General features: G+C 44.7%; 53 protein-coding genes and 1 tRNA gene (1 of these 54 running past the window's edge). 15 read left to right on the forward strand and 39 right to left on the reverse strand.

The window, feature by feature from the left end:
- The 4 genes from VF412_RS08265 to VF412_RS08280 form a co-directional block, all read right to left on the reverse strand.
- Positions 1–557 (reverse strand): hypothetical protein (locus VF412_RS08265; RefSeq protein ID WP_331338757.1); only part of this gene is annotated, 557 nt, incomplete at its 3' end.
- A gap of 257 nt (positions 558–814) precedes the next feature.
- Positions 815–2,020 carry a S41 family peptidase gene (locus VF412_RS08270; RefSeq protein WP_331338758.1) on the reverse strand — a complete coding sequence of 402 codons (1,206 nt, stop codon included), beginning with the start codon at positions 2,018–2,020 and terminating at the stop codon, positions 815–817.
- 76 nt (positions 2,021–2,096) lie between these two features.
- On the reverse strand, positions 2,097–2,537 hold the full coding sequence (locus VF412_RS08275) for a helix-turn-helix domain-containing protein (RefSeq protein ID WP_331338759.1): 441 nt from the start codon (positions 2,535–2,537) through the stop codon (positions 2,097–2,099).
- A gap of 257 nt (positions 2,538–2,794) precedes the next feature.
- Positions 2,795–3,487 (reverse strand): amino acid racemase, encoded by a 693-nt coding sequence (locus tag VF412_RS08280; RefSeq protein ID WP_331338760.1) that lies wholly within the window; start codon positions 3,485–3,487, stop codon positions 2,795–2,797.
- Positions 3,488–3,720: 233 nt separating this feature from the next.
- Between VF412_RS08280 and VF412_RS08285 the strand changes: the two genes are divergently transcribed.
- Positions 3,721–4,131, forward strand: a complete 411-nt coding sequence (locus VF412_RS08285; RefSeq protein ID WP_331338761.1) for a hypothetical protein — start codon at positions 3,721–3,723, stop codon at positions 4,129–4,131.
- 125 nt (positions 4,132–4,256) lie between these two features.
- Here VF412_RS08285 and VF412_RS08290 read toward each other — a convergent pair whose 3' ends face one another.
- From VF412_RS08290 to VF412_RS08300, 3 genes are all read right to left on the reverse strand, one after another.
- Positions 4,257–4,802: a hypothetical protein gene (locus tag VF412_RS08290; protein WP_331338762.1), complete on the reverse strand. Its 546-nt coding sequence runs from the start codon at positions 4,800–4,802 to the stop codon at positions 4,257–4,259.
- Positions 4,803–4,990: 188 nt separating this feature from the next.
- On the reverse strand, positions 4,991–5,497 hold the full coding sequence (locus tag VF412_RS08295) for a hypothetical protein (protein ID WP_331338763.1): 507 nt from the start codon (positions 5,495–5,497) through the stop codon (positions 4,991–4,993).
- A 100-nt stretch (positions 5,498–5,597) separates the two neighbouring features.
- Positions 5,598–6,371, reverse strand: a complete 774-nt coding sequence (locus VF412_RS08300) for an AMP nucleosidase (RefSeq protein WP_331338764.1) — start codon at positions 6,369–6,371, stop codon at positions 5,598–5,600.
- A gap of 88 nt (positions 6,372–6,459) precedes the next feature.
- Between VF412_RS08300 and VF412_RS08305 the strand changes: the two genes are divergently transcribed.
- The 3 genes from VF412_RS08305 to VF412_RS08315 all read left to right on the forward strand — a co-directional run bounded on the left by VF412_RS08305 (position 6,460) and on the right by VF412_RS08315 (position 9,215).
- On the forward strand, positions 6,460–7,344 hold the full coding sequence (locus VF412_RS08305; RefSeq protein ID WP_331338765.1) for a pirin family protein: 885 nt from the start codon (positions 6,460–6,462) through the stop codon (positions 7,342–7,344).
- Between the two features lie 137 nt (positions 7,345–7,481).
- Positions 7,482–7,853, forward strand: a complete 372-nt coding sequence (locus tag VF412_RS08310) for a KH domain-containing protein (RefSeq protein WP_331338766.1) — start codon at positions 7,482–7,484, stop codon at positions 7,851–7,853.
- Between the two features lie 69 nt (positions 7,854–7,922).
- Positions 7,923–9,215 carry a helix-turn-helix transcriptional regulator gene (locus VF412_RS08315; RefSeq protein ID WP_331338767.1) on the forward strand — a complete coding sequence of 431 codons (1,293 nt, stop codon included), beginning with the start codon at positions 7,923–7,925 and terminating at the stop codon, positions 9,213–9,215.
- On the opposite strand, the gene VF412_RS08320 is transcribed toward VF412_RS08315, so the two are convergent.
- Both VF412_RS08320 and VF412_RS08325 read right to left on the reverse strand, forming a co-directional pair.
- A complete protein-coding gene (locus VF412_RS08320; RefSeq protein ID WP_331338768.1) occupies positions 9,195–10,643 on the reverse strand; it encodes a DUF1254 domain-containing protein in 1,449 nt (482 codons plus the stop codon). The genes VF412_RS08315 and VF412_RS08320 overlap by 21 nt on opposite strands.
- Before the next feature lie 133 nt (positions 10,644–10,776).
- The gene (locus VF412_RS08325; RefSeq protein WP_331338769.1) at positions 10,777–11,709 is read right to left on the reverse strand and encodes an HD-GYP domain-containing protein; all 933 of its coding nucleotides are present in this window, start codon (positions 11,707–11,709) and stop codon (positions 10,777–10,779) included.
- A 312-nt stretch (positions 11,710–12,021) separates the two neighbouring features.
- On the opposite strand from VF412_RS08325, the gene VF412_RS08330 reads away from it, so the two are divergent.
- A complete protein-coding gene (locus VF412_RS08330) occupies positions 12,022–12,987 on the forward strand; it encodes an AraC family transcriptional regulator (protein WP_331338770.1) in 966 nt (321 codons plus the stop codon).
- 105 nt (positions 12,988–13,092) lie between these two features.
- On the opposite strand, the gene VF412_RS08335 is transcribed toward VF412_RS08330, so the two are convergent.
- The 5 genes from VF412_RS08335 to VF412_RS08355 form a co-directional block, all read right to left on the reverse strand.
- Positions 13,093–13,443 carry a hypothetical protein gene (locus VF412_RS08335; protein WP_331338771.1) on the reverse strand — a complete coding sequence of 117 codons (351 nt, stop codon included), beginning with the start codon at positions 13,441–13,443 and terminating at the stop codon, positions 13,093–13,095.
- A 117-nt stretch (positions 13,444–13,560) separates the two neighbouring features.
- Positions 13,561–13,636 (reverse strand) — tRNA-Arg (locus VF412_RS08340).
- A 117-nt stretch (positions 13,637–13,753) separates the two neighbouring features.
- Positions 13,754–14,398: a TPM domain-containing protein gene (locus tag VF412_RS08345; protein WP_331338772.1), complete on the reverse strand. Its 645-nt coding sequence runs from the start codon at positions 14,396–14,398 to the stop codon at positions 13,754–13,756.
- Positions 14,399–14,541: 143 nt separating this feature from the next.
- Positions 14,542–15,300 carry a TPM domain-containing protein gene (locus VF412_RS08350; protein WP_331338773.1) on the reverse strand — a complete coding sequence of 253 codons (759 nt, stop codon included), beginning with the start codon at positions 15,298–15,300 and terminating at the stop codon, positions 14,542–14,544.
- Positions 15,300–15,893: a LemA family protein gene (locus VF412_RS08355; protein ID WP_331338774.1), complete on the reverse strand. Its 594-nt coding sequence runs from the start codon at positions 15,891–15,893 to the stop codon at positions 15,300–15,302. The genes VF412_RS08350 and VF412_RS08355 overlap by 1 nt, the downstream gene beginning before the upstream one ends.
- 75 nt (positions 15,894–15,968) lie before the next feature.
- On the opposite strand from VF412_RS08355, the gene VF412_RS08360 reads away from it, so the two are divergent.
- Complete coding sequence (locus VF412_RS08360; RefSeq protein WP_331338775.1) at positions 15,969–17,537, forward strand: class I SAM-dependent methyltransferase; 1,569 nt, start codon at positions 15,969–15,971, stop codon at positions 17,535–17,537.
- 18 nt (positions 17,538–17,555) lie between these two features.
- Here VF412_RS08360 and VF412_RS08365 read toward each other — a convergent pair whose 3' ends face one another.
- From VF412_RS08365 to VF412_RS08380, 4 genes are all read right to left on the reverse strand, one after another.
- Positions 17,556–18,011, reverse strand: a complete 456-nt coding sequence (locus tag VF412_RS08365) for a hypothetical protein (RefSeq protein WP_331338776.1) — start codon at positions 18,009–18,011, stop codon at positions 17,556–17,558.
- On the reverse strand, positions 18,008–18,922 hold the full coding sequence (locus VF412_RS08370; protein ID WP_331338777.1) for a protein tyrosine phosphatase: 915 nt from the start codon (positions 18,920–18,922) through the stop codon (positions 18,008–18,010). The genes VF412_RS08365 and VF412_RS08370 overlap by 4 nt, the downstream gene beginning before the upstream one ends.
- 121 nt (positions 18,923–19,043) lie before the next feature.
- The gene (locus VF412_RS08375; protein WP_331338778.1) at positions 19,044–19,757 is read right to left on the reverse strand and encodes an RNA methyltransferase; all 714 of its coding nucleotides are present in this window, start codon (positions 19,755–19,757) and stop codon (positions 19,044–19,046) included.
- Positions 19,758–19,778: 21 nt separating this feature from the next.
- On the reverse strand, positions 19,779–20,987 hold the full coding sequence (locus VF412_RS08380) for an acyl-CoA dehydrogenase family protein (protein WP_331338779.1): 1,209 nt from the start codon (positions 20,985–20,987) through the stop codon (positions 19,779–19,781).
- A gap of 185 nt (positions 20,988–21,172) precedes the next feature.
- Here VF412_RS08380 and VF412_RS08385 point away from each other — a divergent pair, with 185 nt between their 5' ends.
- The gene (locus VF412_RS08385) at positions 21,173–22,273 is read left to right on the forward strand and encodes a competence/damage-inducible protein A (RefSeq protein ID WP_331338780.1); all 1,101 of its coding nucleotides are present in this window, start codon (positions 21,173–21,175) and stop codon (positions 22,271–22,273) included.
- Here VF412_RS08385 and VF412_RS08390 read toward each other — a convergent pair.
- The 3 genes from VF412_RS08390 to VF412_RS08400 all read right to left on the reverse strand — a co-directional run bounded on the left by VF412_RS08390 (position 22,270) and on the right by VF412_RS08400 (position 27,174).
- On the reverse strand, positions 22,270–23,532 hold the full coding sequence (locus VF412_RS08390) for a trypsin-like serine protease (RefSeq protein WP_331338781.1): 1,263 nt from the start codon (positions 23,530–23,532) through the stop codon (positions 22,270–22,272). The two genes, VF412_RS08385 and VF412_RS08390, sit on opposite strands and share 4 nt — an antisense overlap.
- 86 nt (positions 23,533–23,618) lie before the next feature.
- Positions 23,619–24,818, reverse strand: a complete 1,200-nt coding sequence (locus VF412_RS08395; RefSeq protein ID WP_331338782.1) for a S1 RNA-binding domain-containing protein — start codon at positions 24,816–24,818, stop codon at positions 23,619–23,621.
- A gap of 37 nt (positions 24,819–24,855) precedes the next feature.
- Entirely contained in the window at positions 24,856–27,174 is a 2,319-nt protein-coding gene (locus VF412_RS08400) for a vitamin B12-dependent ribonucleotide reductase (protein WP_331338783.1), read from the reverse strand.
- 178 nt (positions 27,175–27,352) lie between these two features.
- Here VF412_RS08400 and VF412_RS08405 point away from each other — a divergent pair, with 178 nt between their 5' ends.
- From VF412_RS08405 to VF412_RS08415, 3 genes are all read left to right on the forward strand, one after another.
- Positions 27,353–28,996 (forward strand): hypothetical protein, encoded by a 1,644-nt coding sequence (locus VF412_RS08405; protein ID WP_331338784.1) that lies wholly within the window; start codon positions 27,353–27,355, stop codon positions 28,994–28,996.
- Positions 28,997–29,041: 45 nt separating this feature from the next.
- On the forward strand, positions 29,042–30,220 hold the full coding sequence (locus tag VF412_RS08410; RefSeq protein WP_331338785.1) for a cysteine desulfurase family protein: 1,179 nt from the start codon (positions 29,042–29,044) through the stop codon (positions 30,218–30,220).
- Positions 30,221–30,332: 112 nt separating this feature from the next.
- The gene (locus tag VF412_RS08415) at positions 30,333–30,659 is read left to right on the forward strand and encodes an iron-sulfur cluster assembly accessory protein (protein WP_331338786.1); all 327 of its coding nucleotides are present in this window, start codon (positions 30,333–30,335) and stop codon (positions 30,657–30,659) included.
- A gap of 57 nt (positions 30,660–30,716) precedes the next feature.
- Here the strand turns inward: VF412_RS08415 and VF412_RS08420 are convergent, their stop codons facing one another.
- The 9 genes from VF412_RS08420 to VF412_RS08460 form a co-directional block, all read right to left on the reverse strand.
- Positions 30,717–31,526, reverse strand: a complete 810-nt coding sequence (locus VF412_RS08420) for an alpha/beta hydrolase (RefSeq protein ID WP_331338787.1) — start codon at positions 31,524–31,526, stop codon at positions 30,717–30,719.
- Positions 31,527–31,576: 50 nt separating this feature from the next.
- Complete coding sequence (locus tag VF412_RS08425) at positions 31,577–32,359, reverse strand: 2Fe-2S iron-sulfur cluster-binding protein (RefSeq protein WP_331338788.1); 783 nt, start codon at positions 32,357–32,359, stop codon at positions 31,577–31,579.
- An 81-nt stretch (positions 32,360–32,440) separates the two neighbouring features.
- Complete coding sequence (gene tyrS, locus VF412_RS08430; protein ID WP_331338789.1) at positions 32,441–33,676, reverse strand: tyrosine--tRNA ligase; 1,236 nt, start codon at positions 33,674–33,676, stop codon at positions 32,441–32,443.
- A gap of 7 nt (positions 33,677–33,683) precedes the next feature.
- Positions 33,684–35,249: a ribonuclease Y gene (rny, locus tag VF412_RS08435; RefSeq protein WP_331338790.1), complete on the reverse strand. Its 1,566-nt coding sequence runs from the start codon at positions 35,247–35,249 to the stop codon at positions 33,684–33,686.
- Positions 35,250–35,267: 18 nt separating this feature from the next.
- Entirely contained in the window at positions 35,268–35,822 is a 555-nt protein-coding gene (locus VF412_RS08440; RefSeq protein ID WP_331338791.1) for a 5-formyltetrahydrofolate cyclo-ligase, read from the reverse strand.
- A gap of 23 nt (positions 35,823–35,845) precedes the next feature.
- The gene (locus VF412_RS08445; RefSeq protein ID WP_331338792.1) at positions 35,846–36,166 is read right to left on the reverse strand and encodes a cell division protein ZapA; all 321 of its coding nucleotides are present in this window, start codon (positions 36,164–36,166) and stop codon (positions 35,846–35,848) included.
- Between the two features lie 160 nt (positions 36,167–36,326).
- On the reverse strand, positions 36,327–36,935 hold the full coding sequence (locus VF412_RS08450; protein WP_331338793.1) for a hypothetical protein: 609 nt from the start codon (positions 36,933–36,935) through the stop codon (positions 36,327–36,329).
- Complete coding sequence (locus VF412_RS08455) at positions 36,925–39,375, reverse strand: L,D-transpeptidase family protein (protein ID WP_331338794.1); 2,451 nt, start codon at positions 39,373–39,375, stop codon at positions 36,925–36,927. Before VF412_RS08455 ends, VF412_RS08450 begins: the two co-directional genes overlap by 11 nt.
- A gap of 214 nt (positions 39,376–39,589) precedes the next feature.
- A complete protein-coding gene (locus VF412_RS08460) occupies positions 39,590–41,296 on the reverse strand; it encodes a hypothetical protein (RefSeq protein WP_331338795.1) in 1,707 nt (568 codons plus the stop codon).
- Between the two features lie 176 nt (positions 41,297–41,472).
- Between VF412_RS08460 and VF412_RS08465 the strand changes: the two genes are divergently transcribed.
- Both VF412_RS08465 and VF412_RS08470 read left to right on the forward strand, forming a co-directional pair.
- Complete coding sequence (locus tag VF412_RS08465; protein WP_331338796.1) at positions 41,473–42,948, forward strand: hypothetical protein; 1,476 nt, start codon at positions 41,473–41,475, stop codon at positions 42,946–42,948.
- An 11-nt stretch (positions 42,949–42,959) separates the two neighbouring features.
- Positions 42,960–43,646: an oxidoreductase gene (locus VF412_RS08470; RefSeq protein WP_331338797.1), complete on the forward strand. Its 687-nt coding sequence runs from the start codon at positions 42,960–42,962 to the stop codon at positions 43,644–43,646.
- 57 nt (positions 43,647–43,703) lie between these two features.
- Here VF412_RS08470 and ftsY read toward each other — a convergent pair whose 3' ends face one another.
- The 6 genes from ftsY to VF412_RS08500 all read right to left on the reverse strand — a co-directional run bounded on the left by ftsY (position 43,704) and on the right by VF412_RS08500 (position 50,418).
- Positions 43,704–44,933: a signal recognition particle-docking protein FtsY gene (gene ftsY, locus VF412_RS08475; protein ID WP_331338798.1), complete on the reverse strand. Its 1,230-nt coding sequence runs from the start codon at positions 44,931–44,933 to the stop codon at positions 43,704–43,706.
- 85 nt (positions 44,934–45,018) lie between these two features.
- Positions 45,019–47,127, reverse strand: a complete 2,109-nt coding sequence (locus VF412_RS08480) for an FHA domain-containing protein (RefSeq protein WP_331338799.1) — start codon at positions 47,125–47,127, stop codon at positions 45,019–45,021.
- A gap of 2 nt (positions 47,128–47,129) precedes the next feature.
- Positions 47,130–48,044, reverse strand: coding sequence for a hypothetical protein (locus tag VF412_RS08485; RefSeq protein ID WP_331338800.1), 915 nt, complete (start codon positions 48,042–48,044; stop codon positions 47,130–47,132).
- A 12-nt stretch (positions 48,045–48,056) separates the two neighbouring features.
- On the reverse strand, positions 48,057–49,676 hold the full coding sequence (locus VF412_RS08490; RefSeq protein WP_331338801.1) for a microtubule-binding protein: 1,620 nt from the start codon (positions 49,674–49,676) through the stop codon (positions 48,057–48,059).
- Positions 49,677–49,816: 140 nt separating this feature from the next.
- Positions 49,817–50,011, reverse strand: a complete 195-nt coding sequence (locus tag VF412_RS08495) for a DUF5522 domain-containing protein (protein WP_331338802.1) — start codon at positions 50,009–50,011, stop codon at positions 49,817–49,819.
- Complete coding sequence (locus VF412_RS08500; RefSeq protein ID WP_331338803.1) at positions 50,011–50,418, reverse strand: Rrf2 family transcriptional regulator; 408 nt, start codon at positions 50,416–50,418, stop codon at positions 50,011–50,013. Before VF412_RS08500 ends, VF412_RS08495 begins: the two co-directional genes overlap by 1 nt.
- Positions 50,419–50,597: 179 nt before the next feature.
- Between VF412_RS08500 and VF412_RS08505 the strand changes: the two genes are divergently transcribed.
- The gene (locus VF412_RS08505; RefSeq protein ID WP_331338804.1) at positions 50,598–51,239 is read left to right on the forward strand and encodes an NAD(P)H-dependent oxidoreductase; all 642 of its coding nucleotides are present in this window, start codon (positions 50,598–50,600) and stop codon (positions 51,237–51,239) included.
- A 117-nt stretch (positions 51,240–51,356) separates the two neighbouring features.
- Here the strand turns inward: VF412_RS08505 and VF412_RS08510 are convergent, their stop codons facing one another.
- From VF412_RS08510 to smc, 3 genes are all read right to left on the reverse strand, one after another.
- Positions 51,357–51,704, reverse strand: coding sequence for a hypothetical protein (locus VF412_RS08510; protein ID WP_331338805.1), 348 nt, complete (start codon positions 51,702–51,704; stop codon positions 51,357–51,359).
- A 123-nt stretch (positions 51,705–51,827) separates the two neighbouring features.
- Entirely contained in the window at positions 51,828–52,364 is a 537-nt protein-coding gene (locus VF412_RS08515) for an NADPH-dependent FMN reductase (protein ID WP_331338806.1), read from the reverse strand.
- 129 nt (positions 52,365–52,493) lie between these two features.
- Positions 52,494–56,081, reverse strand: coding sequence for a chromosome segregation protein SMC (gene smc, locus VF412_RS08520; RefSeq protein ID WP_331338807.1), 3,588 nt, complete (start codon positions 56,079–56,081; stop codon positions 52,494–52,496).
- Between the two features lie 398 nt (positions 56,082–56,479).
- Here smc and VF412_RS08525 point away from each other — a divergent pair, with 398 nt between their 5' ends.
- Together VF412_RS08525 and VF412_RS08530 are read left to right on the forward strand one after the other, a co-directional pair.
- Positions 56,480–56,611, forward strand: coding sequence for a hypothetical protein (locus VF412_RS08525; RefSeq protein WP_331338808.1), 132 nt, complete (start codon positions 56,480–56,482; stop codon positions 56,609–56,611).
- A 148-nt stretch (positions 56,612–56,759) separates the two neighbouring features.
- A protein-coding gene (locus tag VF412_RS08530; RefSeq protein ID WP_331338809.1) for a hypothetical protein crosses the window boundary here: on the forward strand, positions 56,760–57,671 show its 5' portion. Its footprint extends 798 nt past the window's final position; 912 of the gene's 1,710 nt are visible here — the first part of the coding sequence; it begins with the start codon at positions 56,760–56,762; its stop codon lies beyond the right edge, outside the window.

Genomic DNA, 57,671 nt, shown 5'->3' on the forward strand with positions numbered 1-57,671 from the left:
TGCCCTACAATGGTCTTGCCTGCATCAATCAAGTTATAGACCTGCTCGTTTGCGGTGCCTTGGCTTGGACTTACTTCACTGTAATTGCCACCAAACGCCTCTGCGTATTTCTTAAGGAATTGAGCTTTATCCGCGATCGCCATTGGCTGTTCGCCTGCTTGCGCATCGATGAACTCAAGGCTTTGAATTTGGTTTTTGGCCATTTTCATGCCGTATTTACCTTCAAGATAACCAAAGACCAATTCATCACGAACTGTCGGACGCTCTGCCAGATTCGCGGCAAAAGCAGTCTCGCCATTCAAGCGTTTTGCAAGGTCGTGCTCCCATTTCACATCGCGAGCGAACACAGCCGGTTCAAAGCTAGCAACTTGACGAGAACCATGGGCCGTCAAACTGTGATCTGCATTATCAACCAACCATTGGTTCACAAAGACAGTCATCAACAAAACAGAGGCGATAGAAAGAATAAGAACTGCTTTTTGTTCTTGAGCTTTATCTTGCAATCTCTTTTTCAAAGATTTTTCTTTCGGAAATTCAATCACCTTAGCGTTCCCCATTTGATCTCCCTCGGCAATGTTATCGTCATAAATTGTCATTGCCAGGAGTGTGCCGATGTAATTTCTAATATATTCTTTATCGTCGACTATTGCATGTACAGTCGCACAAAAGCTGTTTGACGTTCTATTTTGATTATCTCATGTTGACACACAAAAAGTCAGCTAGACCACCCTCTAGTTCCTTTCGCGTCAGGATTATTTAAGCAAGAGAAAGCCATACGGCCGTACCGCGAAGTCCCTGCGATAAGGATTCAATCCTAAAGAGAAAGAATTTCTTCGATCCAGGAATCAATACCAGAGCGCATTTGCGGAAGTTTGTAATATAAAGTCTTGGTTACAGAAACGCCCTGCCCCTCAATGCGACGTCCCTGGGCACTTTCGTAATAGGCTTCGGGAATTGAAATTTGCACACCTGGTGAGACCTCATCCATCGGATACCAAACCCCCACCAGAAGCTCACCACGAGTCGGCGCACCCGCGATAACAGCATGACGAAATTCTCTTAACGCCAAAGTCACCATTTCAGCCACTGATGAGCTTTTGCCGTCCACAAGGACCTTCAAAGCGCCTCGAAAACATTCCCCTTTGTGGTAGGTCTTAAGAATCACGCGATGATGCTTTTCTAAAACGGCAAGTTGATGTTCATCTTGCAAATCATCTGGCAATAGTGCTTCAGACGCATCTAAAGCTTTAGGTTTAACCAAAGAACCAATCTCTTGAGGCTCACACATCAAGATGGAAAGAAAACGCAAACCCGCAACAAAGTTTCCGCCAGCATTTCCTCGCAAATCAATGACGGCTATTTTCGCCCCAAGCAAGTTCGTCGAAATTTTCTTCAGTCCTTTGTCATCAAAAAATTCAGATCTAAAAGAAGGAACACGAATCACTAACTGTGATCCCCGTCTTTCAAAAGTCGGCGAGTCATCACGTTGAAATGTCCCCGCTTTCATTTTCAATTCAAGAGTCTTATCACCCCGACGAACTCGGTAAAGTCCGATATCGCTTGCCGCAGTCCATGGACTGGGTTGGCCTCCGTTAATGGATTCAACGATGTCACCTTTTTTAAATCCAGCTTTTTCAGAGGGTGATCCTTGATGGACCTTAAAGACAACGAATTCACTTTCAACAAAGTCCCCTTCAAGACCTGTCTCTGTAGATTCACCTTTCCAGATATTCTTCACTTCATTAGCATCATAGATTTCCAAATGCGAGACTTTGAGTAGCTCAAAAACATTATTCATATCCTGCAAAATCATTTTCTTTGCAGAGTACGGAGAAACCAGATGGCTACGGCTGTGACAGACTTTCAGCCAATCTTTTAATTTCTCTTCAGGCAAGTATATTTTTTGAGCGACAAAATCACAGACTATTGGGTATGGATTGACAAAAGTACGCTGCACGGCGAATTGATAAGCGCCGAAGGCACAAGCCAAAGCTAATAAGGCAGCGACAATCATTTTCATTTCAACTATTCACCAAAAAAGAAAAATGGACTTCATCAGAAGTCCATTTTCTGTTCTTTGATATTTCTTCAGTGAATTAAGCAGCCACTGGAGTTGATTTCTTCTTGCGAGCCGCAGAAGGATCAATGTGGTATTGCTTCACTTTACGATACAAAGTCGCACGGCCGATACCCAAAGCTTTAGCAGCTTCAGTCAAGTTGCCTTTGTATTGAACGATCGCATTTTCAATTGCTTGCGCTTCCAACTCTTCCATCTTTTGAACGTTAGAAGAAGTTGTCGTTGCAGATGGGAATTGAAGTACATTGCCACCAGCATCAGTAGTTACAGGGCTGTTGCCTGATACCAATGCAGGCACACCCGCTGCAAGTTGTTGTCTGAAAAATGCGTTATCCAATCCTTCACGCCATTGCGCTGAAGAATAAGCATGAACAGTTACATCATGGTTCTCCCAGTACTTCTTTGCGCTATCTACGGTTTCCTGGTTATCGCTCACCACGATCATTACTGTGCGTGACATTCTAGTCCTCCCCTTTTGAAACATTAACAAATCGTATTTGACTCACTTTGTACCTATCGGCGTTCCAACGTGAGACTAAAGAGCCAGGAAGAATTTTTTTTTGAGACACTTTAAAGGGGCTAAATTACTAGACTTTCTTACTAGCCGACGAAACGTATTGCATTTCAGGTTCTTTTTGATCCGCCAGATTTCAATATATTAGAGACAGTCCACAATCCTGGACCATCTTGATTCGAAGAGTGATTTTGAAACGACCCTTAACTCAACATGAACTCAGCTGCGAAATTTGCGTGAATGATCGTCGTATCAAAGACAGGAACGCTGGCATGTTCGCAAGAGATCAACATGCCAATCTCAGTACAACCTAAGATCACACCCTCGGCCCCTTGAGCAACAAGGTCACTGATCACATTCTTAAAGAACTGACGAGAATCTTCGCGAACCACACCTACGCACAGCTCTTCAAAGATGATCTTGTTAATTTGCGCCCGTGCGTCTGCATCCGGAATCAATGTCTCGATTCCAAACTGCGCTGCCAAACGATCACGATAGAAACTTTGTTCCATCGTGTAGCAGGTGCCAAGCAAAGCCACCTTCTTAACTTTTTTTGCATGAATTGCCTGAGCTGTCGCATCGGCAATATGAAGTAGCGGAAGGCCGCTGTGATTTTCGATTTGCTCTGCAACTTTATGCATGGTGTTTGTGCAAACGATAATCGCCTCGGCACCAGCATTTTTTAATGAGACAGCCGCTTCGCCAAGAACTCGGCCTGCCCCATCCCAGTCACCTTGTCTTTGCAAGTTTGCGATTTTTTGGAAGTCCATACTGTAAAGCATGAGCTCCGCAGAATGAAGGCCACCTAATTTGGTTTTGATATGTTCATTGATCAATCTGTAGTAAGGAACTGTTGATTCCCAACTCATACCACCTAATAAACCAATCTTCCTCATAGGTCCCCTCTTGCGTTTTCGATTTTACTAATGACTCAACTGTCATTTTGGAGACCAAAACAGTCAAGCCTCATCCATGACACAAAGCCGCTGCTAGAGCTATTTCTTCGCCCGGTAACCTTTGCGATAGCTTTCTTGCATAATAACTTACGACCTATTCACTGCCCTTTTGATAGTGGCACCGCTACAAACACTCCGAAATCAAAACACAAATCATTCTTTAAGGAGAATTTATGAAATCACTAGCTATCGCTCTTATCACTATCGTTTCTGCACATGCTATGGCAGCACAAACTTACACTTATGACTGCCAAGGTCTCACGACAAAAGTCATCGTTGGCGACGTCAAACCGACGGTTAAATTGAGCTTTAAAAACCAAAACGATAAAGGCATCATCAACATCGCTTCTAACAGCTCTTTAAAGTCAGAAAGCGAAGACAATGCCTTGGACTTTGTTAACTTCGCATATCCGTCAGGAGATGCTTATGTCGAAGCAGAAAATCAAACTGGCGAAGAGGGCTTTACTTTCACTCTTGCTAACGAAGCTTTGCAAGGTGCTTCGACTGTGAAAGCGACGACCACGTACTATAGCGAATTCGCAGCGAAACCTGACGTGGAGACATTGACTTGCACATTGAAATAATGATTCCGCGAGACAGATAGATTAAATAAAAAAGGCTGTCATTGCGACAGCCTTTTTTATTTCACGTTTTATGTACTAAAAACCGAAATTAGATCTTGTTACTTCGACGAGATCGAAGTGTAGGCCTACCGACGACCCGACTTGATCTTCACTTGAAGTTTAGAAATCAAGTGAACCGCCATTTTTTCCTGAACTTTACACATTTTAAGTTCATCGCGACGGTAAGATCTTTGAGAAGGAGTCAAAGTTCCTGTCTCAAGCTCCATTTCATAATCCAACTTAGAAGAACGGATACCTTCCAATTCTTTCGTCTGTTGTTTGAAGAGCTTTGTTACGCCAGACAATGGAGCAACTTCGATCCACTCTTCTTTACCACGGTACCAGCTCACCATTCTTAGGAAGCGAGCTTTATTCTTAGCCAAAGTGAACTTTGGATAGCCAGTGTCTGGCAACTCAAGGATGTTCTCGATTTCATCAAGATTTGTATCATCCTCTTCGCCTTCCATTAAAAGGCTGCCCGCCATTTGCGCTAGGGCTGCTTCACTTTCAAGGTCCTCATCCATATCTGCTTCAAAAGCAGAGGTTTTCTTCATCTCTTTTTCGTTCTCCATATCGGAGTCGAATTCTGTATCGATCTCATCGGCCTGCATGTTAGTGCCTGGATTAGTCAAAGCGAGCCTCCCCAAAAGTGCCATTCATTTTTAAAACTGATTGAGTGGCCAAGGTTATCTCGCAACTTTCAAAATGACACAATATGTTAATCGCATGAAAAAAGGTGAAAATAACAAATTCCGCCCTGTGAACACGAAAACCTATCTTATTTTTTGAAAGGTTTTCGTGCGTACACTTTGATCACTTTCTAGGGGTAACCAGCCACATCTACGCGGAAGCCTCCGGCTTTTTTCCAAAAATACTTCGCGGATGCCTTCACAGTAATTTTATAAATAGGTCGCGCATCCAACGAACTTGTGCGTGTATTCCCGTTCCCTAAGTCACCTGGAAGCATGTAATCCATACGCTCGTCGAAATAATCAGCATATTGAATACGCACTTCTTTGATTTCAATTGTATTACCGATCCCTGTAAGAGAGATACGCGCCAAACGATTCATGCCCGTCGTAGGATAGAAGGTAAATTCACGCTCTTTAAAACGTGTGAGCTGCCCAGACCCTAACGAATATCGCGTAGGCGTTCCAGTGGGTGGCGGCAATGGTTGCTGCGGTGGCTGATTTGGTGGGTATTGTGGAGGCTGCTGTGGCGGAGGTTGAGGATTCTGTTGCCCCGGATCATCTGGCAACGGTTGCGGTAGATCCGCAAAAGTTGCTTGCATGCAGAAAACGGTTGCAACAAGAACGAGCCACTTCATACACCCTCCGAGTTCAAAAATTAAAGATCAAAATCTCTAATATTTGAAAATAGGAGGGTTGCTGACGTTTTGAAAATCTAAAGTGACTTCTTGTTTTAAATCAATCCCAACGGAGATGTTTCACAGATTCACCGGAATCCCGAAGCTCGCGCAGAGCTTCAATTCCAATCGTGATGTGCTTTTCGACAAAATTCGCTGTGACTTTCTTATCACTTTCCTCTGTCTTCACACCGTCCGGGATCATTGGGTTATCTGAAACAAGCAACAAAGCTCCACGAGGAATTTCGTTTACGAAACCTGTGACAAAGATCGTTGCTGTTTCCATATCCACAGCCATAGCTCGAGTTTTAGCCAGGTACTCTTTGAAATGGTCATCGTGTTCCCACACGCGACGATTTGTTGTGTACACAGTCCCTGTCCAATAATCGCAACCATTTTTTGCGATCATGGAAGATACCGCTTTTTGCAAACGGAACGAAGGCAACGCCGGGATTTCAGCTGGAAGATATTCGTTACTTGTTCCTTCGCCGCGAATCGCTGCGATTGGCAGGATAAAATCACCCAGTTGATTTTTCTTTTTTAAACCACCACATTTGCCTAAGAACAATACGGCCTTTGGCGAAATTGCCGTCAACAAATCCATGCATGTTGCGGCCAAAGCACTTCCCATACCGAAATTGATGATTGTGATGTTTTCCGCTGTCGCTGATTGCATCGGTTTATCGATACCGCACACCGGGACATTGAAGCGCTCCGCAAATGTCTTTACGTAACCGCCAAAATTTGTCAGCAAAATATAATGCCCGAACTCTTCCAGAGGCACACCTGTGTAGCGAGGCAGCCAATTCTCTACGATTTCTTTTTTTGTTTTCATGCTACTCCTCTATTTTTCTCTTACTTTTACTCGCTTGATTAATTGATCAAGTGTAGCATTCTTTTTTGAGAGAGAAAAGAGGCTACCTATGAGTTCTACGCAAAATGATATCCTTATGGAAGTTGCCCCTCGCATGGTGAGCTTGGGTGGGGGCAGCAATGTGCATCGCATGATTCCTTACCGTGAAAAACGCATGGTAGGACCTTTCATTTTCTTCGACTATCTGCCTTCCACAGAATTTGGCCCCCAGCAGGGCATGACTGTTCGTCCTCACCCGCACATCGGCCTTTCAACGCTCAGCTACCTTCTCGAGGGACAAGTTCTTCACCACGATAGCGGCGGCAATAAACAACTTTTAAATCCTGGCGACGTCAATTGGATGACAGCAGGTAAAGGGATCGCACATTCGGAAAGAACCCCGGAAGATGTGCTTAATAAGCCTCACCGTTTGCATCTGTTGCAGTTTTGGGTTGCCCTTCCCGTTGCCGAAGAAGACCGGGAGCCCTCTTTTAAGCATCATCCCCAAACCACTATCCCAAGTTTTAAAATGGGTGACGCTGATGTTTTGTTGATTGCAGGCGAAGCATTCGGAAAGAAATCTCCGGTGGATACTTACTCGCCGTTGTTTTTCATGGATGTCCGCCTGAAGAAAGGACAGACGTTCGAGTTTGCTCCGGAAGCTCATCATGAACTCGCATTTTTTGTAATTACAGGAAATTTGCAAATGAACGAAAAATCGATTCCAACAGATGACTTCGTGATCTTAAATCATGATTCAAGTTTAAAGGTAACGGCCCAAGAGGATTCGCACTTCATGGTCCTAGGTGGCGAACCTTTTCCCGAGGAAAGATTCATTTATTGGAATTACGTTTCGTCTTCAAAAGAAAAAATTGAACAAGCAAAGACCGCATGGCGGAACAAAACCTTCCCGCAAGTGCCTGGTGAACCAGATACGATTCCTCTTCCTGAATAATGAGTTTCAGTTGAACACTTAAAATGTGAGATAATTTTTGGACACTATGGACATGGGCTGAATCTCATGTCCTAGCCCTCGAAGATCTCCCGTGCCGCCGAAAAGTAACACACAATGACCTTGGCAAGGGAGATGAAGTGGAAGACACAAGTAAAGTTCTTGTTATCAGAAGAATCAGAAGCTCAGAGGAGAGCTCCTCGAGTAATAATGCACCCGCAGTGAGCTCTTCGAACGAAATTGTGGTCGAGCTTGGAAAAAGAAAGTTAGAAGAACTCATTCAATTGATTGTCGACTATCCTTCCGAAGTTTCTGTGAGTGTTATTCAAGGTTCGCGCACAACAGTTTACAAAGTCGATTGTAGTCAAAGGAACCTCGGAAAAGTCCTGGGCAGCAAAGGAAAAATGATCACAAGTCTTCGCAACGTGATCTTGGCCTTGACTGCGCGCCATGGTATCCGTTCTGTCATCGAGGTCCCCTATTACGAGAACGTAGAGAATCCTTGTAAATAGTAAGGGCTGTAAATGATTCTTGACAGCTAGACTCTCGAAAGTAGGATCTATCAGATAGGCTTTCGCTATATGACGACCAAAGAGCTTATCGAAATTGATCCTGCGGCCCTTCGAAAATTTTTAGAGAATCAAAATCTTTCTCGACATGAATTTGCAGAACGCCTTGGAGTTTCAACCAAGACTGTTCAACGTTGGGTGAATGAATCTGTTCGCAGAGTTCGCCCCGACACTCTCGAAAGGATAGCCGGAGTTTTTAAGACCACCCCTGATCAATTATGCAAAACATCTGTACCGATCGAGACGAGACCCATCAACCGCGCCTTAGAAGAAATTTGCAGCGAAAATTTTCTGAATCGTATTCGTGCAGGTGACGAGTTTCCCAGTTATCTAAAACTGCTTAAATCTTTTAATCCTTCAGAACTTTGCTCGGCACAAAAGCTCACTCTTTTCATTCATATCGGTCTGACTTCATTTCACTTACAGAAGACGAAATCAAGCCGCCTGTATTTTGATGAAGCACTTAAAATTGCGAACTGTTTGAATGAACCGGAAAAGGCCGTTTCAATTTTGACGTGGTCTGCCCTGCGTGAAAACTTCAGCGGTAATCACCGTGAGGCCATAGATCTTATCGATCGTAGTGAATTTTTTTTGCCGCAAACGCAAGGATCTCTGTCAGCCCGCTGTGAATTTCTTTTCCGCAAGGCTCAAGTTCTTTATCAAAGTGAAAATCCCGTGGCAGCCATCCCGATGATGCGCGAATGCATTTTGCTTGAATATAAAATACACCCGACCATCGACGCCTATAAATTAGGAGTTAAATATTTTCACCTTAGCGAATGTTATCTGCGCCTGCGTGACTACGGGAATGCACGACGTGCCCTTTTGAAATCTTATAAAATGGCCGAAAAATGCGGCTGGGTGCGTGGCCAATCTTATAGCCACTACAGTCTTGGCATCATCAGACTTTTCAAGCGCGAAGAACCAGAGCATGTTCGTTCATCCATGAATAAAGCACGGCAATTGAAAGCTTTCACAGGTCCGCAACGGATTAATACAAAGGCTGAGCATCGAGAATTCATCTATCTCGTACAACAGCAAAAATTCGATGAGGCCAAAGCCATGGTGCTTTTCAATATCCGAAACTCGCGTCGTTATTCTTATTTTTTAAGTTATGCGATTTTGGACGGTTTGTTCTTTGCTAAGATTGCTCCACTGCACCTACAAATGCGACCAAGCCTCATCGCAAGAGCAGAAGACTATTTCCGCCGAAACAATCTTCCGCAATCCTTAAAGACGCTAGAGCAACTGAAATCCAAAGAGCAGATCACCTTTGATGAACTTTTAGAACTCTACGTTTTTTGAAAGTTTCGTTTCTGGTCCCTGCTGAATTTTTTGAATTTTAGGTGGCTGCCACGTGCCGTTCAAGGCTTCGGACTTCGGCCAATATAGACGCATGATCAAGTTAAAATCCCCTTCGGGAGCTGGCAGCCAATTAGCCATACGCGGCCCCAATGGCGCCATATTCTGAATCAAAATATCGACAGAGCCATCGGGATTCTTAAACAATCTGCTGCGATCTCCTAAAGAATATCGGTTCAGCGGATTCTTCACAAAGAAGTGATTTTCATCATACAAAGTCAAAGACCAAAAGCCATTCACCGGTGGAGTTTCGTTCTTCGCGAAATGAATTGTATATTTATTTTTTCCATTTAATTGTTGGCCAGAGGAATCTGTCGTTGCCATCGGATAAATAGCATCATCTCGAAGATTTGCACCAAGGCCAACGCGAGCCACTTGCGCACGAGCCATATAGCTTTGACCATATTTTCCGATCACCCGTGGAATCATCCAGCCATTGTGATTATCAAAAAGATCTCCGTCACCCTTTGCAAGACGCTTCATCCCTGCCGCGTATCCTTCTTCGATGCCCTTTTTGACTTCCGGCGGAAGAGTTTCATAGTGAAAGCTCTGCCCTGGGATCAACCCGATTCGACGAAGCTTTTGGACCATGAAGGCATCCTCAGCCAACGGTGGATTCATTTTTAATTCATCTGAAAAATTCGCAAAGAAAGTTGCCGCATCCATTCTTTCCACTTGAGAGACCGGTGGAGTCTTTGCATCAATATTTTCTTTCACACTGACGTTTTGTGGAGGCATATAAGCATCATCTACAAGGTTCAGTGGAATCAATTCAAGACCATCTTGCAGAGAATGTACGTGAACGAGATCTTTGCTCCCCCGCGCGTGAAAACGTCCAATGATCCAAGCATTATTTGTTGGAACTGTGATTTTCTGCATGGATGAAGGAAGTGTCCCTTTCCACTGAGGGCCGACGATGACATATTCTTTGGGACCATTTCCCTCAGTCCGAGATCCCGGCGAAGCGACAACATTGGTCCATGCATCTAAAACCGGAATCATATAAAAGCGATCCGATTCTGTGACACGCATCACAACCGGTTCAGAGGAAAGATCTAACCAAGCTTGGCTGTAAAGTGTGTCTACATTTGGTGAAACTACAGCCTTGGCATTGAAGTCAGGATAAACTCTTGAATGACTGAACTGATTGATGGGGGCTTTCGACTTGGTGACATAAGGAGTTGACGTTGAAACGTCGCGGGTCACGCCCATCAGCACAAGGGGGTATCCGTAAATATATGCTTCGTTAGCGATTTGTGCAGCTTCATCCGCAGAGGCCATTCCCACGGGAGCATTGGACTTTGAAGTTGAACATGAGATCAAAGCCGCGACCGCGATCGACATCAGTGTGCACTCGAAGGATGCTTTCATGATCTTTCCCCACCTATGATTGAAAAAGACTTACAGATCACAGGATAGGAACGAAGTGCTCTGACCTTGAACTTACAATTCTTTAAGTACAGGCGAAGGTCATATCAAAATGTGAAAATGCAGCAGAAAGAAGCTACGCTTGTTGAAGGGCGGCCTTCAGACCAAGAAATGCAGGTTTGTGGAATGGCTGTCCAAGAGTCACTTCGATAAACCCCACAGCCGCTGCAGCATTCTTAGGGTTTGGATTGTTCACGGATTTCATCACGACTTCGGCAAAGCAATCTGCAAGTGCGACAACCCGGGCGAAAGGGTTCATTTTAAAATCGCGGATGCGACGTGGATACCCCTGCCCCGGAGCATTCTCGTGATGTTCTAGGACTATGGCAATAATGTCGTCTGAAATAGATGGCATTGTGCGCAGGATCTCAACGCCACGATAGACGTGGGATTCATAGATCGCCGCTTGTTCGCGGTTCATCGCATGACGAGGCATCTCGAGAATATCGTCAGGCAATTCCTTCATACCGACGTCATGAAGAAGAGCCCCAAGCGCAAGTTTTTCCAGGTTCGTGTTCATCGTCCATTTCATCGAACGCGCAATGATCACAGAAATTGCCGACACCATCATCGAATGACGAATCAAATCGTCACTCAGGTTCGCCATTAAATTAATCACGAAACTTAAATCTGGCTTATCATCGACCAGGCTTTGAATCGACTTACTGATGATTTTTGAATGCTCTAGAGCCTGATGATCAAAGCCTAGATGTTCGATCTCTTTAAAAATCGAGTCGGCAGCTTTGGATAAGACTGCGGTTTTCTTTTCTGTACTGATTTTATCGCTATCAAGGACAATCCCAGCGACCGTCAATGCTTTGCCCACGCATTTGTGATAGTCGGCCTTGCGAACAAATAAGAACTCTGCTCTTTCAGGAAAATGCATTTGATCAAAGTTGATCTTTGCACCTTCTTTTAAAATCATCACAAAATTTTTCTCAGAGAGTTTTAAGAAAATATCCACAGGGGCCTGGGTGCCAGGGATAAATTCATCTCTGGAGACAGCCATAAAATCATCCGGATTAATGGGAGCACTCTTAATGTCTCTTACATTCGTCATGACTAATACATCGGCAAAACTGGACGAAAGCTATAGAGCCGATGTCTCAGTTTGATTCGGAAAACCTAAAGAAAGCTTAATAAATTTCGTACCTAGCAAAGGGCGCGACTTGAACCCCGTGAAATGAAAGATCAACTGACATCTCATTTCTTAAATTAAGGTCAGCCAGAAAACAGCAGAATTAGGCAATCTTCTTGCACAATCCTGCTATCAACGTCTTGGAATATATCTTAAAATAAAGGCGTTTGATAGGGAGTTGTCATGGTGAAGACAATAAAGAAAAAAGAGCAGTCCAAGGGCCAGGCAAAAAATGTGGCTACTAAATCTGATACCCTTGCTCAGATCACAGCTCTGTTGACCGAACAATTCACTATCGATGGCATGGTGCAGACGAAGATTCCTTTTTTATCTGTGATCCGTGCCTCGAAACCTTCTGACTTGCGCAGTGGGATTTTGACTCCGTCATTTTGTATTGTTGCGCAAGGTGGGAAAAGAATTCTGATTGGTTCCGATGTGATCGACTATGGCATTGGAAGCTATGTGATTTCATCTATTGATCTGCCAACTTCCGGACAGATCCTCGAGGCCTCGTCCACGAAACCCTATTACGGAGTGAAAGTGGATTTTGAACCGAAGGAATTAGCTTCGGTTATGATTGAAGCACAATTAGAAGCGCCAAAAAGAAAGCCCTCTGTGGCTGCTTTTGTCGGCACCGCTGATTTTGATTTTCAGGAAACTATTTTGCGACTCATCAAACTGCTTCAGCACGACGGTGATATTCATTTTTTTGCAAATAACATCAAAAGAGAATTGATCTATCGTCTTCTTAAAAATGATCAAGGTGCGGTGATTTATCAAAATGCCATAATCAATCAACAGGAAGCTGGGATCGGTAAAGCGATTTACTGGATTAAAGAAAACTACAATCGCCCCATCAAGGTTGAACAGTTGGCAAAGGCTGTGAACATGAGTGTTTCAAATCTTCATCATCGCTTTAAAGCCGTAACGACATTTGGTCCTTTGCAATATCAAAAGCAATTGCGTTTGCAAGAAGCTCGCAGGTTATTGCTCGCCGGCGGAGTCGATGCCGCAGGCGCCGCCTTTGAAGTAGGCTATGAAAGCCCTTCGCAGTTCAGTCGCGAGTATCGTAGACAGTTCGGCGCTCCCCCGATGAAAGATATCGAGAATCTACGCAATCTTCCTATAACTGAAATTGAACCAGGATAATTCAACGAAAAAATCATCGCAAAAAAAAACGAGACAACTTCCCCAAAGGAAATTTGTCTCGTAATGCAAACGGCTTCATAGAGCAAGCCACTAGTCTTAACGTTATTACTGACAGTTCAATTCGACAGTACTGTGATTGGTACCAACTCGGTCGACATCGTTTTGTGTAACCAATACGGCTGAGGTGTTATTATCTAACAAAGTAATCTGATAAGTTGTGTTGTTATCCGTGTCACCAACCCATCCCTCAAGGACCGGCAGTGATCCCGGTGAACTTATAAGCTTCAACGTTGTTCCCAAGTAATTTCCTGACGCTTCCAATCCATCATTATTGTAAGAGTAGGAAATAGTGACTCGCACATCAGGTGCTACACAAACTAGATTATGGGTTTTTGTTTGCGCCATAGTGGCGCTAGAACCGAGGATTACAATGAGGCTGAAAACGATACTTTTCATTTTGATCTCCGGGGTTGGATTTGATCCATTTCATAATACAGAAAGGCTCTCTTCTGAAAGAGTTTCCCTTCGTCTGTAAAAATTTACTAAGAATGTGTTCGACGTCTAGGTCAAGAATGGTGCGCTCGGCAGGACTCGAACCTGCAACCCCTTGGTTCGAAGCCAAGTGCTCTATCCATTGAACTACGAACGCATTAAGGTCACCCTATCAACGAAAGGTGTGTTTGGGCAAGTTTTGGAATAATGCAGCCCATCGCAAGTGCTCAAGTTGTGCTCATTTGCGAGTCATTTTCAGAGGCAAAGCATTACGCTAAGGCTTAACGATCAATTGATTTTTAAGCTGATTTTCACCGTGGGAGCTTGCGGGGAAGTGCGTCTTTAGATGATGGCCACAGGCTTCGATGGCTTCCACGAAGCCAAACCCCCAGTTGCCTTTGCCAAGTTGATCACCCAGATTTTTAAGAACCTTGTCCCAGGTTTCATTCGGAAGTTTTTTAGAGATACCTTCATCAGCCAAGATGACAGCCTTTTTTTCCATCACAGAAACGAAAATCAATATTCCTGTGTGATGTTTGGTCTTATTCACCTTATTCGTGAAAAATTCCAAATGAGCACGTTGATGAACTTGCTCGACTTCATCGCGCTCTGGAACTAAAACTTTTTGAATCCAGGGAAGACGACCAATAAAGAACGAGGCATAGTAAATAACGATCACCAAGAATGGCCAAGCATAAACCCAGGGACGAATCCATAGCAAATCACTGTAAGGCAATTCAACGACCACCAATAAAAGCAGAATCAAGAGCGTCAACGTCAGAGGAACATGACCTACCGTCGAAGATCGGCGCACGATAATCGGTACGATTTCGCCGTCGGTTTTTTCTTCTGCCTTTTGTACGGCTTCGGAAATTTTTTGAATGTCTTCGTCAGAAATATATCTATGAATCCAAGCCATAAGTTACTCCAGCTTCCGCACCTGCCGGTGCTACAGCACTGTGGCTGCCGCCACTCCAGCTTCTGTCGCTGCCGGTGCTACAGCACTGTGGCTGCCGCCACTCCAGCTTCCGTCGCTGTCGGTGCGACAGCGCTGTACGCGCACTACCAATTTCCTGAGGCTCCGCCGCCGCTGAAGCCACCGCCTCCGCCGGACCAGCCGCCTCCACCGCCGCTACCACCAAAGCCGCCGAAACCACCACCACCGAATCCTCCACCACCACCGAATCCTCCGCCGCCACCGTAGAAGCGACCACGGCCTCCACCGAAACGACCTAGGATTGAAATGATGATGAGAACGATGATAATCAACCAAAACGGAATACCGCCGCCACCATCGTCATCGTTTGACGAATTGTGGGCTGGCATTCTTTCATCCGCGAATTCTTTATCCGCTAAAGACATGATGTCGGATACACCGGCATACACGCCTTCAGAATATTTTTTCTGCTTGAACAACGGAACGACGTGATCCGCGATGATTCGTTTTGCATAGACATCGGGAATGGCACCTTCAAGACCTTGACCGACTTCGATGCGCATCGCGCGATCTTTCCAAGCAATTAAGAACAAGATGCCATTGTCTTTCTTTTTATCACCCAACCTCCACTTGTCAGTGATTTTGATGGAAGCAGACTCTATCGGCTCCCCTTCTAAAGAGTCGATGATCAAAATTTGAATTTGCGCTTTTCCACGTCGATTGAAGTCGTAAAGAAGTTGCGTCAAATCTTGGCGAGTGGAGCGAGGCAAAAGCCCCACTTCATCCATCACCGGCCCCGTCAGGGTGGGAACCTGAAACTCAGCCCGAGCATTCAAACTCAGGCCGAGAACTAAAGAAAGAAAAGATAAAGCGAAAAAACGCATTAGAATTTAACTTCTGGAGCTTTCTCTGCAGAAGCTTTCTCATCAGGATTTAAATCCCATTGAGGCATTTTTTCAAAGTGGTACATCACAGAGTTTGTCCAGCTTGTCGGTGGAACCGTCACCAGATTGTTAAACTCTTTGATTGACTCGATGTATCTTTGACGAGCCACCGTGATGCGGTTTTCTGTGCCTTCAAGTTGAGCCTGTAAGTCACGGAAGTTTTGATCCGCTTTCAGATCCGGGTATTTTTCAGAAACAACCATCAGACGACCCAAAGCTTGTGACAAACCACTTTGTGCTTTTTGATATTGAGCCAATTGTTCTGGTGTCACCTTCGAAGGATCGATGTTCATCGCCGTTGCTTTAGCTCGAGCCTCTGTGACTGCAGTCAATGTCTCTTCCTCATGTTTTGCGTAACCTTTTACGACATTCACGAGGTTTGGAATCAAATCAGCTCGACGTTTGTATTGGTTTGATACTTCTGCAAGGGCTGCTTCCGTTGAGTTTTTAGATTGCGGGATTGCTTGGAATCCACAACCTGCCAAAAAAGGCAAAACAAGAGCAACCAAAAGGGCTTTCGAAACGAGTTTCATGGGGGAATTCCTCCTGACCTCTTTTGTATCTAAACTCTCAGTGACCCTCAATCAAAACCAGTCTATATTAGGAGAATGACACGGACAATTAAGCTTCGATACACCGAGACAGCCGGCTGCATCTTTATTGACAAGATCGCAGGCCTGAACACGCACAGCCCCGAATTCGGGAAGCGAGGTTGCGTTGAGGTTTATGAAGAGGAGCTAGATCGAAAGCTTTACACCGTTCATCGCCTGGATAAGGCCACATCGGGCGCCTTAGTTTTGGCTACAAGTTCAGAAATCGCTGCTGACTTGACCCGCCTTTTTGAGCAGCACCTTGTGCAAAAGCGCTATCTTTTCCTGACCGATAAAGCTTCTGCGAAGAAAGAATTCACTTACGAATCCCACATCGAAAAAGAGAAGAACTCCTTCGTCAGCCGAACTGATAAAGAAAACAACGCTAAGACAACTTTTAAATACCTACACCCTGTCGGCAATCACCATCTGTGGGAGGCCATTCCTCACTCTGGAAAGCCCCATCAGATTCGTCTGCATGCAGAGGCCAATGGCATTGCCATTTTGGGAGACGCAGAACATAACGGCACTCCCTATCACCGCCTGTGTTTGCATTCATTATCTTTAGGTTTTGAATTAAATGGCGAAAAGGTTTCCTTCGAAACTGACATTCCTATCTGGGCCGAGTCCTCAGAGATTCATTCTCACGAGGAAGACTTGATTCTGGAAGAGGCCTTCGAACGCCGCGAACGCATGTACAAGTTTTCAGAATTAAAAGACGAAAGCCTTCGCTTAAGTCATCGCGAACTCGACACCTATCGTGTTGATCAATATGGCGATTATTTATGGATATATTGGTATAAAGAATCTGATCCCACGGTCCAAGATCTTCTGCGCTTTGAAAGAGTCTCGAAGCGTTGGGGTAAAAAAATTCTTGTGCGCAAAATGCTCAACCGTGGTGAAGACCCTAATGCTGAAATTCTTTGGAATATCGGCAGCACTTCCCCCCGTTGGACGGCGAAAGAAAATGGGGTGGTTTATGAGCTTCGCAGTGACACAGGTCTATCGCCAGGTCTTTTCCTAGATCAGCGCGAGAATCGCCTGTGGGTGCAAGAACATGCTCAAGATCGCCGCGTTTTGAATTTATTCTCTTACACAAGTGGTTTCAGCGTTGTCTCTGCTTTGGCCGGTGCTCAAGAAGTTTGCACTGTTGACGTTTCCTCTAATTTTATTGATTGGAGCAAACGCAACTTCGAATTGAATGGATTGAATCCCGAAGACGAGAAGTATGAATTCTGGGTGAATGACTGCCTGTTATTCTTAAAGGGCACGATCCGCCGTAAGCGTAAATTCGGACTGATTGTTTGCGACCCACCATCGTTTGGCCGCTCGAAAAACAGCGTGTTTTCAATTAGCAAAAATTTCGACGAACTTTTAGTGAACTGCATGTACTGCTTAGAAAAAAACGGTCTTCTGCTTTTCTGTACAAATTACGAGAAATGGACCAGCGGTGATTTGCATTTACGTTTGGAAAAATTAAAGCGAGAATTTTCTTTTAAAATTCTTCCCGCTCCGTCACAAGGATTGGACTTCGAGCTTCCCGACCAGGAACCTTTGATGAAGTCCATCATTCTTCGCAAGAACTAACAGGTTTTCACAAACTCGTTATGGGTAAAAATCGTATTTTACTCGAACGCGGGTTTCGCCCTGCAGCCCCATTTTCGACCCGCTTAAGAATGGAGGAACTTTACGTTTCACTTTTTTGCGACCTTTTGGATAGCGTTTATCATTCACGAAACAATCAAAACGCGTGTCTTTGCATAAAGCCGTAAAATCATCTTTTTGATTCTTAAAAACAAAGGCATCCACAGCCTTGGACATGCGATTCCCCGCTTCGATGTCATCGCTATCAACAACGATACTAGCCTCTTTCGCCGGGGCTCCCTTTTCACTCACAGAAATCTTGGTGCGCTCGGCATGAAAAGCCGTTGTTTGCGCAGAACTGCTCATTTTAGTTTCTCTGCCTGACTTGCTATCGCAGTCACAGTTACAAAATGATTTCTTTAATGAAGCACACGATGAAAGCAAAACCATCAAAGCAAGAACTGATATTAATTTCATTTTTTTATCCATTCTGTCCAAAGCATATCTTTTCCATCCGGATGAGCTTTGGCGAAGTTATAGAACTCTCGCAGGAATTCCGCACGTTCCTTTTGATAGACATAGAGAGCATTATCATGAGCGGGAAGATCCAGTAAGCCGCCGTCATGACTTAAATCTTCGTTGCGCTTTACAATATCTTCCAAAGAATCCGCCTTTGCATTACGAAGCATATCATACATCGCCATAAACAGGGTTGTGCGATCTTTGCCCTCACGACCATGAAAATGCACCCAATTTTTTTCTGGCAATGCCTTTACAGCCTCTAAGAAACGATCGACCTCTGTATCAGAGGGGCGAAGATGGGAAGTCACTGTCAAGCGGATGTATTCGTAGCCACGACTTTGCACGGCACTTTCTTCTGTCTCTAAACTTTGCACATTCTTACCAGCGACATTTGATCCCAACGGAGTATCTAACAGCAATCGGCGTTCTCGTTGAATGGCTTCGTCATGGTTTAAATCTGCAAGACCCCAATCGTTGGGCGAAGACCACGTCATAGGCTTGTCGTTGATGTATCCATGACTTTCCTGACGAAGATCAAACACTGTCAAAGCGGCCTTAACTTTCTTTGCTGGCTTTGCCAAAGTTTTTATCGCTTTCAGACCAAAAGTTGCACTGCCTGACATGTGAAGCTTTTCGCTTTGGCGATAGTTTACAATCCTTGCAGTATCGTAAGAGGTATCGAAGACAACTTCCACTGGCGTTGTCGGCTGAGGAATAGTCAAAAAAAATGCAGGTTTGGTTATTCCACTTTTATCGGTGGACTCAGCATGGGATGGAAAAGGACCCGCCACATTGGATTCTGATTGAATATTTTTTTGCGCACAGGCTGCGACTACAAATGGCACAAGAAGAATTGCTTTTTTCATAGATGGAAACCTCTCAAGAGCCTTGTTGCAGATTGGCTTTTAACCACCCACTTAGAAAGCGTAAAAGATTTCCGTTTTAAAAGCTAGATCTCGCGGGGACCTTTTTAAAAAGGCCAGTTGATTAAGAAAGCATTCCGCGCGAGAAAAGCTCTTGCAGATACTGATAGGCTGAATCCTGAGTGCGCATGTAATAATGAGCACGAAGAATATCTTGTTCTTCAGGCGTTAATGACGCATTTGAGCCCAGACGTTTCAAGCGATCTTGAAAGATATGATACAAAGCCAAGGCCCCCGCCACAGAGATATTAAAGCTCTGCACAAAGCCCGACATCGGGATAATGATGGTTTCATCGGCCGCGGCCACCATCTCGGGACTGACACCGTCTTTTTCATTACCCAAAACCAACGCCGTTTTTCCACTAAAATCGATTTCGTGAAGAGGCTTTGAGCGAGCATCCAAATGAGTCACAAAGATTTTGTAGCCCTGAGACTTCAATGTTTGCACACACTCAGAGGTCTTTTTCCATTTTTTAGTTTCAACCCATTTATCAGCGCCTTGAGTGACGCGAGCCGATTCTTTGAATTTTTCTTGAGTTTCAATGACATGAAAATTGCCGAAGCCCAAACCTTCAGCACTTCTCATGACCGCAGAGATATTTCCGCGGTCATAGATGCTTTCCAAAACCACAGCCGTGTCAAAGTTCCTTTGCGCCACCACGCGATCGATCTTTTGACGACGATCGTCTGTCAACAACGGGCCGATTTTTTCCAGAACCACTTGATAGTTTACTTTCAAGTGAGTGTTAACTTCGATATCCGACCCGTATGGAAACATGTGTGCCCGATCTTTTCTAAATTACTTGTACAAAGACGAAGGATTTTTCGCCAAATCGCGAGTGATATTTTTTTGGTGAGCCTCGATAGTACCACCACCGATTTCAAGCAGCTTCGCGTCTCTCCAAAGTCTTTCAACCACGTACTCACCCACATAACCGTAGCCACCCAAAACTTGGATCGCGCGGTCTGCTACGTTTTTTGCCATTGTTGTTGCAACAAGTTTTACGCCGTCAGAATCCAAACGGTTTCCTTCTTTGTTCAAATCCATACGACGAGCAGTTTCGTAAACATAAGTGCGTGCTGCTTTGTATTCAGCATAACTGTCAGCGATGTAACGTTGCATTTGACCGAAATGATTCAAAGATTTGCCAAAGGCCTCACGCTCTGTCGCATAGCGATTCATGATTTCGATAGAACGACGAGCGATACCCAAGCTCATAGCTGCCAAAGTCAGGCGCTCGATCTCTAGGTTTCTCATCATGTGCAACATGGAATCACCTTCGTGGCCGATCAAGGCTGATTCAGGAACGTGGCAGTCTTGGAATACAAGTTCTGCTGTGTTCGAGCCGCGCATACCCAATTTATCTTTGATCTTTTGTCCAACTTGGAAACCTTTGTGATCTTTTTCAACCAAGAATGTAGAAATCAACGCGCGACCGTGTTTCTCGCCAGTTTTTGCATAGACCAAAACCAGATCACAAGGAGTGTTGTTTTCATCCACTGTCCCATTTGTGATCCACATTTTGCGACCGTTCAAAACCCACTCTTTATCTTTTTTAACAGCGCGAGTTTGCATACCAAGAACGTCCGTACCTACGGCAGGCTCAGACATCGCCATAGCTCCAACCCACTCGCCAGAGCAAAGTTTTGGAAGAACGCGGTGACGTTGTTCATCGCTGCCATTCACCGCGATGTTGTTCACGCAAAGCATCGAGTGTGCAAGATAAGCCAAGCAGAAACCAGGATCAGAAGCAGACAGCTCTTCATGAACGATTGTCGCAGCCGTGGCATCCATCCCGGCTCCCCCGAATTGTTCTGGAACAGTGATCCCCAACAATCCAAGCTCACCAATTTTTTTGAAAAGTGTCAGATTGAATTTTTCAGAACGATCGTATTCGTGAGCTTGAGGTTCAACCTCGGCTTCTGTAAAAGCCTTCACTGTTTCACGCAACATCGCGTGTTCAGGAGTAGGATTGTAGAGGTCGAATTCCTTCCAGTTGAAAGACATGATAAATGCTCCTTTATTAGAGTTGCGAATCTATTGAAAACCATGCTTAGTGGGCAAGGTTTAGACCGCATTGACGCCATGCGTTTGTACGTTATTTTATACCAAACATTCCTATGTGCCGCAAAGGGCCTGGACGCCCTCACAATAGAGGTCTATTTTTTAATGGTGCCCGTAGGAGTCCTCTCATGAAAGCAACAGTCCTTGGTATCGGAACAGAGTTGGTTGATGGCCAAATCGTAAATAAAAATGGCGCGTGGATTTCAGGAAAACTGAAGCAACTCGGATTAACAACGACACTTCATCTTGTCGTGCCGGATGATAAAAAACTCATGTTAGAAGCGTTGCAATTCTGCGCTGGTTACGGCGATCTTCTGTTCGTCACAGGCGGCCTGGGGCCAACGAGTGATGACTTCACTCGGGACGTGGTCAGCGAGTGGGCACATCTTCCGCTCGAGTTTGACGAAAGCTCTTGGCAACATATCAAAGATCGCCTCGAACCCCGCGGTTACGTCGTCAAAGAGATCCAGCGCCAACAATGTTACTACCCTCGCGGCTCTCGCGTTTTGACCAATACAGAAGGCACTGCGAATGCCTTTTACTTCGAAGCTCAGGGAAAAAAAATTTTCGTTTTGCCTGGGCCGCCTCGGGAAATTGAGGCTGTTTGGAATTCGTCGATCGCCCAATGGTTGATTGATAACACTAAAAATATCGATCCATTCATCACTCGTCATTGGGACACCATCGGTATTGGCGAGTCAGATGTAGCGACAATTGTTGAAGATGTTCTTAAAGATGTCGATGTTGAAAAAGGCTATCGCGTGCACCTTCCTTATGTGGAAGTGAAGATGTCGTTCTTTAAATCACGTGAAGCGGAAATGGCTCCATACATTGAAAAAGTCACTCAAGCTTTGTCACATTGCCTCATCACTCGTGATCAGCAAGATGTGCCTTTGATTTTAAGCCGACGCTTGAATCAATTTAACTCTGTCAGTATTCAGGATTCGGTCACTGGACAATTTTTAATGAATCGCCTAATGCCCGTCATGCGCGACTTCATGACAGCAAAATCCTGGAGCTTTGCGAATAACGTGATCGATGAAGAAGCGCAAGTTCGCCTCAGTCTTCTTCCTCGTGACGAGCACACGTGCCTTGTCAGCGTCAGCAAAGGTCGCCAAACATTCACGGATGTTTTAGATTCACCTTACAAGAAAATGCCAATGAAAGAGCGCCGTATGCAGTACTTCGCAGAAATGGCGATGGTGTTTTGGCTCAAGCATTTAGGCTAATTCGCCCGGCGATAACAAGACAAAATTGGAAGCGGTGTTTGATTCAGATAGATTTTGGATTTTTCATCGTTCAAAAGATCTGTAGGCACAACATCAACAGTGGTCAATTTGTCCGTTCTGACGGTTTTGCCGACAATACGATAGTGATCATCATAGGCCATAATGACTTCCACCTCTGGCAGTTTAAAATCATAACTGACTTTTCCGTCCTTAAGCTTTGTTGAAACCTCGGCGAGCTTTTCCTTCTGTAGATTTAAGCATTCAGGAACAAATTGAAAAATAGACTGTATGCCTTTTTTATTTTGTTCTGAAGTCGCCTCTATCACATCCACTTTCCAGTGAATGATACCGTGAGCGGCTTTCGTCAAATCTGCTGCCACAGTGTCCATTGTCTTATTCAGCTGTTGTTGCAATTTCGCGCGCGATGCTTCCAGCATATCATCGACACGCTTCTTGCGGGCCTTGGAGTCCATCTTCACTCGGCATTCCGCGTGAAGACTGCTTTTCAAAACAGCCGAGGTTGGAAGATCTATGCAGGCAAAACTAGTTCCAGATGCAAGATTCAATTTCGCATTGGGCTTATCTTGAACAACCTCTTCAGGCAACGAGAGTTCCGATGAGGCACTGATCACACCCTTTACCGATCCAGAACTATCCACCATGGGAGAGCCCGAGTTCCCCTTGATAATCGAACATGGAACTAAACTTACGACACCGGCCAAGTCGCCGTCGAAATAGGGGTTGATAATGGTATTCTGCATTGCGGGACAAGTGACACGTTTTAAAACTCCACCGCGCCCTGGAACTGGATCGATTTTATAAATCGTAAGATCTTCTCCGTCGCGAATGCCGCTGTCGTTCACATAAAGTGGAGGACGTTCCACCCGGGACTTCAACTTTAAGACGGCATAATCCATACGCAAAGGCTCATCTCCATCACTGGATGACAAAGAAAGAATTTTGTCGCAGTCCGCTTCCTCGGCCTGATGATCTTGGGTTGCCGGAAATAAAAAATGGATTTGCCCTTCGCAGCTTGATCCCACTTTTTTAAGCCCTTCAGGAAGACAGTGAAAGTTTGTGACTAAAACATCTTTATCAATCAGAAATCCTGTACAAACACTTCCGCCGGTCATAGCAAGACCGGCCACAGACGACGAACAATTCGCCCGGTCTTCACACTCGACTTGAAAGGCTTTCGCTGTCTCAGCACGAGACACTAAAATTGCAATAAGAAAAATGAAATAGCCGAAGCGGTCCATACCGAAAATTCATCGGCATTTACGGAGAAAAAGAAAAGGGCCTGCGGATAATCCGCAAGCCCTTTCAAATTTATAACACTAGAGATCTATTTATTGATCTTCAGACCCTTTAAAGCATCTCCCAATGAAGCAAAACCGCTTGAAGATGCCGTCTGGTGGGCTCTCCACGAAGAATCTTCTGCCTCACCTGGAACTCCCAAAGAAATTTTCTTATCGTCCATATTGATCTGATCGACTTGAACGATGATCTCGTCACCTTTTTTCTTGTTTTCGAAGGTATTGGCATCAACAGAGTCTCTCCATTTTGATTTTGGAAGAAGACCTGTCACACCTGGAGTCAACGTCACGAACAATCCGTAAACTTCTTTTTTCTCAACAGTGCCCTTAACAACTGTACCTACAGGGAAACGAGTTGGAACTGTTGTCCAAGGATTGCCTTCGCCTTCCGCTTGTTTCAACGAAAGAGCGATCTTCAAGCGACCACCATCAGTCTCTTCAACTTTCAAAAGCTTGACTGCTACAGGTTGGCCTGGAGACACCACTTCTTTTGGATCATGAATGCGCGACCAAGCCAATTCTGAAACGTGAATCATACCCTCAACACCGCCAGCAAGCTCAACAAAAGCGCCGAACTTTTCTAAGCGAGTGATCTTGCCTTCAAGGACAACACCTGGCTGGTGTTTCTGCATGAAAGCCCCTTCGTTTTCAGCTTTTTGCATGTCCAAAAGCTTGCGACGAGACACTACGATATTACGACCGCGCGGATCATATTGAGTAATCAAGAATTCAAACTTGCGACCCACATATTCGCTCACATCGTTCACGAATTTAGAATCGATTTGGCTGATTGGACAAAAAGCTGTCTTACCTTGGATGTTAACACGAAGACCACCATTGACAGCCTCAGTTACTTTACCCTCGATGGGAAGTTCCATATCGAAAGCATCTTCCAAAGAATCCGCTGCCGCAGCCGTAGAACCTTTTTTAGCAACGCGGATTTCGCCGCCTTTGATCGCAACAACAACACAGTCAAGAACATCACCAACTTGATATTTGACCTGTTTGTTTTCGTCCAACAAATCCTTCGTCAAAATCATTCCATCAGAAGGAGTTCCCGTAGAAACGAAAGACTCTTCTTTACCAATTGAAAGAATCTCACCTTGGAAAACGTCGCCAACACTTACGCGAGTTTTTAAACCCTTTTCAGATTGAGCGAACATTTGCTCAAAATCTTCAAAAGTTTTTCCTTCATTAACATCATCACCAAAAATATCTTTCTTAGACATATCTCTTCCTAATCGGGCCTTTTTTACCGGCCGCTTTTCAACTACAACCTACTGTGGTTCCGCAATTTGGGCAACGATAACAGCCGCTTGTTAGCACTGTGTCGCTCCCACATTCCGGGCATTTCATTGTAAAATCGGGGACAATATCGACTTTAATTTCTTTCGGACTGCCGTCAGGACTCTCACCTTTGATTTTAAGGTTTAACGGCTGACTTTGTTTGCTTCCATCACGATAAACGGCCACCGCCTTAACGCCCAGGCGCCAAGCCAGGAAATAAACATCACTAATGTCTTTTTCCGTCGCCGTTGAAGGCAAGTTCACCGTTTTCGAGATCGCACCGCTAATAAACGGCTGTACTGCCGCCATCATTTTCACGTGACTTTCTGGAGAGAGAACTCGTTGTCCAGGCGCTCCGTTTGCACAATCAAAAACCGGCAAATGCTCCTTCTTAAGATCAGGACAATCTTGCAAAGAGTTATGATCTTCAACGAATTTCAAAATTCGCGTGATCTGTTCCTCTTCATATCCAAGAACATGCAATGCGGGCTCGACGGCTTGATTGACGATCTGAATTTCTCCTCCGCCAACAAGCTTTTTATATTTGATCAAGGAAAAATCCGGCTCTATCCCCGTGGTATCACAATCCATCATCAGACCAATCGTTCCTGTCGGAGCAATCACAGTCGCTTGAGCATTGCGATAGCCATACTTACCGCCATTATAAACAACGGCTTTCCAAAGATTGCGAGTGGCTTTCTCTAAACCCTCTGGCAAGAAATCCCACGCCACACCATTTAAAGATTTCTCGTGCATCTTCATCACCTTCAGCATCGGAAAGCGATTCTTTTTAAAGCCAGCGAAGGCTCCTTTTGCACGAGCCATCTCGGCACTTGTCAAATAAGCAACTCCGTTCATCATCGCGGTAATTGCTCCGGCCCAGGCTCTTCCCGCGTCGCTATCGTAAGGAATTCCTTTCCTCATCAAAAGACTTCCAAGATTGGCAAAGCCCAATCCCAAAGGACGATAGTCATGAGAATTCTGTGCGATCTTCTGCGTCGGATAACTCGAATAATCCACTAAAATTTCTTGAGCGACAAACAACGTTCTTGCTGTATGAATCAGGGATTCGAAATCAAAAGTGCCATCCGGGTTTAAGAATTTCACCAAATTGATTGAGGCCAGGTTGCAGGCGGAATCATCCAAAAACATGTACTCCGAGCAGGGATTGCTTGAACGAATGATGTCCGTGTTGGGGCAAGTATGCCATCTATTGATCGTGTCATGGAACTGAATGCCCGGATCCGCACACACCCACGCCGCGTGAGAAATTTTTCTCCACACGTCAGCCGAGGGAATTTCACGATATAATTTCCCTGTGGATCTTGCTTTTAATTTCCATGGTCCTTCTTGCAAAACAGTTTTCATGAAAACATCAGGAACGCGAATGGAATTATTCGCATTTTGCCCTGAAACTGTTCTGTAGGCCTCGCCTTCAAAGTCAGAACTTAAGCCCGCTGCAATCAGCATGTGGGCCTTTCGTTCCTCATTCATTTTCCATTCGATAAAATCTAAGACCTCGGGATGATCGATATCGACGACCACCATCTTTGCAGCTCTACGTGTGGTGCCTCCTGATTTGATCGCCCCGGCCCCTTTATCTAAAACTTCTAAGAATGAAATCAGTCCTGAGCTATGACCACCAGAGCTTGTCGGCTCATACTTGCTGCGAATGGCAGAAAAGTTACTGCCCGTACCAGAGCCATATTTAAAAAGCTTTGCTTCGGTTTTCGCAAGCTCGAAAATTCCCTCAATGGAGTCATCAACACTTTGAATAAAGCAGGCAGAGCACTGAGGGCGTTCAAAAGCATTCTTCGTCGCTTTGATTGCCTTTTTAGTTTCATCCCAGGCGAAATGCTCGCTAGGCGAAGTTATTTTGTAAGCCTCGAAAAGCCCCGCATTGAACCATACGGGACTATTGAAAGCTCCTCGTTGAGAAAGAAGAATGTACTTCAATTCATTTCCAAAAGTATCGGCATCCTTTTTTGAAGAGAAATATTTTTTCTGCTTTAAGCCGCTGGCAACGATCGCTTTTACGACACGGTCGACGAGTTGGCGCACAGATCTTTCATGCTTTGTCTTTGGTACACCGACTTTGCGGAAGTATTTGCTGGCAACGATTTCCACCGCAAGTTGCGACCAACCTTCCGGTGCTTCCACATTCTTCATCTCAAAAAAGACATCGCCCTTGCGATTCTTAATCTGACAATCCACTTTTTTCCAATGAAAAAGAGATTCCGGTTTCTTACCTGCGGGAACAAAATACGCGGGACTATGTAAGCTGATCTGTTTTGTCATAGCGAATATTGTAGTTCGCGCAACTACAAGGCTCAACCTCTAGCGCATGTTCGATCCAGTCCTGTACCCAATTAAAAATCAGCAATGCGGAACACATAAGTGCGATGTTTACTTGTTTGTTTAAATTTCTTTGCCGTTAAGAGTTGCAGATCAATTTAGAACATTTTGGAAAAGGCTTATGGAGCAAGAACCGCAACAAAAGAAGTCGCTACTGATCATAAAATCTCACGCCCAAGGTCTAGCTGCCGCAGAGAATTTCCTCAAGAACCGGGAATGGGAAGTTAAATCCACTGCAAATCTTAAAGAAGCCCTGATCTTTCTTGTACAGAATCAGCCGCAATTTGTGATGATCAGCATCGATCACCCCAATCGAAAAGTCCGCAATCTGCCAAAAGTTTTAACTCAAGCATTTCCCGTTTGTGTGATTGCCTTTTCTGAGACAGCTTCCGCCGCCAATATGAAAATGCTTTCCGAAACCTCCGCCGAGTATGCGATCTTCCCGCCCATCACAGGTCCTTCGATTGAACGCACTGTGAACAAATACTACAAAGACCAACAGGCCAACGCATCGAATGGCGGCCAGAGCCACCGTACCTGGGAAGAAGGAAATGCAGAACTTCGCAACTCTATGATCGCAATTCGTGGCGGCGCCAATGGAACAGCAGAATCTGCACAAAATTTATTAGCACAGCTTCTTACTGGCGACAGCGGAGAAGCGACCGCCACTGGATTTCCTCAAAACTCATCAGAGATAACGGACAATGCGATAGCGGGTACCTCCTCTCACTTCACCGCTCACGGAAATAACCCAGACGGTGTCGCGGGAATAATGTCCGGCTCAAATGGCAAAGATGGCGTTGGCCACGGAGGCTCAGGCACTAACAAAGACAATGGTAATGATTTCGCCGGCACAATGGGGTCTAAAAAATCTCAACCAGACTCAGCTGGCTCCACTTTAGATGCGAGTCATTACTATTCGTCTTTAAACACGGAAGAGCAAAATCCAAAGCCTATCGACTATGTCCCTCGCGCTCCAAAAAAAGATGGACCTGGCTGGGCTCCGGCTGATGTCATCGCAAAAACAAAAGAGCGGCCCGGACCAGAAACACCAGACGACAATATTCGACGCACAGAAAAAGAAACATTGATTTCTCAAGGAGCAAAAGAAGCTTTAGAGAAATCTTGTATTAATTTTCACGACACAGTCACCACGATTGAAAAAGCCACGAACATTGCATGTATTCTTGTCGAGTCCCCACGCTTCTCTGGCTATCTGATAGCAGCCATGGCAAAAGATAAGCACATCGATTTGGCTTTCGTAGAAAAAATTCGCTCCCGTTTGTTCCGATTCTTGAAAGACAAAGGCGAAGATCTTCAGGAAAGCGAAAGCATGAAAATGAAAATTCGCGAAGTGCCTTTTGAAGATTGGGCTTTGGCTCACGCAGAATTTTTGCGCAAGTCCGTTCACAACGGCGAAGAAATTGCGATGGCTTTTTTCCCTCGCACCGATTTGCGTGCAAAGTTGATCGATTGCGGTGACGCCGAGATGGCGGCCGTTTCTATCAACGAACTGACAGCAGATGTCCCCGTAGAGTTTAATGTTTATATTTATTTGCCACGCAATAATAAATATCTTTTATACACTCCTTGCGGAGGAACTTTCTTTAGCAATCAGAAAGATCGTCTTGTCAGTCAAGGCGTGGAACATCTTCACATTTTACGCATGGAATTAGAGGGCTTCGATAAATATCGGGCACAGAATTTCTTAAACGATAAAATAGCAGAGTTTGAAGCCAAGGAAAGTGAGAAAGATACCGTTTAGAAGATTGGCCTTGACGCTTCCTAAGTAGCATGAGTAGCTCATCTCATGGAAAGCAACCCTACGAGCAAAGATCCTGGAATTTATCTCGACTACAATGCAACAACTCCTGTTGATCCCGAAGTCTTTGCGCGCATCGAACCTTATCTCAAACAATTTTTTGGAAATGCTGCCAGCGCCGCCCATCATTGGGGTTGGGCCGCTGATAATGCTGCGACAAAAGCACGTGCACAGGTTGCCTCTTTAATCGGTGCGAAACCGACAGAGATCACTTTCACAAGTGGTGCTACGGAATCCAACAACTGGGTGATTTTTGGATTGATTTCAAAAATTCGTGAAGAAAATCCTTATGAACCAATTCACATGATCACAAGCTGTGTTGAACATGCCTCTGTCATTAAGGCTATGGAAGCCGCACAAAAGATGAACGTGGAGGTTGATTACTTACCTGTGAATCTTTTTGGACAAGTAGGGGTTGAAACCGTTCGTAAGTTTATCAAGCCTCATACAAAACTTATGAGTTTCATCTGGGTAAATAACGAAATAGGTTCGATCAATCCAATTGTTGAACTTGCCAAGCTTGCGAAGGAACGCAAAATTTATTTCCATACCGATGGCACACAAGCAGTTGGAAAAATTCCTGTTAACGTCACGGAAATGGGCGTTGATATGATGTCCTTCTCGGGTCACAAGTTCTATGCACCGAAAGGTGTTGGCGCTTTGTATATCCGCTCGAAAGACCCTAAGGTGCAAATCAATCCATTCATCTATGGTGGTGGCCAAGAGCGTGGCCTTCGTTCTGGCACCGTAAATATTCCCGGTGTCGTGGGTCTTGGAACTGCCGCAGAAATTTGTCAGCGCAATATGAATTTAGAACCCGCTCGCATGAAATCATTGCGTGATCTTCTGTGGCAGAAACTTCAAGCGGCCATTCCCGGCGTGCGCATGAACGGCCATGCAACAGAAAGATCTCCAATCAATCTCAGTGTGACTTTACCTGTGACGACAGACTCCATTTTGCCTCAACTGCAAAAGCTCGGAATTAGCACAGGATCTGCGTGTCACACTGGAACTATGACGATCAGTCACGTCTTGAATGGCATCGGTTTGAACTCCGAAGAAGCCCAATGCACTTTGCGGTTGAGTGTAGGGCGTTGGACCACAGAAGACGAAGTTTTGCGAGCTGTCGAGATTCTTCAGAACGCCATCCCAAGGAAAAATGTATAATATTTTCAGCATTTTAGATGCCTAAACCCGAGGTCCTGTGGAGACCGTGCCCCAAGCTTCCCGCCCAGGGGCCTTTTGTGTTAGAATGGCTTTATCAGTTAAGGAGTTTCCTATGATCAATATTTCCCCAGAAGCTGCGGCTAAACTTGCTTCTCTTAAAAAAGATGAAGGCAAATCTGCTGAAGCATTTCTTCGCGTTGAAGTGAAAAAAGGCGGATGCTCTGGTTTGTCTTACAAGATGGATTTTGATCTGACTCCACGTGAAGGCGATAAGGTTTTCGAATCGAACGGTCAAAAAGTTGCCGTAGATCCACAAAGCATTCTTTATATTTTGGGCATGACACTTGAATATTCGGGTGGTTTGAACGGTAAAGGTTTTGTCTTTAACAATCCGAATGCTTCAAAAAACTGCGGTTGCGGTTCAAGCTTTAACGTTTAATTTTAATTTAAATTTTGAATTCAGGAAGCCACATCAGAAATGATGTGGCTTTTTTATTTAAGCAGCGACCGTGTTTTCAATAAACTCGCGCAGGTGCTTCACAATCAACTCTGGACGAGTTTTAATTGCCAAGTGACCCGCTCCCATCAAAGCGATCACATCTTCACAACCAATGTGCATTGCAAATTTCTTGTAAGAGCCTTCATCAAATAAAAGATCTTCTTTATCATAAATCAAACACACATCACCTCGGTAATTGAGCAAGTTCTTGCTCCACGCCGACCAATCTTCCGAACGAAGAAGCCATGCGAAGTGATGAATCATATAGGCCACAAACTGAAGCTTACGTCCTTGCAGACGTTCGACAGCAGTGGGTCCATCCGCGCGTTCATCGCGGAAAATCTGTGCAGATCTCCTTAAAAACGAACGTCCCATAGGGGTCGATAGCATCACGTAAATACTTTTTAGATTGAGAGGAATCGTAAAGAAGAAACGAAGTTCAATCGGCATGAAATGTTTGATCGGATCTGTGACCATGGGATTGATCAACATTGTCTTCTTCACAAGATGTGGATATTTCGAAGCTAAGCCCCAACATAAAGCGCCGCCAAAGCTAAGACCCGCCACATGCACGGGCTCTCCAGGGAAGTGTTCTTCAATAAATTGTGCGAGCAAATCCACTTGGGTCGAGAATGATAACTTTTCGCTACTTAAATATAAGTGAGTCAGATTTGGAACGATCACTCGATAATGTTCAGACATGGATTCAGCTACAGACTGCCAATGATGAATGCTTCCTCCATAACCATGAAGAAGCAACAGCACAGCACCTTGTCCCCGTTCCCGGTAAGTGATCTTTTGAGACATCCTTAGATATTATCGGGAATTTAACATCTGCAATGAACAAGACCTAAGGCCTACTTCTGAGGCTTCGGACCTTTTTGTTGCTGTGGTTGATTGCCTGGCTGTTGATTTTGCTGAGGACCACGTTGTTGTTGCTGCTGTTTATTGTGTTGATGTTGAGGCTTATTCTGATGCTGTGACTTGTTTTGCCCCTGCGCTTGCTGACCGCCGCCTTTATTTTGGTTTTGGTTCTGCTGCTTATTATGCTGCTGTTTTTGTTGATTTTGATGACGTTGTTCATCGCCACCACGAGCTCGCTGCTGCCCTTTGTTTTCGCGCTGCTGATTGTTTTGATTCTGCTGGCGCTGTGGACGTTGTTCGCGAGGCTCAGTTGCCTGCGCTTCCGTTTTCTCTAAAGTGCCTTCAACTTGCGGCTGTTGGTTGTGTTGATGATGGTGATGCTCTTTCACTTCTTCCTCGTTCAAAAGCATCATGTCGTTTACTGCTTTAGATTCCACCTGTTTGTTCGAACGGAATCCACGGATTTTCTTTGTCTGATTTTCTTGACGTTCAACTTGTTCGGTCAAATCTACTGTCACATCACCGAAGCAATGAACTTGGCAACTGAGACGTCTTCCATCAATAAAGTAGTTGGTGCCGATCAAGCTCAATTCTGCCTTGTTCGGCGGAAGAACGTTGTTGTCGCCTTCAGTGATGCGTACGCGGCATTCGGCACAAGAAGGTACACCCTTGCAAATCGAGCGAATCTCGAGATGATTTTCCGTCGCAATTTGCAAAAGGCTCTTATCCGGAGTCCCCTCAACTTCAATATTCTGCGGAAGAAATTTAATTTTCATACTCAAAGATCCTATCAATTCATTCGGCCCAAAACTCCAGGCCTTTTACACAAAGCATCGCAACAAGGTACGGCGTACCTTTTATTTAACGGCGATTTTTGTGAATTTTGTTTTGCTGCCTTTTAGAACTTGATCGTTCAAAGCTGCGGCTGCGAATTTTGCTTTTGCATCAGTTACTTTGGTGCCACTCAGTTGAACAGCTCCACCTTGAACCATGCGGTTTGCTTCGCTGTTTGAAGCTGCAAAGCCCACTTTTACTAGAAGCTGAGTAATACCCAAACCTTCTGCTGGAATATCGGCTGTCGGTAATTCAAAGACTGGAACGTCGTCTGGAATACCTTTGTCAACAAAGATGCGATTGAACTCATCTTCAGCAGCTTGTGCTGCCTCCGCTGAGTGAAAACGCTTGATCAAGAATTTGGCCAAGTTCACTTTCACTTCGCGTGGATGTTTCTTTTTATCGGCCACATCTTTTTTTAACTGCTCTAGTTCTACTGCAGTGATGTCAGTTAAGAGCTGATACCAGCGATACATCAAGTCGTCAGAGATTCTCATCGTCTTACCGAACATATCTTTCGGTGTATCAACTACAGAGATGTAGTTGTCCAAAGACTTCGACATCTTATTAACGCCATCAATCCCTTCAAGAATCGGCATGGTCAAGACACATTGAGGCTCCTGACCGTATGCCACTTGCATATCGCGACCGACTAGCAAGTTGAACTTTTGATCTGTACCACCCAACTCTACATCGGCTTTCAATGCCACAGAGTCATAGCCCTGAGTCAATGGATACAAGAACTCATGGATCGCAATCGGAGTTCCTGATTTATAACGTTTTGTGAAATCGTCACGTTCAAGCATGCGCGCCACTGTGTATTGGGCAGACATCTTGATAAAATCCACCGGAGTCATCTTATTAATCCAAGCGGAGTTGTAAACAATCTCTGTTTTTTCAGGATCCAAAATTTTAAAAATTTGTTTCGCGTACGTACGACCATTCGCTTCGATCTCTTCACGAGTTAGAACTGGACGAGTCGTGCTTTTTCCTGACGGGTCCCCGATTTGCGCCGTGAAATCACCGATCAAGAAATAAACTTTATGGCCAAGATCTTGGAACGTCTTAAGCTTATTGATAACAACAGTATGACCAATATGAATATCAGGACGAGTTGGATCTGCGCCCAACTTAATATTCAGCGGAGTATTGGTTTCTTTCGAACGCTTGAGTTTCTTCAACATCTCTTCGTCGTTGATGAACTCTGCCACACCAAACTTAATACGTTCTAACTGTTCTTTCGGATCTAAAAAAGCCATAACCGTCCTAGCGAGCGTGTTCTACTGATCTAGTTTCGCGGACAACAGTTACTTTTACTGCGCCAGCTTGCGGAACTTCACGTTCGATCTTACGAGCAATATCACGAGACAACATCACAGCTTGATCATCAGTGACCTTGCTTGATTCAACAAGAACGCGAACGTCCTTACCTGCTTGCAGAGCCAATGTTTTAAGAACTCCATCGAAGCTGTTGCCGATGCTTTCCAAATCTTCCAAACGGTGAATGAAAGAATCCATTTGCGGACGACGAGCCCCTGGGCGTGCGCTTGAAAGTGTGTAAGCGGCGTGAACAATCCAAGCCAACAATGAATGAGGTTTTTCTTCTTCATCATGAGCACGAATCGCATGACATACGTCCTCAGATTCACCATATTTTTTTGCCGCTTCAGCACCAACGAAAGCATAGCTGCCTTCAACAGTATGATCGATGGCCTTACCGATATTGTGCAAAAGACCCGCGCGACGTGCGATCTTCACACTCACACCTAACTCGCCCGCTAGAAGACCTGCGATTTGTGCAACCTCCAACGACTGATTCAGAGCGTTTTGACCTTGGTAAGAACGGTATTTTAAGCCACCGATGATTTTTACAAGTTCAGGATGGATGTTTGCCACACCCAATTCCATCACGTGACGCTCACCTTCTTCTTTGATGGATTTCATCAACTCGTTACGTTGCTTCTCTACAACTTCTTCGATACGTGCCGGATGCACGCGACCATCTTCCATCAATTTTTCGATTGTTCTGCGAGCCAGTTCACGACGAACTGGATCGAAACCAGAAATCACGACAGCTTCCGGAGTATCGTCGACGATCAAGTCCACGCCACAGTGAGCTTCCAATGTTCTGATATTACGACCTTCACGACCGATGATTTTACCTTTCATCTCGTCGTTTGGAAGAGCAAGAACGCTGACAGTTCTTTCTGATGTGTATTCAGAAGCAAAGCGCGATAATGCCACAGCCAAGATGCGTTTTGCTTTTGCTTCAGATTCTTTTTGAGCGGCTTCTTCAATTTGCGAGATTTTCTTAGAAGCTTCTTGTTTCGCTTCATCTTCCAAAGCGTCCAAAAGTTGGCGTTTCGCTTCGTCCTGGCTCATCGCCGCGACAGATTCCAACTTTTGACGAAGTTCGCCGATATGAGTCTCGCCTTTTTTCTCTAGCTCTTTGATACGGTTTTCAGAGATCGCGATTTTTTCTTCGCGGTCTTTCAAAGAACTCAAGTAACGGTCGTTCTCTTCCATCTTTTGCTTGAACTGATCGTCAATTTCTTTCAAACGACGATCCAATTGAGCTTCTTTATTTTTCAAAGTGGATTTTTGCTTATGAATGTCAGCTTCAACATTCTTACGAGCACGTGCTTCGAAATCTTTTGATTTCGTTTCTGCATCTTTCTTAAGCTTCGCAGCTTCAGAATTGGCCCTGTTTACGATACGCTCTGCTTCGATGCGAGCTGATTTCTTTTTGTTATTGTCCTGCAAACGCTTGATGACAAAAACCACGACTGCGCCCAACACAAGTCCTAGAATGGCGGCAATTGCTATTTCCATGATAACTCCTACTAACTTCTACTGTTTACGGCAATCGATGAGTCCGGACTCGGTGATAAGAAAATCCATTCTTATATCGTGCCCCTCAACTGGCAGGCGTTGTTCTGAAATTTGAAAATCAAAACAGATGCCCACCTTTATCCCAGTGAAGTGCTCAAGAGTTCTATCGTAGTACCCTTTGCCTTTACCAAGACGATGACCGTCCTTATTAAACGCTAAACCTGGAATCAGCAGACCTCGAATGTGGCGATGATCGACCACGAGGGATTTCATGTCGGGCTCAAGAATGCCAAAAGCTCCTTGAGAAAATCCATCCACCCGACAGAACTCAAGTTCACTTCCGCTTACACGCGGAAAGAGCCACTCAATATGGATGAGAGTAAAAACCTCTTCCACATCGGCTTCTTGAGGAAGAGCCCTGTAGGCTCCCCACACTCCAGTTTGCGACGACATGAAGTCACGCAAGTGAGTGCTTAACTGCTGTTGATTTTGAACAAGACCTTGCGCAAACTCTCTGGCGCAAAGAGACTTAAAATAGGAACGACATTCCTTTTTAGAGTTCCAAGAGGACATGGCACTCCAAAGTGTCAACGAGGTTAATTGTTCAAAACCTTGCTGCTCTGGGATTTTTCTTTTGAGTTTTCAAGTTCTTGAGAAAGAGCCAAAGCTTTCTCTTCGAGTTTTTCCAACTCGCGAGCCGCTTTTCTCTTTAAGAGGATAAGTTCTTCAGCAATATTCATAGCCGTCAATACTGCGGCATTTTGGAAGGAACCGTTTTTAGTAACACCCATCGCTTGAGTCATTTTGGAGTTAACGAAATCCACCATTTCTTGAACAGTTTCATCGTCATGAGAAGTTTTTAATTTGTAAGGCACACCGGCAATGAGGAAATTGTAGTTCTTTTTCTCTGATGTCACCCTATGCTCCAAGCCAAGCTGATTTGTCTACACTCCGCTTCCACGGAGTCGGTTCCACTGCTATTTGAAAACCTACTGTTTAAATCCTTTAAAACTCTAGAAAAATTCCTAGAACAACACTAAGAAAAGTATATAGCTAAAGGCGCGATATTCAACAGATTTATTTTTTAGTACATGTGCATATAATACCGAGATTCTTCTGTTTTTCGCAGGAGACATCGCGGTGATTCAGCTTATCGTCCAATTCATACTCTTGAACGTCTTTGAAATTCCGTTTATAGGTCGAGACCACCTCGTTAAGCTTCGTGTCAAGATAGGAATACTCATCGGATTTGATGGTCGCATTGAGAAGGAAATTATTAATAATCTCTTGTTTGGGATTTAAACGTTGGTTGTCAGTCAACTTCACGTCTGTGATGACCCCCTTGTCATCGACTTGCTGAAGGACCAGCTCGGTCTCGACCTTCTTTTCGCCTCTAAAAGTATTGCGGAGAATCAAATTCATGAGGTTCTTGTCCGCATCTGTGTACTGAATCTTTCTTTGACGCAGTTGCGATTGTGAGGTCACGAACTTATCGTCCACCACATCTTTCAGGCGATTCAAATCCACTTTGAACGACAGGCTGTCGTCCTGAAGCTCAGGAAAACAGCGCATCAAATTTTCGTATGAAACAGAAACAGGTTTTAGCTTCATATCGGCGGCCCACAACTGTGAGCCCGCCATCATAATCGCTGCAAGAAAAAATCCCGGAAGAAGTTTATTGAACATTCCCTACCTTCATCGATACAGCCGTTGTATTTTTCCCTTCGGCTTGCACTCTGTAGGCGCCAGGGAAAACCGCTACGAAGTCAGAGTCCGTCATTGGAGCAGAAACTAAATAGCGAGGATGTTTCGAGGATATCATATCTCCTGGGTAGGTCACCCATAATTCTTGGAAGGTTCCGTCTTTATTAAACTGATACATCGGCGCAAGATCCGTCGGAGATTGAGCTGTACTCCAAGCCGTGCAAACATCTTTTGCCTCGGGACTTACGTCACCATAAGCACTCAATCTAGGACAGATTTCATAAGTGAATCTTTGAACGTAGTCACGCTCCCAGGTGCCGGTCAGATACAGATCACCGAAATTATCTTTCTCAAGGCGATTGAAGTGATGATTCATCGCGAACATTTCCAACATCATTTTTTGCTGTTCCACGTCTTGAGTAAAATCACGATACACACGCACTCTTTGCCCACGCACAGAGGAAGGCACAGTGACTCTTTCCAAATTCAAGACTGTATTACGACCTTGCTCAACTGTGACCATGCCTGGGTACATTGAATTTTCAAAACCCACGAGGTACCTACCCGCTGGCACTTGCTGAGGCTTGTTTAAATCCAAAACAATTGGCGCATCACAAGCGCCGCGCTGGTTCGTATCACAACGAACTGCTTTTACTTTTTGGAACATCTGGAATTTACCAGGGGTGCCATTCACTTGCAGGTATCCTGAAAGCACATTCTGAGTCAGCATGCTCGCTTTGATTTCACCGTCTTTCTTATTTGCCAAAGCTTTTGCGACGCGAGTGTCCTGTCCATAAACATCATCCACAAAACGCAAAGCGCCTGTTTCTGATTTTTCGACAGTTAGATACATAAAATAAACCGGAATAGGCTGACTTAACGGCACTGAGTATTCCCATTGAGACTTATCAGCTCTTTCATCCAAGCTATGTGGAAGGAAGGCATCGATATTGGCGCGAGTCCACTGTGGATTATCGCGCAGAAGATACTCGGCCAAATCCAAAGGTCTTTCCAAGCGCACACACCCCGAACTAAGATGACGTTCACTTCCCGCGAACAGATTTCGTTCGTTAGTGTCATGCATATAGATCGCCCAAGGATTTGTGAGTGGGAACTTTACAACTCCCAAGGCGTTATCCATACCTGGATTTTGTCTGATATAATAAGTAAATGTTTTAGGAGTTACCAACGACCAATCAATTGTAGTCGCATCCAGCGGTTCATCCGTATTGGCATCCATTAAAGTCATATTGTGCTTTACAAGATAATTTGGATCTTTTTGCAAAAGAGGCAGCTTATCTTTGATCGCGATACTGTGAGGCACCGTCCAAGTTGGATTGAACTTCACAAGCTTCAACAAATCACGCATTGAAGGTGTACGGCGGAATGGTTGACCATTTATAGTTTTAAAATAGAAAACCTGACCACTTTCATCTTGCAATCTGAATTCAGAAGTCGCCAAGTTCACAAAGATATGGCGCTGTTCGATATTTTTTGGCAGCCAACGAATTTTCTCCATGGTGGTCTCTACCTGGGCAATACGTTGGGACACCGAGTAGTTCATGCTTCGTAAAACTTCAGAGCGCGTACCGATAATACCATCTGGAGAAAGTCCGTTTTTAGATTGATACAACTTCAAGACATCTTCGAACTCTTGGTCAAAAACGTCGCCACCGTTGTTCGAAATCGGATAGCCCAATTGATTGAAGCGATCGCGAAGCTTTTGAATCACAGGACTCTTCACTCCACGCTTTAAAATAAATCCTGGCGAATTGATTGTGGCCCAACCACCAGTGGCCTTTTGACTCTTCAACTGTGCTAATGCCGCCATCAAATCTGCATAACGAGGATGATTAGGCGCAACTCTATCAAGGCCTGCCTGCAACCCCTGAGGACCTGCGTTCACAGCCATCAGCAATTCGTTGTATTCAGTGAATTCTTTCTTTTTAAATTTAATATCTGTGTCGATTTGCTCTGGATCAAAACGACCCGTCGAAAGATGACTAGCAAAGCGAATCATCGCTTCGCTCGCAGCAAGTTCAAAAGTGATCCAGTTATTTTGATTCGCTATTGTCGCGTTATAAAGTTTTTCGACGTCATCATCCCAATAGTCTGAAGGGTTTAAACCATGGCGATCCGCCGCTAACAGCGTGGCTTTTAGGGATGCTGCCATCTGATTTGGAAGGCCATTGCTGTTCACCCAAATAGCTTGATAGCCACGACCTTGATAAAGCTTATTCAAGCGATCCGTATGCAAAATAAAATCACCCCAAGAAGGCTTAATGAGTGGAACTACCGATTGGCGTCCTACAAAAGCTTGGATTGTCGATGCCTCACCAAACGCGTAAGAAAAACTTGGAGCCATCAACGAGATGCTCATCCCAAAAATAAAGGACTTCTTAACAAGTGTTTTCAACATCATATAAACCTCATCACGAGGCTTATTTTTCAATAAAGATGCCACAATTCGGCGAATGAACTAAAAGCAACGCGGTCGTCAGCAGTCTTTCACGTGGTTCAGAGATTAATTTTTTGACAGGGGACTTTTCGCGGCAAATGCCGTCTCAAAATGAAACAGGGACTCGCATCCCTGCGGTCCCTGTTCTCTAAGCTCATTTGGAATCCATCTAAGCTTCCTACTCTTGCGAAGCAGGAGTGCCAATCAACTTCGGATTGTTCAGATACTTCACGATATCCACATCCGGAGGGTTCGCGATGCCCGCACCCGGTTTAGGACCGTTTAGTTCACTCAAAGAATAATCCATGCGTGAGTCATAGGTGCGCTCGTATTGATAGCGGAGCCATCTTTCCTGGCGCCACCAAGCCTGTTTCGTTGCATCGTCACGGCATGATGAAAGTTCTTGGGAATTGGTTGCACCCCAACGAAGCTCTGCACAGTGATAAGGATCAAAGCTCATATCAAACAGCCTTTGTCTGATTTGTTCTAAATCCAAGGTCACAGGACGGCCACTTGTATTGGTGTACGTAATCTGACACGCGCGGGATTCAGTTTGATAAGTCTTCAATAAATCCTGAGGCAGATTGTGCCCATTGTAGATAATGGTTGGATCGCCGACCTTATATCGCTGAATAGCGTCTTTGGACGACGACAACAACTCCATAAAAGACACTTTCAATCGTGCATCCCGCGATGGCGTCGCATAGTTTTCCCACTCTCCGTCTGAACCGTAAATATTCAATGGCAAACGATCTGGATGAGATTTATTTTGCACACCGGACTTCAATGCCGTATCCACTGCCACAACGCGATCCTTCAAACTGACACAGATATCATTTACGTTCGAGCGCATATCTTGCAACGGATCGATGCGCAAAGTACCGCTCGCCATTTTAATGCGAACATAGTCATAGTACGGTACAGGTTTTCCATTATAAAGGAATTGCCCTTTCAGCCAATCCCCCGCCGGATCTGGAGAGTTTCCATAGAACTGTTCAAGACTGTACGAAGCCAATTGGTTATTTTTTGCTCCGACGATTTTTCCACCGACATAGGCGCCGTTGGAATCCACTTTCGCGCCGACCAACGCTAAAGGACGGAAGTTCTTAAAGCCTGCACCTTGATAAGGATTACTGCGTTCGAATTTTTGATTGTACATACCGGACGTCAACGTGTTGTCTGGATGTGCATCGATATAATAGACATGGCCATCGTCAGTGACTTTGTAGATGATAGTGACATGACCATTTGGATCATAAATCACCGTACCTGGACGAATGCCTTCACGATCTATTTTCACAGGATAATAATCCGTGAACAATGTTCCATCTTCGACCCCCATCATGCGATAAGAGGCAGAGTACGTAACATCGGTCAGTGTTCCATTAAGAAGGCTGACTGCATTTGGATATTTGGTTCTAAGAATGCTGCCCCAGAAATCGTTCCACGAGTCAAATGTACGTCCCGCCGAATTGCGCGACAAAACATCAAAGCGACCCGTCACATAATTTCCAAATGGAGTGTAGCGAACATCCCCGGAATTGCCAGGCACGGGTCTTGCCGAGACAGAGCTTTCCACTGACATCGGAAGACCATTCTTCCAGGCGAAATAGGAACGTAAGAAGTAAGGAAGATCTGCACAGTCAGCAAAGTAACGAAGACCCGCAGGATCTGTCGGGTAATAAGGATTGGCGCCACTGCGCATGCACTTATCGACCATATCGCATTCACGTCTCTCAACAGCAGCACCAAGGCGCGAGATGAAATCACCGAAACTTTGTTCGTCTTGCTGAGTCCACGTGGGCTTTGTAACCCTCCAATCAGCAGACTGTGCATTAGCGGCTATCGATGAGATTGATAAAAGAAATACCAGGAACCATTTCATGCATCCTCCTTGTGCGTGGTAGTCGCCCCTGAAGAAATCAGAGTTAGATTGCGGAATAACAATTTGACCAATTATGAGAACTGTCTTCATTCTTCGTAAAACTTTCGTCTGGCGCAGTCACGCATCTAGGTGGAAAGTTCGCATCAATTTCCGACTCTTAATAAAATGGAGAATTCATGAAGCTTCCAAAGTTGCTCTTAACCATGTTAATTGTCACAATCCCTTTCCTGACAGCACAAGCCTTAGAAAAAGCGCAGCTACAAAAAGGACATCGCTACTTCATTTCTTATTACTATCTCAATGTGCGTAGTACTGCGAGTGTCACAGACAAGAATGTCGTCGGCATCTTGAATCTGAATGACACCGTGGAGGTGGTGGATCCTCTGTCACCATCCACACCCCTCGTTGAAGTGAAAGTGATCTCTTCCTCTGGAAATGACTTCGATGCCAATTCTAACTATTATGTTTCCAAAGATTATTTGGCGGAGGCCGCATCGATTACAACGGCAAATAAATATTTCGTCATTCAGAATATCGCCACGGAAAAAACTCGCGTGTATGAGCGTTGCTTGACATCTCCGGACTGCCCTCACCGCCTGATCTTTGAAACTGATATGGTGGTGGGTCGCAATGAGGAAGGGACAAAAGAAAATCGCTACGCCTACATGACTTGGTTAGGTCATGGCAAGATTTCAGAGTGGGTAAAGTTCTATAGCGACGGTCAGGCAACTTATCCGCCCTGGTATACCGCAGGCCAAGACATTAAAACAATTCCAACACCGATCAGTGACAGCCCGACAAGTCTTTTGGGTTCGCGTAAATGGATGGTCAAAGGAGCCGATGGTAAAGACACAATCTATGGCGCCTTCGGTTGGTATGCAGCGAAGATCACTCCTGCTGATGAAAACGACGGTGTAAACTATCAGTGGATGCACGGAACAATTGGTTGGGGCAAAGATGGTGCTCAGTCGATTGATGTCACTGGTGGAATTTTGATCAATATCTTTTCTAATCCCGGCTCACACGGATGCACACGACTTGAAAACCGTGCTATCGCATTCATGAGATCCTTCTTGGTCCCTGGGACTGACGTGTATCGAGTGTACGCTCGCGAGTCGACACGAGAAAAAGAGATTATCTCTGGCATTTTCAAAAAGACCATCACGCCTTTCCCTCGTTATGCCAACAACTATAAAAATCCCGCTCACTGGAATTTCATCTTGGTGACGGAAGGCGCGCAGAAGGTCAACGGTTTAACAGCGGATGCTCGCGGCGTTTTAGCGGCAGGTGTTCAGGTGACACCCGGTCTGAACTTGTTAGATCAAGGTGTCTTTGATGTGAATCAATATCCCAAGGTGAATGGCTTGGATTATCGCTATACCGCTTCCACCGGTAAATCCGGCGATCGCTATCGCATTGACTCCGGTCGCGAAGAGGACGCAGATAAAACTCACTTCGCTGGCTACTTCCTCGTTGATGAAGGTCGTTTCATTGACTACCATCATCCAGATGAAGCTGCCGTGAAAGGAAAAATTCACGTAAGCGGTCTATTGGATTTTAGAAACACACTGCCTCGTTTCTTGGTCACCTCCGGGGCCCACAATCCTCCAGAGGTTCTATATCCAAAGGACAACAACAATAATAATCATTAGTAAGGTTTTAAATGGTCTATCCCACAGATGTTTGCATGGTAGGAGCTTCGGGACTTGTTGGTCACGAGCTCCTTTTGCTTTTGTCCCATATCGATCTTGTTCGCAGTGTAAAGGCGATCACCCGCTCGCCTATGGGACGCTTACCGCCGAAATGTGAAAACCTAATTCTTGATCTAGACAAAATGGAAGATCACATCGACGCGATGAAAGCCGGCGTATTCATTTGCTGTTTAGGAAGTACAATCAAAAAAGCTGGTAGCAAAGAAGAATTTTACAAGGTCGATCATGACTTTGTCATTCGCTTTGCGAAGATCGCCGAGCTTTGCAAAGCCCAGAAATTCATTGTGATTTCTGCGATGGGAGCTGATGCAAATTCAGCATTCTTCTATAATCAGGTCAAAGGCCAAATGGAGAAAGATCTGCGCAGCTTGAACATTCCTCAGGTTGAGATCTTTAGACCATCTTTGATTTTAGGTGATCGTAAAGAAAAGCGCCGTGCCGAAGAAATTGCACAGAAACTAAATCCCCTCATGAATAAAATTTTAGTGGGACCATTAAAAAAATATCGCGGTATTCAGGCTACCGATATCGCCAAGGGCATGGCCATTGCCACTTTGAATTTCCATCCGGGACATTTCATCTACGAATCGGATGAAATTCAAAAAATCGCCGATGGACATTATCACCAGCATACTTAAAAAAAACGCCTTTGTAGAGTTCTATGAAGGCGTTTTCTTAGTCTTTAATTTCAAAATTTAGTGTTGGAAAAGCGAATCCACAAATTCTTGCGCAGAGAAACTACGAAGATCTTGAATACGCTCGCCTACACCGATCAACTTGATCGGAATATGCAGCTCTTGAGCTAAGCCCACCGCCACACCACCTTTTGCGGTGCCATCCATTTTAGTTAGAACCGCACCCGTCAAACCAAGGGCCGTGTTAAACTCTTTCGCTTGCATCAAAGCATTTTGTCCCGAGTTCGCATCAAGAACGATCAAGGTTTCGTGAGGAGCTTCTGGAATAACCTTTGTCATCACACGTTTCATCTTTTTGATTTCTTCCATCAAGTTCGCTTGAGTGTGCAAACGGCCCGCCGTATCGACAATCACGACGTCATAACCTTGTGCTTTTCCCTTTGCCACAGCATCAAAAGCCACCGCACTTGGATCTGTCACACCCTCTGGCGAGAAGATCTCAACACGAGCTCTTTCCGTCCATACTTTCAATTGGCCACCTGCTGCTGCACGGAACGTATCCCCAGCTGCCACCAAAACTTTTTTGCCCTCGCCAGCTAGTTGGGCCGCAATCTTACCGATAGAAGTCGTCTTACCTGCACCATTTACACCCACGATCATCAAAACCGTTGGGCCTTCAGATGCAAAGTTGATCTTTTGCAAAATGCCTTGGCCATGAGATGCTGAGTGCGAACCCGCGAAGATATTTTTGATTTCTTCCTTCAAGGTTTCGCGGACCAACTCATAGTCAGCGCGCTCTTTCTTAGAAAGTTTTTCTTCAAGGGCCTTCATCAAACGTTGAACTGTGATGGGACCAAGATCGCTTGTGTAAAGGATCTCTTCGATTTCATCTAAGTGTTTATTGTTGGAATCAGATTTGAACAGGTTCCGAATACGGCCGAAAAGATTTTCTTCGGTTTTCTTCAGCGCCTCTTTTAGATCGACGGCTAAATCAACGGCTTCGATGTCAGAAACGATTTCGCCGGTTGAATCGATGTGAGCTAATGTTTCTTCCTCTTCTTCAACGCCAGCCGGAGCTTCCGCAGAAGCACCTTGAGGTGCCAAAATTTTTTCAGATGTTTTCTCAGTCGTAGAGATTTCTTTTTTTGCTTGATGAGCCAGTTGTTCTTTTTTTCTTTCTTCGCGCAGGGTTCTGATGAAGCCCATAAAGATGGCGCCGAAGATCACTGTCAAAAGAATGGCAGCAGCTCCGAAAAGAATTTCGATTTGTTGTTCATGACCGGGTGACATAGCCCCTCCAATTCAAAAGCACTTATTTAGCCTAGAATCGAGAGACTGTGAATTCAGACGAGTATTTGCGTGGCGCGTCAGCAGCTCAATGTTGCGCCATTCGACGACGCTGAACTTCCTCTTTGTAGAAATTGCGCTCAAAGCGGCGATAAGACTCTAGACGCACCTCTGAACCCAATAAATCCTTCATGCGCGCCAAAGTTTGATTCTCGAACAGATGCATCTTGTCCAGGCCCTCTTTGATAAAGTCGGGGTGAATCTTCGCTTTGCGATCGACCAGTTCTTTCACTAAAGCATTCGAAGCTGACAACACTTGCAAAGATCGATCTTCGTCGATGCGCCAAGTTTTTAAAAGATATTGAGCTGTGGCCTTATACAAACGCTGTTGGAAATTGTTATCCAAATAAATTTCAGGATAATTGCGCGTGTAAATGACCGAGTCCGTGTACGAGTCTTTAATCTCTTCCGCCTGAGGAGGATTGAACTTTCTTCGTTCAAGATCGTCCTGGCGTTGCTTCGCTTCCGCAGCGGCGATCGTGCGCAGCGGAGCTTTATCTTCACTGACCTTCTGGACAGCCACTTGGCTAAAGAAGTAAACCAACGCCCCCATCGCAAGGCCCGCTGTCGCCCAACGCAGCTTTTCGTTTTTGCGCTTCTTCAACAAGTTTACCGGACGATCGGGATTTACTACCGAAGATTGTGAAAGCGAAGCCACACGACCATCAACCGCCTCTTGAATTTGTTGCTCCACTTGCGGAGAAATCAAATTCCACTGAGCAGGCTCCATGATCTTCATGATCTCACGCTCTACCAAAGCGTGGATCTCTTTCACCATATTTGTCTTTTTACGAATGATATCGTCTAAAAGATCCTGCTCCATCTTTTGCAAACGTTTCGAGGTCTCAAGACGCATTTCCTCAAGACGTTCTTCTTCTGACTTCGCAAGTTGCGATTTTTCTTTTTCTAGCTTTTCATTCAAAAAAATCTTCTGACCTTCATATTCTTTAAAGAGATGATCTTTCTTGGACTCAAGATCATGGATATCCATGCTCAAGTGCGCCTGCTTTTCGGTAAGTCTTTTGCAATCGTCTTCTAATTTTTTCTGTTGAACAGTCAATTCCTGCTGAGATTTCGTCAAAGCTTTGACGTCTTCATCCTTTGTTTTTAAAGCCGCCACTAGTTGCTGATCTTGCTCCTGTGTTGATGTCAAATTTTCACGAGCTTTTACAAGCTCATCGTTTACATCTCTCAAGGACTTCTCTAGCCCCGCCAAAGTTTCGCGGTCCCCAATCACTTTCGCCTGGATTTCTGACACCTGAAGTTTTGAAAACTCGATGGTACGATCAGCTTCCTCTTGGGCGCGTTTTAAAAGCGCATCCACTTCGGACTGTCCCGCGGCTCGAGCCTGCTCCAGGGCTTCAGCCTTCATGCGTTCCGCCTGCAAAGTCGCCTCTGATGTCATGTTCTCGACATCCTCGCGAGCTTTGGCCTTAAGAGTCTGTACATACATGTCAACTTCTTCACGCAGCTCTTGGGCCATTGTGCGAGCATCATGCAACAAAGCATGACCTTGACGTTGGAAGTCTGAAAGAATGGCATCGGCCTCTTTGTGAGCTTCTGCCATTCGTGTTTGATAAAAGATATCCCCCTGCGCTTGCGCATCCCGTGCTTTTTGATAAATCACTTGCACACGCTTTTCCGCTTGGGTTTCACCTTCTAAAATAATCTGTGCCGCTTTTCGTTTTGCTTCATGCAAAATTTTTTCCGCTTGAAATGGAGCCATCGACGGTGGCGGCATCGCCACCGTTTCATCAAGGTTAGCCTCAGGAACTGCGGGCTCCCGCTCTGGAGGAAGTTCTGGCAACTCGGGCTCGGGCTGCACTTCTTCAGACTGCAAGTCAATGAAGAGAATATATTCTGATTTTCCTAGTTGAATCTTATCCGTATTGATGACGTTTACCGGCGTGCTTTGCACAATCTTCGTTCCATTAATGAAAGTGCCATTGGATGAGTTCTTATCCTCGATCCAAATTTGGTTCCAGCGGCGACTCACCACCAGGTGAACACGACTGACCAAAGTTTCATTCAATGAAATATCACAATCCAACGAGCGGCCTATGGTAAAGGAATCCTTTCCCACATCGCGGGTAAGAATTTGATCCTTGCGATGGATTGTGACCGTAAACTTATTCACTGTTAAGCTCCTCGAGCAACAGCCGTTGCAGGGGCGGCCTTGCCGATTTCTTTATTTAATGCGTCTTCAGCCAAAGCCTCGACCGCATCACGATGCTCATCAAATGGTCTTTCATGCTCTGGATAGTTATTGTTATCACTTCTGTACCACAACAAATCCAAGGCGCTTTCAAAACGATCGACCATCGACACATAGGATCTTTCAGGGTTGAAAATCACATTCACCACGTGGGACGCGAGCGAGAAGATAATACCGGTGATTGAAGTCCCCATGGCATATGAGATCTCGTGAAGGAAGCGATCCATGATGTTCTTGGTATTTTCCAAATCTTGCAGATTCATCGTCCCAAGCTCTGACAAGCCGCCCGCGATACCAATGAATGTCCCAAGGATACCGGCCACGACAAAAAGGCCTGGCAAGATAGAAATCAAGTCATTCAGCCCTGTCATCGGAAAGATGCCAAACACACGATTAAAGCATGGATTGTGCTCTAACGTCGCCTTGGTGATATTCAAAAGTTTTGGAGTTTCCTCGGTCCACTTTAAGAATTTCACCTGTTTCAAAATATCTTTCACAAGCCACGCACAACCTTGGCGTACTAGAAAGACCCTGTCGCTAACAGCCATTATCGCGTCGGGACGACGTCGCTTCATACGATCGCGAATCTCGAACACTTCATAATAAGTGCGCTCAAGGGTCTTCTTCGCCAAAACATAAAATGAAACATCTTTCACCTTGCCCGGCACCTCCGAGTCGATAAAGCGATTCACGCGTTTTTCGAACTCTTTCGAGAACCATTCATGACGGCGAACTGTGTAGTAAATCATTGCCCGGAAGAAAAGCCCGAACAGAAATATACCAGCCATCACATAAGGCAAACACAGGATAAAATACTCTGCAGCTATTTTCTTATTCACAACCCACCACCTTTACTTCTTAGCATCCATACTGAAGCGGATGATCACCCGCTGTGCTTTCTTACAATCATTCTGTTTGCAAAACTCTGCTGCCGAAGCCACGTTGCGATTTTGAACTGTCATAACCTCTAGGAATGAACGACCCGAGACTTTCATACGTGCGAGCAAATCTCGTTGATGGTCGAACTTCATATTTTGCTCATCAAGCAAGTAACTGAAGATCGAATTCGCACGGCGGTAACTTAAATCCATGTTGTATTTCAAAGCCTTCTTGTCTTCAGGTTTTGAACTGTGCGGGTCTACAAAGCGCCCCTGATACGTTGGCGATGCGAACCCGATGATCTCGACAGCAGAAATTTTGTCTGACACTTTTGGATTTCCAAACAGTGACTGTGAATACACCGGCATTGCTTTTTCCAGCACACCTTTCATCTCGGCCTTTAAGCGATCCGAGTCTGAATCGAAATACGCCTGACCGAAATCCAAAACCACGTCACCTGTTTGCATATCGATATCGGCTTTGACACCGGCTTTGGCAAAACCCTTCTGGATTTCGCCGGCCACAGATTTACGTGCTTCGATTTCCGCTTTCGCTTTTGCAAGTTGTCCCTGAGTCGCATTCAACTGACCTTCTGTTGAGGCCAAGCGGCCTTGAGTAAAAGCCAATTGTCCCTTTGTTGCAGACAACTGTCCTTGCGTGTTAGCCAAAGCCCCACGTGTAGAATTGAGCTGTCCTGCCATGGACGCCAACTGTCCTTGTTGCGCCGCAAGTTGTCCCTGCGCCTGTCCCAATTTCCCTTGCAACCCTACGTTCTCGCCTTCCTTCTGCGCTAACAATCCTTGGGTTTTCTGCAACTCTCCTTGAGTTTTTCCTAACTGTGCATTGGCTTGTGCTAATTGAGCCTGGTATTGAGCGTTCGCTCCATTTAAAGCCACCACCTTTTGGTGCGCTTCATTACGTACTTGAGCCATTTTCTGTTCGAAGGCTGCTTTGTTCAACTTATTCATTTTATAGGAATAACGAAGTTCGTTCAGACGTTTCTGCAAGGCCTGACGAGTTTCCTGAATTTGTTTTTCACCTTGAGCAATCAACTGTTTCTTGGATTGAATATCTTGCTGTAAATTATTGATCTGCCCTTCTTGAGAGGCGATTTCCACATCTTGATCTTTGATCAAATCATCACGATTCATGATCTTAGATTTCGCCGCTTTATTCGCATTCAAGACATTGCGAACCATTTGTTGGTACTTATTAAGAGCTTTTGATTTCTTGTCGTTTTCCAAAGCCTCTTGAATAAGGCGATCCTTTTCGGTTTTCGCGTCTTCTTGAAGTAGCGTGAGCTTATCCATAAGCTCTTGGTACTCCTGCACTTCATCCTTGGGAGCCTGGTTAACTAGATAGTCATCTTTCACCGACTCATACATTTTGAGTTGATGTTGAAGCTCTTCGACTTGCATCGTGAGCTTTTGATTCTCAATCTGACTGCGCAAAGCATCTGTTCCCGTTCTGAGACTTGATACAACATACAAAAGAAGAAAGATCGTGCTGAGTCCTAAGAAGAGATCCGAGTAAGAAGTCCAGAAACTATCTTGGGAATGATTAACTTTGTGTTTTTCATAGTTAAACGCCATAACAAACACACCCCACCTGGCACAAAGAATAACAGGATTGCCCGGAAAGCGTCTGACTCAAAAACAGAATCTTGTGGATTTCTTTTCGTGGAATTGTCGAAGAAATTAACGCTTCGGTTAAGAGACAAAAAAGATCGAATTTATTTTTCGTCGGATTGTTTATCTTTTTTCCAAGGACAATGGCGGCAGCCCGAATTGCAACAGTGTCCTCTTTTCAAATGGAACATGCGAGTGAAAACCATATAGCCCGTGGCAGGATCGATATATGATTCTTTGCCTTGAGCACAGGCCTTATCGTGAATTTCTTCAATTTCTTTTGAGAGTTTGTTCGACATTAAACTTTAGATGCTAGATCCGAAAGCTTGATCTTCGCCAGATAATTCATCGAGCTTGTTTCAAGACCGCTTGCCACTTCTCTGAAAATTTCCTTCATCGAACAGCTTACAGCACATTGTTTTTCTGGCTCGTTTTCGCGGCAGTTGATCAAGGCTTTATTGGAAACAGCTTTATAGATATCTTTTAAAGAAATTTCTTTCGCAGGTTTGGCCATACGCACACCGCCCGCTTTTCCTTTAAAGGATTCAATCAAACCCGCTTCGACAAGCTTTGATAAAAGACGGCGAACCACTGTCGGGTTTGTGCGGATGCTGCTTGCTAAATATTCTGACGTCACCAAGTCGCCTTGGTGATAGGCCATTAACGTCATTATATGAACTGAGGCTGCAAACCTTTGATCAAGCATGGTCTCACTATATCGCAGGATCCAAAAAGAAACAATATTAAGGACATAGCCTCCACCTCGGGGCCTTTCTGAAGCGATTTCGTGACTTTTCCTTAAATGTATCATTTACTGTTGCAATTAAATAAAAGGTCCGGCATAATGTGTCTATTGTTGTTACAATTAACAGGAGAACTCAAAAAATGAATCATGCTAAAATCCAAGAAGCCCTTGAATGGCGTTATGCGACTAAAAAATATGACGCCAATAAGAAAATCTCGGCTCAAGACTGGAAAACTCTGACTGAGTCTTTGAAACTAGCCCCTTCCTCTTATGGTATTCAACCTTGGAAATTCTTGGTAGTTGAAAACCCTGCTGTTCGTGAACAATTGAAAGCAGTTTCTTGGAATCAAACACAAGTCACAGACGCAAGCCACTATGTCGTCTTCCTCTATCGTGACGGCATCGATGCCAACTTTGTACAAAAATATATCGATCGCATTGTTGAAGTTCGCGGAATCCCTCACGAGGCTCTTAACGACTACAAAAACATGATGATTTCAAACTTGGCGAATGGACCGAAGGAAAAAATCAACGTTTGGTCTCAACGTCAGGCTTATATCGCTATGGGCTTTTTGCTCGAAACAGCTGCTTTGTTAAAGATTGATGCGACTCCGATGGAGGGCTTCGATCCGGATGCTTACAATAAAATTCTAGGCCTCGAAGGCACAGAATGGAAATCCGTTGCTACAGTCGCTTTGGGATATCGACATTCCGAAGATTCTTTTCAAACTCTTAAAAAAGTCCGCTTTTCTGACGACGCACTGATTGAGTACGTGAAGTAGTCACAAGCTGATCCCGCCACATAAAAAAAGCCCCGTACCATTCTTCCGGTACGGGGCTTTTTCTTTTCAATTCAATTTACGAACAACGTCCAAATAGATTTCCGTAACAGTTCGGAATTACCAGCAGTGATATTCGTCAGAACCGTTTACAATCACAGCACCTGCGTGACCTTTTTCTAATACTGAGTAGTCGATATCTAAAGTCGTGTTGTCTTCCAAAGTTACAGACACACCTTGGACAGGATTCACTGCGCCGGCAGCGATTGTCTTTTTGAATGTTGACTCTGGACGTTGCGACCAGTCCACGTTGTAGATAGAAGCGCCAACGATTTGAGAAGATTGAGTATTAACTATGATATCCAACTGATAGTCCGAATTGCTGTTGTAGGCGCAAGTGATTGTTTCAGTTCCTGCAAATGCAGAAGTCGCGAAAAGAGTTGCCGCGATAGCAAAAAGAGCTTTCATGATATTCCTCCAAAAAAATTTCCAGGTTTTGTTTCGCTGAGGAACCTAACAGAGATCAAGAGGCTTCGAAACCCCTCCCCCTAAATCCTGACAATTCCCTGTAATAACTATGAAGAATGTCTACTATTTTGACTGCTGGGTTGCATCTGTTAGGGCTTTTAGCGCTTCAGATAGTGTATTTTTCAATTGGGAATCCACAATCTGCCCATTTTGTATCTTGGTTTTCACTGCGGAAACAATCAAAATGGCCTCGGGAACCAGGCGATTCGAAAGCACTTTCAACACCTCCTTCAGTGCTTCATGGGCATATCCTGCCCCATCCATTGACGGAGTCGCATTGATAATTCCCACAGGCATTCCATCCAATTCGCCACTTCTGGCAATCCAATCAAATGCATTTTTCAAGGAACCTGGAATGCCATGAATGTACTCCGGACTGCACACAAGCAACGCTTGTGAAGACTTCAAAAGAGCACGAAACTCCTGAACCGCTTTCGGTGGTGTGTCTGTATCCAAATCAGGATTGAAATGCGGAAGGTCCGCAAGTCCCTCAAATAAAACCGTTTCGACATTTGTGGGAGCCAACTTCAAAGCCTCACGCAAAATAACAGTGTTCGTTGACTGCGAACGCAAACTTCCTGAAATCGCCAAGATTTTCATATAATAAAGTCCTTAAAATAAAAAACCCACAACCTTCGCAAGTTGTGGGTTTCAGGCTTCGATTTTAGAATGCCTTTACTTACGAAGGCATTAGCAGACTTCCCTACTCCGACGGAGTCGGAGTGTAAGCTAGTGAATGTCTTGTAGAGATACAGACACCATCGTAGAAACCCCGCGCTCTTGCATAGTCACGCCGTAAAGTTTCTTCGCCACTTCCATCGTGTGTTTATTATGCGTAACAACGATGATTTGTGAACGTTTCGCCATCTCACGAACCAAGTCGTTGAAACGGAATACGTTGGCATCATCAAGTGGCGCATCAACCTCATCCAGCAAGCAGTATGGTGATGGTTTCACCAAGAAGATCGAGAATACTAGCGCAACCGCCGTCAACGCCTTCTCACCACCCGACATTAAAGACACGTTTTGAGTCTTTTTACCTGGAGGGCGCGCGATAATCTCGATACCTGCTTCAGTTTTTTCTGTTTCTTCCACAAGCTCCAACCACGCTTCACCACCACCGAATAACACTGGGAATACGCGAGTGAATCTATCGTTAACCAAATCAAATGTCTCTTTGAAGCGCTTAGAACAAATTCTGTTAATACGGTCGATCACTTTACGAAGTTGTTCCTTCGCTTCAGTCAAATCGGCGTGTTGCTTCGTCAAGAATTCATAACGAGTCGCTGTCTCTTCGTATTCTTCGATAGCAGAAAGGTTGACCTCACCGATCTTAGCTAGCTTATCACGAAGTTCTTTCAATTGAGTGTCCGCTTCCATGAAGTCACCTTCACGGTTTGCGTATTTCTCGATAACGTCTGGAAGATTTAGCATGTAACGCTCACGGATTTGATCGATGAGGTACTGCTCTTTCATTTTCGCAGACTCAAGTTTCAATTGAGAATCGTTCATTTTGTGCTGACGTTCATTGCGTGCACGTTGAGAAGCAGAAGCTTCCTCTTCAATCACGCGGATCGTCTCAGACATCACTTCGTATTCATCTTTTGTGCGAGCTGCTTGAAGTTTCAATTGCTCGACTTCATCCAAAAGACGTTCGAATTCGATTTTCTTTTCTTCCAAAACCATTTGGCTTTCAGTCATTTGCGAATTGTAGCCTTCAGCTTCTTCGCTCATGCGAGCCAATTGGGACTCAAGATCATTCAAAGATTTAGTGACCATCTCAAGCTGTCTCAAGACACCTGTGTACTCTTGAGTCTTAGAGGCCGACTTCACCTGAAGATCCGTCACTTCCGCTTGAAGACCATCAAAGCCCAAACGAACAGAGTTCAATTCGTTATTCAAAGTCTCAACTTCACCCTCAAGAAGAACTTTCTTCTCGCGAGCTTCGATCAAAGCTTGACTCAACTCTTCGTGTTTTTGTTCTTGTGCTTCTCGTTGCTCAGTTAATTTTTTAACTTCGCGTTCTTGGCGTTCAACCGCAGTTTGTGCATTTTGAACTTCATTTTCTGCGCGCTCAAGGTCTTTTCTCAATTCCGCAACTTTGATCTCTTGATCCATTTTGCGTTTTTGAGCGCCTTCGAAATCGTTCAATACGTTAGCTAATTGCTCTTCCACTTTTTTCAAAGCCATCTGAGCCAATTTCAATTTACCTGCGTATTCGTCTTTTTTCTCTGACAATTCTTTGATCTCACGGCGACGTTTTAGCATTCCTGAATCCGCAGACTCAGAAGAACCACCCGTCAAAACTCCGTCAGCAGTCAATGTGTCACCGTCAAGAGTCACAAATGTCCAGCCGGTGTATTTCGCGCGAAGATTCAAAGCTGTGCGGATAGAATCAACGATCGCAACACCATCCAACATATAAGTGACAGCGTTTTGGAATTTATCTGCCGCTTTCACTACGTCTCTCAAGATGGCTTGAACGCCTTCTTGTCCAACGGGAGCTTCAGAGCGGTTGTAAGTCAAAACTTGATCGTTCGCAGACATGAAGCTTGAACGACCTGACTTTTGTTCTTTCAAATGAGATACGGCGTCGACTGCGATGTTTGCATCAGAAGACAAAAGCATTTGCAGGCGCGAGCCCAATGCCGCTTCCATAGCCACTTCGTACTCAGCTGGAACTTCAACAACCTCAGAAACCGGTTGGAAGTGAGTCACAACGGAACCATCCGCCATCATCTCTTGAGTGCGAGTTTTTTGCCACAACATCACTTGCTTCACACCTTCTTGGAAACCCTCGAAGTTGTTTTGCAAATTTTCAAGACCGTACAAACGAGAAGCCACTTCATTCAAAGAGTCTTTGAATGATTCCACTTCCAATTTTTTCTCGGTCAACGAATCAGTCAGGATTTTTTTATTCGCTTCGAAAGAATCAACATCAGACGCCAAGTCCAATTGCATTTGGCGTTCGCTATCAAGTTGATTCATCACCTTCTTGCGACGGCTTTCGAACTCAACTTGTTTCTCACGAAGTTCATTCAACACCTGTTGTTCGTTATCTTGACGGTCTGTCAAATCAGCGATTTGTGCTGACAACGAGTTCACACGTGCATCCAAGGAAGACTCTGATTGACCCACTGCGAACAATTCACGACGTTTGGTCGTCAAATCTTCATCAACAGTTCCAATACGAGAGTTGAAGTTTTGGAAGATATCGTTTTTCTCGGTGAAAGTAGCTGTCAATGTTTCAGCTTCTTCCTTCAACTCAGTCACCTGTTCTTCAAGAGTCGCTTTATCACGAACCAATAACTCTTGGCGCGCTTGCTGTTCTTGCAAAATGGTACCCGTCATTTGTTCGTTACGACGAGCTTGTTCAATTTCGAAACGAAGTTCTTGAATCTCCATCTCTTTCTTTTGAACAGTGCTTTGTTTGTCGAAGTGAAGAGTTTGGTGTTCTTCAACCATTTTCTCTTTTTCAAGGATTTGAAGTTTCAAAACTTCCAATTGACCTTGAAGAGTCGAAAGGTTCGCATCACCTTCGATTTCCATGCTTTGGGCTTCATTGAAGATCGCTTGAGCTTCGTCAGCCGCGCGTTTCAATTCAACATACTGAGCAGTAGACAACCATAGATCTAAATCTTCGATTTGGTTTTTGATGTTGCGGTAACGTTCTGCACGTTGCGCCTGTCTTTGCAAAGAGTCGATTTGGCGCTTTAATTCGCCGATGATGTCTTGCAAACGCACCAAGTTTTGATCTGTTTGGATCAACTTACGTTGAGATTCTTTTTTACGAGCTTTGAACTTCGTGATACCCGCAGCTTCTTCGATAAGCATACGACGGTCTTCAGGTTTCGCAGTGATGATCTTACCGATCATCCCCTGAGCGATGATAGAGAAACCTTTAGAGCCCGCACCTGTATCCATGAAGATCTCTTGCAAGTCCTTCAAACGCGCTGGTTCTTTGTTGATGAAGTATTCACCGTCACCGCTTCTGTGTAGACGACGAGTCACCATGATCTCTGAGTGTTTGATGTACTTGGCAGGGAAAGCGCCGCCATCATTTTCAAGAGTCAAAGAAACTTCGCACATACCAAGTGGTGCATAACCTTCAGCTCCGCCGAAGATAACGTCTGTCATTTGTGATGCACGCAGATCTTTCGCAGACTGGTCACCCATAACCCACATCAAGGCATCTACGATATTGGATTTACCGCAACCGTTTGGTCCAACGATACCAGTGATGCCGGCATCGAAATGGATCACAGTGCGATCTTTGAACGACTTAAAACCAACAAGTTCAATCTTCTTAATTCTCAAGGTATATCCCCTCTTGAGTCGCTAATAGCCGTTGATTCGGCTCCGCCGAATGGCTTTACACTTCGGTTGTGCCGAAGTACCTTTTCCCCTCAATTGGCGGACATCCTTGTCTCGCTTGCCCAAGGTCCAGCTAGACCAAAGGCCATTTCAATCTCGCCACGTTCCTTTTCTATGTCAACTGTAGGCTATGAAAAGAGCTTACTTAGCTGAAAACTTAGGCAGAGAAATTCCCTCTGTAGCAACACCGCATTATGACTGTGATTTGCGCAACGCAGAACTGCCTCATTATTGTGCTCTTCCGCCTCACTTTGGTTTTTGACTTTTTATTTACGAGGGAAACCGTTCTTTTAAGGCCCCTTTGACTACTAGAGGATTAACTTCAATTCATCGGAGGACTTATGCAATACAAGAAATCAGAACTTGGAATCGTCGAACCTCAACGTGCAAAAGTGACTGGAAGTGAAATAGCTTTCAAGATCCTGTTTTCAACGATGATCTTTGCGATCCTCGTGACCTACTTCACTAAATAAAAAATCGGGAACTCCCTCCCCCTTCAGTTCTGGCACTTTCACTGCTTTATCAAAAGCAGATGGGCAAATAAAAACGCCTATCGAAAATTAGCCCGGGCTGACTGTCAGGAAACTGACAGGTGTTGAGCCAAAGAAGGAGTTTCCCAAAATGAGACATTCATTTCTTCTTATCGCTGGAACTGTGGCGACAGCCGCAAGTCTAAGTTTATCAGCATGTAAAGACGACGCCGGTGCACAACAGCCTATTAAGATCGCGAAGCAGGCCACAGCAGGCAACTCTTCGACAAAGGCGATGGAAACTAAATTCACGAAGCGAGCAGGAACTGGTTCTGCGGACCTTTGCTATAATGATATCTGCTCAGGCAGCTCGTACAAATCAATGGACGATATTTTACAAGCAGCGGGTACCGGCGTAAAAGTGTATCAAGACTATTACGCAAAGAACCTTCTGCCATTGCTTCAGACCAAAGCAACCAATTATCAGAAATTAGCACAAACTCGTTTACAACGTTTGAATGATGAAGAGAAAAATTTTGCAGCTGTGACTTTGAATCCGGCTCAAGAAAAAACAATCAAGACGATTTTACTTCTTTCACAAAATAGCGCTATCTCGAAAGACATCAGCGACGCCGCCAAAGCAGCATTGGGCCCATTGGATTTCCAAAAAGCTTTGCAAATCTTTATTGCTCGCAAAGGAACAAGCTATTTCCAAACACTGTTTGCGAATAAAGATTTGAATGTCGCCGTCCAAGAGGAAGCACAAAACATCTCTAATATCCAACAACAACTGAACAAAGCTCTGGGTGGTTCCTTAATTAATATTGATAACGACAGCATGAAGAAGGCATTGAAGAAAGGTGCTTTGACGACATTGGATATCGAAACGATTTCGCAAACCAGTTTCGCTATTCGCTATTTGAATTACTTCGTGAACGGAGATGGCGCAGCTTTACTCGAAAAAATTGATTTAAAAAGCATCGATCTGATGAAGCTTTATCAAGACTCTACCGTGAAATCAGACCTGCAAAAAAACTCTCAATCACAGACTGCCGCAGTGAAG

Origin of the sequence: Bdellovibrio sp. (assembly GCF_036384735.1) — a bacterium.
Taxonomy (GTDB): Bacteria; Bdellovibrionota; Bdellovibrionia; order Bdellovibrionales; family Bdellovibrionaceae; genus Bdellovibrio.

Coding starts and splice junctions, on each gene's coding strand:
- VF412_RS08410 (WP_331338785.1), top strand. CDS start 29,042: ATGGAAAGCAACCCTACGAGCAAAGATCCTGGAATTTATCTCGACTAC.
- VF412_RS08305 (WP_331338765.1), top strand. CDS start 6,460: ATGAGTTCTACGCAAAATGATATCCTTATGGAAGTTGCCCCTCGCATG.
- VF412_RS08370 (WP_331338777.1), bottom strand. CDS start 18,922: ATGAAAAAAGCAATTCTTCTTGTGCCATTTGTAGTCGCAGCCTGTGCG.
- VF412_RS08325 (WP_331338769.1), bottom strand. CDS start 11,709: ATGGCTGTCTCCAGAGATGAATTTATCCCTGGCACCCAGGCCCCTGTG.
- VF412_RS08510 (WP_331338805.1), bottom strand. CDS start 51,704: ATGAAAGCTCTTTTTGCTATCGCGGCAACTCTTTTCGCGACTTCTGCA.
- tyrS (WP_331338789.1), bottom strand. CDS start 33,676: ATGGCTTTTTTAGATCCGAAAGAACAGTTAGAACGTATTAAGTTTGGT.
- VF412_RS08320 (WP_331338768.1), bottom strand. CDS start 10,643: ATGAAAGCATCCTTCGAGTGCACACTGATGTCGATCGCGGTCGCGGCT.
- VF412_RS08505 (WP_331338804.1), top strand. CDS start 50,598: ATGAATCATGCTAAAATCCAAGAAGCCCTTGAATGGCGTTATGCGACT.
- VF412_RS08500 (WP_331338803.1), bottom strand. CDS start 50,418: ATGCTTGATCAAAGGTTTGCAGCCTCAGTTCATATAATGACGTTAATG.
- VF412_RS08405 (WP_331338784.1), top strand. CDS start 27,353: ATGGAGCAAGAACCGCAACAAAAGAAGTCGCTACTGATCATAAAATCT.
- VF412_RS08315 (WP_331338767.1), top strand. CDS start 7,923: ATGACGACCAAAGAGCTTATCGAAATTGATCCTGCGGCCCTTCGAAAA.
- VF412_RS08495 (WP_331338802.1), bottom strand. CDS start 50,011: ATGTCGAACAAACTCTCAAAAGAAATTGAAGAAATTCACGATAAGGCC.
- VF412_RS08470 (WP_331338797.1), top strand. CDS start 42,960: ATGGTCTATCCCACAGATGTTTGCATGGTAGGAGCTTCGGGACTTGTT.
- VF412_RS08270 (WP_331338758.1), bottom strand. CDS start 2,020: ATGAAAATGATTGTCGCTGCCTTATTAGCTTTGGCTTGTGCCTTCGGC.
- VF412_RS08345 (WP_331338772.1), bottom strand. CDS start 14,398: ATGGCTTGGATTCATAGATATATTTCTGACGAAGACATTCAAAAAATT.
- VF412_RS08420 (WP_331338787.1), bottom strand. CDS start 31,526: ATGTCTCAAAAGATCACTTACCGGGAACGGGGACAAGGTGCTGTGCTG.
- VF412_RS08465 (WP_331338796.1), top strand. CDS start 41,473: ATGAAGCTTCCAAAGTTGCTCTTAACCATGTTAATTGTCACAATCCCT.
- VF412_RS08285 (WP_331338761.1), top strand. CDS start 3,721: ATGAAATCACTAGCTATCGCTCTTATCACTATCGTTTCTGCACATGCT.
- VF412_RS08295 (WP_331338763.1), bottom strand. CDS start 5,497: ATGAAGTGGCTCGTTCTTGTTGCAACCGTTTTCTGCATGCAAGCAACT.
- VF412_RS08525 (WP_331338808.1), top strand. CDS start 56,480: ATGCAATACAAGAAATCAGAACTTGGAATCGTCGAACCTCAACGTGCA.
- VF412_RS08380 (WP_331338779.1), bottom strand. CDS start 20,987: ATGTCTTTCAACTGGAAGGAATTCGACCTCTACAATCCTACTCCTGAA.
- VF412_RS08490 (WP_331338801.1), bottom strand. CDS start 49,676: ATGGCGTTTAACTATGAAAAACACAAAGTTAATCATTCCCAAGATAGT.
- VF412_RS08460 (WP_331338795.1), bottom strand. CDS start 41,296: ATGAAATGGTTCCTGGTATTTCTTTTATCAATCTCATCGATAGCCGCT.
- VF412_RS08300 (WP_331338764.1), bottom strand. CDS start 6,371: ATGAAAACAAAAAAAGAAATCGTAGAGAATTGGCTGCCTCGCTACACA.
- VF412_RS08415 (WP_331338786.1), top strand. CDS start 30,333: ATGATCAATATTTCCCCAGAAGCTGCGGCTAAACTTGCTTCTCTTAAA.
- VF412_RS08335 (WP_331338771.1), bottom strand. CDS start 13,443: ATGAAAAGTATCGTTTTCAGCCTCATTGTAATCCTCGGTTCTAGCGCC.
- VF412_RS08455 (WP_331338794.1), bottom strand. CDS start 39,375: ATGATGTTGAAAACACTTGTTAAGAAGTCCTTTATTTTTGGGATGAGC.
- VF412_RS08280 (WP_331338760.1), bottom strand. CDS start 3,487: ATGAGGAAGATTGGTTTATTAGGTGGTATGAGTTGGGAATCAACAGTT.
- VF412_RS08365 (WP_331338776.1), bottom strand. CDS start 18,011: ATGAAATTAATATCAGTTCTTGCTTTGATGGTTTTGCTTTCATCGTGT.
- VF412_RS08440 (WP_331338791.1), bottom strand. CDS start 35,822: ATGTCCTCTTGGAACTCTAAAAAGGAATGTCGTTCCTATTTTAAGTCT.
- rny (WP_331338790.1), bottom strand. CDS start 35,249: ATGGAAATAGCAATTGCCGCCATTCTAGGACTTGTGTTGGGCGCAGTC.
- VF412_RS08385 (WP_331338780.1), top strand. CDS start 21,173: ATGAAAGCAACAGTCCTTGGTATCGGAACAGAGTTGGTTGATGGCCAA.
- VF412_RS08395 (WP_331338782.1), bottom strand. CDS start 24,818: ATGTCTAAGAAAGATATTTTTGGTGATGATGTTAATGAAGGAAAAACT.
- ftsY (WP_331338798.1), bottom strand. CDS start 44,933: ATGTCACCCGGTCATGAACAACAAATCGAAATTCTTTTCGGAGCTGCT.
- VF412_RS08515 (WP_331338806.1), bottom strand. CDS start 52,364: ATGAAAATCTTGGCGATTTCAGGAAGTTTGCGTTCGCAGTCAACGAAC.
- VF412_RS08360 (WP_331338775.1), top strand. CDS start 15,969: ATGACACGGACAATTAAGCTTCGATACACCGAGACAGCCGGCTGCATC.
- VF412_RS08400 (WP_331338783.1), bottom strand. CDS start 27,174: ATGACAAAACAGATCAGCTTACATAGTCCCGCGTATTTTGTTCCCGCA.
- VF412_RS08375 (WP_331338778.1), bottom strand. CDS start 19,757: ATGTTTCCATACGGGTCGGATATCGAAGTTAACACTCACTTGAAAGTA.
- VF412_RS08350 (WP_331338773.1), bottom strand. CDS start 15,300: ATGCGTTTTTTCGCTTTATCTTTTCTTTCTTTAGTTCTCGGCCTGAGT.
- VF412_RS08355 (WP_331338774.1), bottom strand. CDS start 15,893: ATGAAACTCGTTTCGAAAGCCCTTTTGGTTGCTCTTGTTTTGCCTTTT.
- VF412_RS08450 (WP_331338793.1), bottom strand. CDS start 36,935: ATGTTCAATAAACTTCTTCCGGGATTTTTTCTTGCAGCGATTATGATG.
- VF412_RS08275 (WP_331338759.1), bottom strand. CDS start 2,537: ATGTCACGCACAGTAATGATCGTGGTGAGCGATAACCAGGAAACCGTA.
- VF412_RS08390 (WP_331338781.1), bottom strand. CDS start 23,532: ATGGACCGCTTCGGCTATTTCATTTTTCTTATTGCAATTTTAGTGTCT.
- VF412_RS08425 (WP_331338788.1), bottom strand. CDS start 32,359: ATGAAAATTAAATTTCTTCCGCAGAATATTGAAGTTGAGGGGACTCCG.
- VF412_RS08330 (WP_331338770.1), top strand. CDS start 12,022: ATGGTGAAGACAATAAAGAAAAAAGAGCAGTCCAAGGGCCAGGCAAAA.